The sequence below is a fragment of the Streptococcus sp. 45 genome (assembly GCF_900108865.1).
In the GTDB taxonomy this organism is placed as follows: domain Bacteria; phylum Bacillota; class Bacilli; order Lactobacillales; family Streptococcaceae; genus Streptococcus; species Streptococcus ruminicola.
The window spans coordinates 692,060-749,139 of sequence record NZ_FNXZ01000001.1 but is presented as its reverse complement, the minus strand read 5'-3'; the positions used below and the strand labels follow the sequence as shown (position 1 = coordinate 749,139).

Sequence of the window (57,080 nt, the reverse complement as noted above, 5' to 3'; positions counted from 1 at the left end):
CCATTTGTGACTAATTTGTTAACATCAAGTAGGAATTCTGAGGTAAGCCAAACTGATGTGCTAGCGTCAAAGCAGGACAGCTCGACTAATACTTACCCTGTTGGGCAATGCACTTGGGGTGTTAAGCAGGTAGCTACATGGGCAAGTAATTGGTGGGGAAATGCTGGCGACTGGGCAGCCAATGCCGCTTCACAAGGTTATGTGATTGGGACACAAGCTGAAGTAGGAGCTATTGTCTGCTGGACTGATCCTGATAGTTATGGGCATGTGGCTTACGTGACAGCTGTAAATGCCAGTGGGCAAATCCAAGTTTTAGAATCTAATTATGGCAATAAACAATGGATTGATAATTATCGTGGTTGGTTTGATCCAACAAAGAGTAACACTGCTGGAACAGTCAGCTATATCTATCCAGAAAGTTATTAACAAGATAGAATAAGTCTGGAAAAATTCCAGGCTTTTTTATTTCTGTGGATAAGTTGTTGATAAAAAGCTAGTTGATCACATCAACTAGCTTTTTGATTATTTATCATCTGGTGTGAGAATCATTGGAATAATGATTGGTTCACGTTCAGTTTTTTCGTATAGGAATGGACGAAGCGCGTTAACGATAGCACCGTTAACAGATTGGATACTTGCATCTTTGTTTTTCAAAGCAATGCGGATAGCGTTGAAGAGAACACGTTGACTTTCGCGAATAAGGTCCCCAGATTCACGCATGTAGATAAATCCACGACTAAGAATGTCTGGACCTGCCAAAATCATTTGGCTATCAAAGTCAACAGTAGCAACGGCAAGAACAACACCGTCTTCAGACAAATCACGACGATCGCGAAGTACGGCAGCACCGATATCCCCGATACCATTACCATCAACATAGATATCTTGGGCGTTAAAGTGTCCAGCACGACGAGCTGAGTTAGCTGTAAGAGCTAGCACATCACCGTTTTCCATGATGAAGATATTGTCTTTTGGCACACCTGTGTCCATCGCTAAGCCAGCATGGATTTTAAGCATACGGTATTCACCGTGAACAGGCATGAAGAATTTTGGTTTCATCAAGCGGAGCATAAGTTTTTGCTCTTGTTGTCCACCGTGACCAGATGTGTGGATATTGTTAACTTTTCCGTGGATAACTTCTACACCAGCTTCTTGGATAGTGTTGATAAGTTTGTTAACACTTGTTGTATTACCAGGAATTGGGCTAGAAGAGAAGATGACAGTATCGCCAGGTTGTAGTGTAACTTGACGGTGTGTACCATTAGCAATACGTGCTAGCGCAGCCATTGATTCACCTTGGCTACCTGTACACATAATCAAGATTTCACTAGCGTGGTAGTCTTTGATTTCGCTTGGTTCGATAAATGTTCCTTTTGGAACTTTGATGTAACCAAGTTCAATACCGTTTACAATGGCTTTTTCCATTGAACGTCCGAAGACTACGATTTTACGTCCAGTTTTAACAGCTGCTTCGGCAGCTTGTTGGAGACGGAAGATGTTTGAGGCAAATGACGCAAAGATAATACGTCCGTGGATACCTTCAATAATCTTCATAATAGATTGTCCAACAACTTTTTCTGAGTTTGTAAAGGTTGGAATTTCTGCGTTAGTAGAATCAGATAGCAAACATAGGACGCCATCCTCACCAAGTGCAGCCATGCGGTGAATATCTGCTGGTTCACCAACCGGTGTCCAGTCAAATTTGAAATCCCCTGTGCAGACAATTTTACCTTGTGGTGTGTGGATAACGATTCCTAGAGGTTCCGGAATTGAGTGGGTTGTACGGAAGAATGTAACGCTAAGGTTTTTAAAAGTCAACTCTGTATTGGCGTTGATTTCATAAAGTTTAGCGTCACGTAAAAGTCCGTGTTCTTCCAATTTTCCTTTGATAAGTGAAAGCGCAAGTGGTCCAGCATAAATTGGAATATTGGCTTGTTTCAAAAGAAATGGAATCCCACCAATGTGGTCTTCGTGCCCGTGAGTAATCACAAGGCCTTTAATGCGATCGATATTGTCAACGATATATGAATAGTCTGGAATAACGTAGTCAATACCGAGCAAATCGTCTTCTGGGAATTTGATACCAGCATCTACGATAATGATTTCATCTTGATATTCAATACCGTAAGTGTTTTTACCAATTTCTCCGAGACCACCAATCGCATAAACCCCAACTTCTTCGGGTTTTAAATTGATTTGTGACATGTTATAACTCCGTTAATTTAAAGGCACCTGTTTCTTTTTCGTAGGCTAGGTGTTTGTCTGAAAGAAGTTCAATGTATTCAACGTTGTAAGGTGTTTTTGCCTCTACAAGTTCACGAGTTTTGATACGTCCTTCAAGTTCGTTAGCTGCGTCAATTTCTAAATAAAGAGCTTTAGTTTGTTCGCGGCGTGGGTTACGTTCTTTTGTTTCTTGATAAAAAACTTTATAAATCATAGTTTTTTCCTTTCTTGATATACCTGTGGTTAATCAAACTACACAAAACACGTCAACTAGCTTGTACATACTTGCTACTTGACCAGTTCTTATTAAATTTTTTCTGAGTAATTGATTTAACCTTGATTCGTTGCAATTATTAAAATTATATCATAAAATAAGAAGTATAATCAAGTGAGGGAATTTAAATGATGAAAGTTTTAGCCTTTGATACTTCAAGTAAGGCTTTGTCTGTTGCCATCTTGGATGGTGAAAATTTACTAGCCGATGTAACGGTCAATATTAAGAAAAATCACAGCATTAATTTGATGCCTGCGATTGATTTTTTGATGAAAGCAGTTGATTTAAAACCAACTGATTTGGATAGAATTTCAGTAGCTCAAGGTCCTGGCTCATACACTGGGCTACGTGTGGCAGTTGCGACTGCAAAAACACTGGCATACACTTTAAATATTGAGTTGGTAGGTGTTTCTAGTCTTTACGCGCTTGCTGCTGCAGCTGATTTTGATGGCTTAGTTGTCCCAGTGATTGATGCTCGTCGTAATAATGTGTATGCTGGTTTTTACAAAGATGGTCAATCTCTTAAAGACGACCAACACATGAACTTTGCCGATGTTCTTGAAGCAGTTAAGGACGAAGAATCTGTTATGTTTGTTGGTGAAGTGGCTAATTTCAGCAATCAAATTGCTGAGAGTCTTCCGCAAGCTAAGGTTCTTTCTGTTTTGCCGTCAGCTTATGCTATTGGTAAACGTGGTCAAGAGTTACAACCAGTTGATGTGGATAGCTTTGTGCCAAGTTATCTAAAACGTGTCGAAGCAGAAGAAAATTGGCTTAAAACACACACAGAAAATCCAAGTGCAAATTATGTCAATCGCATCTAATATGAAAGATTTACAAGCAAGTGTTACTGCTGTTTATGAGATATTGTCAGATGTTTACCCAGTATCTCCGTGGTCTGAAAAGCAGATTTTATCAGACATGCAACAGGATAATGTTGATTACTTTTTTGTCAAAAAAGATGAAAAAGTTGTAGGATTTTTAGCCATTTCACAATTGGCTGGGGAACTAGAAATTACAAATATTGCCATAAAAAAAGCTTATCAAGGACATGGCTTAGGTAGTCAATTGTTGGCTAATCTGGACCATGTTGATTTTCCGATTTTCTTGGAAGTGAGAGCGTCAAATACTCCTGCACAAGCTTTGTATGAGAAATTTGGTTTTGACATTATTGGCAAACGTAAGCAATATTATCATGAACCAGTAGAAGATGCGATTATCATGAAGCGCGAAGGTAAATACGAGGTAATTAATCGATGAAAGATAGATATATTTTAGCCGTGGAGAGTTCTTGTGATGAAACAAGTATTGCGGTTTTGAAGAATGAAAGTGAGATTTTAAGTAACGTCATCGCAAGCCAAATCGAAAGTCATAAGCGTTTTGGTGGTGTTGTGCCTGAAGTTGCTAGTCGTCACCATGTTGAAGTAATTACAACTTGCTTTAAGGATGCTTTGGAAGCTGCAGGCATTGAAGTTAGCGACTTAGATGCGGTTGCGGTCACTTACGGACCTGGTTTGGTTGGTGCGATTCTGGTTGGAATGGCGGCTGCTAAAGCTTTTGCTTGGGCTAACAATTTGCCATTGATTCCAGTCAACCACATGGCAGGACACTTAATGGCGGCGCGTGAAGTAAAAGAACTTCAATACCCATTGATGGCTTTATTGGTTTCTGGTGGTCACACAGAACTTGTCTATGTGTCTGAACCAGGTAACTATAAGATTGTTGGTGAGACACGTGATGATGCTGTAGGTGAAGCTTATGACAAAGTTGGTCGTGTGATGGGCTTGACTTACCCAGCGGGACGTGAAATCGATCAATTGGCACATAAAGGAAAAGATATCTATGATTTCCCACGTGCGATGATTAAAGAAGACAATCTTGAGTTTTCATTCTCAGGGTTGAAATCAGCCTTTATTAATCTCCATCATAATGCGGCTCAAAAAGGTGAAACTCTTTCAAATGAAGATTTGTCAGCATCATTCCAAGCAGCTGTCTTAGATGTTTTAATGGCTAAAACCAAAAAAGCTTTGGAGAAATATCCAGTTAAAACCCTTGTAGTAGCAGGTGGTGTGGCGGCAAACCAAGGCCTTCGTGAACGTTTAGCAGATGAAATCACAGAAGCAGAAGTTGTCATTCCCCCACTACGTCTATGTGGTGATAATGCGGGAATGGTTTCACTAGCTGCAGCTATCGAATACGACAAAGGACATTTTGCAGGACTCGATTTAAATGCTAAACCAAGTCTTGCCTTTGATACATTGGATTAAATATAAATAAGCTCCTGAAAATTTCAGGGGCTTTTGACTTATTACCAGGTTTAGTAGTTTAATTTTGACATGAGTTTTTCGAGCTGAACAACTTCATCTGTGGATAAGTTTGATAATAGCAAATCAGATTGTTGCTGTTCATATTCATGAAGTTGTGGATAAATGTCCACGGCTTTTTCTGTTGGGTAAACACGCTTGATTTTTTGATTAACAGAATCTTTCTTTAATTCAAAATAGCCAAGCTTAACAAGTTTTTTGATGGTTCTAAAGGCTGTTGTGCGATCAATTTGGATATTATCAGCTAATTCCCCTAAAAACATACCAGGTTGTTCACAGATACGAATGATATAGATATAAAGGTTATTATTTAAGCCAAATTCTTTAAAGTGATTGTTAGAATCTATTTGAATAGTACGCGTAATGGCACCAATAGTACGAATGATTTTAAACATTTTATCTCCTCGAATAAATTTTATCAAAAAATTATTGCATTTACAATAAAATGTGCTATAATATGAGAAATATTATTGCAAATACAATTAAATAAAAGGGGAGAGTTTATGGAAATCAGAATTTTTGAGCCAAAATTTAATCAGTCAGTAAAAGAGATGATTTTAGATATTCAACAAAATGAATTTCTACTTCCAATCACGCTATCTGATCAACCTGATTTATTGGATATTGAACGTTCATACCAAAATAAAGGTGGACAGTTTTGGGTGGCTGTGGATAGCAGCAGTGGTCATGTAATTGGATGTCTTGGTTTAGTTGCACTTAGAGATGGGAATGTTGCTTTAAAGAAAATGTTTGTTGCAAAAACTTATCGAAAATTAGGTTTAGGGAAAAAGTTATTAGAAGAATTTATTACTTATTGTTATGAAAATAGTAAAAAGGCGATATTTCTTGGAACAACATCAGATTTTGAAGCTGCTCAATATTTTTATCAAAAATCTGGATTTAAAGAAATTACTTCGGCAGATTTACCTGAAGATTTTCCACGTTTAACTGTGGATAACCGTTATTACACTTATTACATTAACTAAAAAAGCAGACGTAGTCTGCTTTTTTGGTGATAAAAACTTTTTTCTTTCTAGATATATTACCAGCTGGCTTTTGTGACCCCAGGGATTTTTCCTTCGTGAGCAAGATTACGGAAGTTGATACGGCTCATGCCAAATTTTCGCATGTAAGCATGAGGACGACCGTCAATGCGGTCACGGTTTTTCAAGCGATTTGGATTTGAGTCGCGTGGTAATTTACGAAGGGCTTCGTAATCACCTTTAGCTTTTAGTTCGCGACGCAAGTCTGCGTATTGTTCAATGAGTTTTAATTGTTTATTGTATCTAGCGATTTTTGATTTTTTAGCCATAATATCTCCTTTTAGTTAACTGGTTAACAAAATTAATTATAACACTTTTAGGTCAAGAATCAAGCAAAAAACCTTAACTAGTTAAATATTTTTTTAAAAATATAAAAAAGAAATCCAAAATTGGATTTCTCAACAATTGTTAATAATGTAAACTTCCAGCAACCCAGCCTGTGCACAAGGCAACCGTGATATTAAAACCACCTGTGTGGGCATTGATATCAAGGACTTCGCCAGCAAAGTGCAAGCCTGGAACTTGCTTGCTTTCAAGAGTTTTAGGATTGATTTCTTTTAAGTCAACGCCGCCTTTGGTTACAAAGGATTTTGCGAGAGACATTTTTCCAGTGACCTTGATTGGTAAAGCTTTTATCTTATCCACAAGCTCTTTTTCTTGATTTGGGGTCAGTTGTTTGACTTTTTCAGGAAATGGCTGAGCAAAAAAGTTTGCTAAGCGCTCAGGGACAAGCATTTTAAGAGTATTCTTAAGTGATTTTTCACGATGTTCTTCTAAAAATGCAAGAAGGTCTTCTGTGGATATATTGGGGATAACATCGAGTGTGATAGTTTCTCCACCTTTAATAAAACTAGACATGCGAAGCGCAGCGGGTCCAGATAGTCCAAAGTGGGTAAAGAGTAAATCATGTGTAATGTGATGTTTCCCATAAGATAGGCTGATATCGCTCAGAGAAATTCCCTGAAGTTCCTTGTGTGGAAAATCTGTTAATAAAGGACTTTCTGCTGCTTCAAGTTCGGTTAAGTTTAACTTGAAGTGACGAGCGATTTCATAGCCAAATCCAGTCGAACCAGTTGATGGATAAGCTTTCCCACCAGTTGTGACAATGAGTTTTTTACAGACAAACTCATCTGAAGCTGATTTAATGTGGAAAAGCTCATCGATTTTCTTTACAGAAACAACTTCAGTATTTGTTAAGACTGTACCACCGAGTTCGCTAATTTTATGTGCTAGAGCATCGATGATTGTTTTGGATTTATCAGTTTTTGGGAAGACGCGCCCATGGTCTTCAACTTTTAAAGTAACGCCATTTTCTTCAAAGAAGCGCATAATATCATGGTTATCAAATTGAGAAAAGACACTGTAAAGAAAACGTCCATTGCCAGGGATGCCTTCCATCAGGTCATCGATAGTACCGTTATTTGTGACGTTACAACGACCGCCACCTGTACCAGCTAGTTTTTTGCCGAGGCGTTTATTTTTTTCAATCAGTAATGTTTTGTAGCCATAATAGCTGCTGGAAATAGCAGCCATCATTCCAGCAGGTCCCCCGCCGATGATAATTGTATCGTATTGTTTCATATAATCATTGTAGCATAAAATATTTCTATCCCGTAGTCAAATGCTAATAGATATTTTTGAAATAGAGTAGCGAGTTTACAGAAAATGACAGAAAGTTGACACGATTGCAAAAAAAGCCTATCAATTCAAGCTTTAAGCAGTCAAGTAACTGGCTAAAAATTGACAATCAAGTGTTCATGTGTTATCCTTTTCATAAGTATTTCAATGTAAAAGAGGATATTATGGCAATCGAGAAAACAGTTAGTGAAATTGCTGAGATTCTAGGAGTTAGCCGCCAAGCGGTTAATAATCGTGTTAAGAATCTCCCAGAAGAAGATGTAGATAAAAATGAAAAAGGTGTTACGGTGGTTAATCGTAGCGGCTTGATTAAACTAGAAGAAATCTATAAAAAAACCATTTTTGAAGATGATCCAATTGACGAAGAAACAAAACAACGTGAACTTTTGGAAATTTTAGTTGATGAAAAAAATACAGAGATTACACGTTTGTATGAGCAACTAAAAGCTAAAGACAAACAATTGGCTTCAAAAGATGAGCAACTTCGTGTTAAAGATGTTCAAATTGGTGAGAAAGACAAGCAACTAGATCAACAGCAACAGTTGACGCTAGCAGCTATGGAAGATAGCAAACGTCTTCAACTTGAACTTAATGAAGCTAAGGCTGAGTTTGAAGAAATTCAAACAAAAACTGAAGAAGCTATTCAAGAACAAGAAGAGCAAGCAGCTGCTCCGAAAGGATTCTTTGCGCGTCTCTTCGGTAAAAAATAAGCTTATTAGGCGGAGCTGGGACGAAAGTTCCAGCTTATTTTATAACGAAATGATTATATTTTTAGGGAGGAATTATGGAAAAGCTATCTGAGTACATTGCTTTTGACTTGGAATTTAATACTGTTGCTGAAATTAGTCACATCATTCAGGTTTCTGCTGTAAAATTTCGAGATGGTGTAGAAGTTGACAACTTTGACACTTACGTTTACACAGATGTTCCTTTACAATCTTTTATTAATGGCTTAACAGGTATTACATCTGAAAAAATTGCTAAGGCACCAAAATTGGATAAAGTTTTGGCTGATTTTAAAGATTTTGTTGGCAAAACAGCTCTCGTTGGCTACAATGCCTTGAAATCAGACCTTCCTTTGTTAGTTGAAAATAATTTAGACTTGACAGAGCTTTACAAGGTTGATTTGTATGATGAAGCTTATGAACGTCGTAGCTCAGATTTAAATGGTATTGCCAATCTTAAATTAACAAGTGTTGCTGACTTTTTAGGAATTTCTGGACATGGGCATAATTCTTTGGAAGATGCTCGTATGACAGCTCTAGTCTATGAAAAATTTATGGAATTTGATGAGAATAAATCTTATCTGAATCAGCAAGAAGAAGAGCATGGCGATAATCCATTTGCTGCTTTGGGTGGCTTTTTCGATTAAGAGCTTAGCTATTTTTCAAAGAAGGAAAAATCATCTAGGGTAACCTCTTGCTTGTGACCTTAGGTTATGTCCTATAATGAGGGCAGAAAGGAGGTGAAGGAAATGTCTCAGACTTACACAACTGGTGATTTGGCTAAATTGGCTGGTGTTTCGGTTCGCACAGTGCAGTACTACGATAAGCGTGGTATTTTGCTACCGTCACAATTGACAGAAGGTGGTCGTCGTATCTATACCGAGAGTGATTTGGAACGGCTACATTTGATATGTTTTTTACGAGAGTTGGATTTTTCGATTGAGCAGATTAAGCGTCTTTTTGCTGAAAAAAATGCCAAGCAGGTTTTAGAACTTCTTCTTGTGGAGCATATCAAAGACACCAAAGAGCAGCTTGCTGAAAAGAAAGCTAAACTTGACACTGCTGTAAACTTACTTGACAGAGTTAAGAGCCAGTCAGGACAATCACTAGACTTTTTATCAGACATTTCTCTTACCATGAAAAATCAATTATCTTTGAAAAAGGTCCATCGGAAGATGTTTTTCATCTTTTTGCCTTTAATTATCCTTCAAGTGGGAAGCATAGTATGGGCAATTGTGGCAAGGAATTTTTGGATTTATCTGCTTGCTGAAATCATCATACTACCTTTTGCAATCTGGTTTTCAAAGGTATATGCTCAAAATGTAGCTTATGTTTGCCCAAATTGTCATCATTGCTTTCAACCAAGTTTTAAGACATTTTTCTTTGCAGCGCACACACCTAAGACAAGAAAGCTCACTTGTCCACATTGCCATGAAAAATCATATTGTTTAGAAGTAGCTAATGACATTTAAAAAGCTCGAACCGATTGGTTCGAGCTTTTTTGTCTGGCATTATTAGAATGGTAATTTTCCTGCAAAAGCGCCAAGTGTTTTTTGAGTAGCAGCATCAACTTGAGAAAGAGCATCGTTGATAGCTTGTGTTGTCATATCTTGAAGAGTTTCGATATCATCTGGGTCAACGATAGCATCTTTGAATGAGATGTTAACCAATTTTTTGTCACCTGTGAATTCAGCAACAACTAATTCTTGAGCTGATTTTCCAGTGAAAGTTGTGCTAGCCAATTCAGCTTGTTTTTTCTCCATTTGTTTTTGGAGTTTTTGAGCTTGGCGCATCATGTTTTGCATGTTCATCATAATAATCTAGATTCCTTTCGTAGCGAGGGTTTGAGCCTTTATTAATTTGGAAATTTATCTTGAAAAAGATATTAATATTATAGCATCTTTCCTATAGAACTTAAAGTTTGGAGTTAGGGTTATGATTATTGTTTTTGGTCTGATAAGAGAGGATTTTACAAAAACTTTACAAAAAACAGGTAATGGATTTGATATTAACTGCTTATAATGACGACTATAAAGATGTTAAAGGAGAAAGCCATGAAAAAATGGAAAATGTTAGCCGGTTTAGCTCTACTTAGTTTGGGAGCAGGTTCAGTCTTATCTGCTTGTGGAAAATCATCTAAAACTGAGTCAGGAACGGGGCAGATTAATGTTGTCTCTCGTGAAGAAGGATCAGGGACACGCGGTGCTTTTGTTGAGCTTTTTGATTTAAAAGGAAAAAATAGTAAAGGCGATACAGTTGATATGACTACATCAAGTGCTATCGTAACGAACTCAACATCGGTCACATTAACGACTGTTGCTGGAGATAAGTCAGCAATTGGTTATGCATCATTAGGTGCTCTTAATGACAGTGTCAAAGTTTTGAATATCGATGGCCAAAAAGCTAGTGTTGAGACAATTAAGGATGGTTCTTATAAGATTTCTCGTCCATTTAATATTGTGACAAAATCAGAAATTAGTAAGTCAGCAAAGGATTTCATGGCTTATATCTTAAGTAGTGATGGTCAAAAGATTGTTAAGGATAATGGCTATATTCCTCTTGAGCAAAAAGAGCCTTATCAAACAAGTGTGACTACTGGAAAAGTAGTGGTTTCTGGATCTAGTTCGGTAACTCCAGTTATGGAAAAATTGAAAGAAGCTTATGGCAAAGTTAATCCAGGTGTTAAAGTCGATATTCAACAAAGTGACTCATCAACCGGTATCACTGACACTATTGATGGAACATCGGATATTGGTATGGCTTCTCGTGAATTAGAGGAAGCTGAAAAAGCAAAAGGTGTTTCATCAAGTGTTATTGCAATGGATGGCATTGCACTTGTTGTCAATAAGGCTAATGAGGTAGAAAATTTGACCAGCCAACAGGTAAAAGATATCTTTTCTGGCAAAATAACAGACTGGAAAGACTTGACTGATTAAGAGGATGTCATGAATCACAAAAAAGAAAAAATCATGCAGGGGCTATTCTTTTTAACAGCCTGTATTTCAATCGTTTCAGTTTTATTGATATGCATTTTCTTGTTGGCAAATGGACTGCCTGCTATTAAAGAAATTGGCATTAAAAATTTTCTTCTGGGAGAAATTTGGCGTCCATCAAGTAATGAATTTGGCATTTTACCAATGATTGTTGGGTCACTTTATGTGACGCTGGGAGCTTTAGTCATAGGGGTTCCGATTGGTATCTTTACGGCAGTTTTTATGGCAAAATTTTGTCCACCTGTTCTTTATAAGCTTTTGAAGTCAGCTATTAATTTAATGGCAGGAATTCCGTCGGTTGTTTATGGTTTCTTTGGTTTAGTTGTCCTTGTTCCCTTTGTGCGTAATTACATTGGTGGCTATGGTATGGGAGTACTAACGGCATCGATTCTTTTGGGGATAATGATTTTGCCAACTATAGTTAGTGTGTCGGAATCAGCGATTAGGGCTGTGCCTAATCATTATTACGAAGGAGGATTAGCTTTAGGAGCTTCTCATGAAAGAAGTATATTTTTTGTGGTACTTCCAGCTGCCAAACGTGGCATATTGGCGTCCGTTATTCTCGGACTTGGTCGCGCTGTTGGAGAGACTATGGCTGTTATTATGGTAGCAGGTAATCAGGCGATTTTACCAAGCTCATTAACCTCAGGGGTTCGAACACTAACAACAAATATTGTTATGGAAATGGGGTATTCATCAGGACTTCATAGGCAAGCTTTGATTGGAACGGCTGTTATTTTGTTTCTGTTTGTCTTGATTGTTAACATTGCTTTTTCATTATTACGGAAAGAGGATTAGTATGAAAAATATCAATCAGAGAAATATCAAACAAAAGATTGACTCTCGTAAAAAAGATCCTCTGTCGATGATTTTATTTTGCATGGTGTATTTGGCAGCCTTCTTAAGTTTTTTAGTTATCACTTTTATTGTCATTTATATTCTAGTTAAGGGTGTACCTCATCTTAGTAAGGGCTTATTTGCTTTAACTTATACGACAGAAAATGTTTCTTTATTACCAGCTTTGATTAACACCTTGTTGATAGCGGTATTGACTCTTTTGATTGCTGTTCCGATTGGAATTGGTGCTTCTATTTACCTAACGGAATACGCTAGAAGGGATAACACATTAGTTTCAATTATTAGGATTGCTACCGAAACACTTTCAGGAATTCCATCGATTATTTATGGTTTGTTTGGGGCACTTTTCTTTGTTAAGTATGCGCATTTTGGTCTTTCTTTGTTATCAGGTGGTATTACGTTAAGTATTATGATTCTTCCCCTAATCATGCGTACAACGGAAGAAGCTTTACTATCTGTTCCTGATGGGTACCGAGAAGGAGCCTTTGCTTTAGGTGCTGGAAAATTACGGACAATTTTTAGAATAGTTTTACCAAGTGCAATACCGGGTATTTTCTCAGGGGTTATTTTAGCAATTGGCCGTATTATCGGAGAATCTGCGGCTCTTATTTTTACAGCTGGAACTGTTGCGGAAGTAGCAAGAAGTGTCTTTAGTTCCTCTAGAACTTTAGCAGTTCATATGTATGCGATATCTGGTGAGGGCTTATATCTTAATCAGACTTATGCAACAGCAGTAGTTCTCTTGGTATTAGTCATTGGTATTAATGTTTTATCTGGTTTTGTGGCTAGACGTCTAGGAAGTGAGATGAGTGATGAGTAAGTTAATTGTTGATAATTTAGATTTATATTATGGTGATTTTCACGCGTTAAAATCGATTGATTTAGAAATTCCAGCAAATGGAATCACAGCTTTTATTGGGCCGTCAGGGTGTGGAAAATCCACCTTGTTAAAAAGTTTGAATCGCATGAATGATTTGGTTAAAGATTGTCGTATCACTGGGAAAGTGATTCTAGATGATGAAGACATTTATCAAGATATTGATATCAACAGATTACGTAAAAAAGTTGGTATGGTATTTCAAAAGCCAAATCCATTTCCAATGAGCATTTACGACAATATTGCCTTTGGACCGAGAACACATGGGATTCACGCGAAGACTCAACTAGATGAAATTGTTGAACGTTCTTTAAAACAAGCAGCAATTTGGGATGAGGTCAAAGATCGTTTGACGAAATCGGCTATGGGTTTATCGGGTGGTCAACAACAACGTCTCTGCATTGCGCGTGCTTTAGCTATTGAGCCAGAAGTTTTATTGATGGATGAACCAACTAGTGCATTGGATCCTATATCAACGTCAAAAATCGAAGATTTGGTGATTGCTTTAAAAGAAAAATATAGCATTGTCATGGTAACTCATAATATGCAACAAGCAGTGAGAATTTCAGATAAGACAGCTTTCTTTCTCATGGGGGAGTTGGTTGAGTGTAATCAAACAAGCCAGCTCTTTTCACTGCCGCAAGATGAAAGAACAGAAAATTATATTACAGGGAGATTTGGATGATTCGTTCAACATTTGAAAATCAACTGCAAGAGCTAACGAAAAATGTCATCCTGATGGGAGCCTTGTGTGAGGATGTCATTTCAAAATCAGTTCAATTTTTGAAGAAAGATGATTCGTATTTGGTTAACAATGTGGTTAAAACCTACCAGAAAATTGAACGGCTTGAGCGTGATATTGAGGAGCAGTGTTTGAAATTACTCTTACGTCAACAGCCTGTTGCTAAAGATTTAAGGCGAGTTTCAGCAGCATTGAAGATGGTTTATGACATGAAACGTATTGGAGCGCAAGCTGCAGAAATTGGTGAAATTGTGAATCAAGGTCACATTCAACCTGGACCAGAGTTAGAGTATTTGCAAAAAATGGTCGGCCATGTTGTAGGTATGGTAACAACCAGTATTGATGCCTTTGTATACGACAATGAAGAGATGGCAAATCAGGTTGTTTGTTACGACAATACAGTTGACCAAGATTTTGATACAATAAAGGTAAATTTGATGACATATTTTTCAGGCAAAGATGTTGATGGCGAGCATGCTATTGATGTCTTGATGGTAGCTAAATACATTGAACGTATCGGTGACCATACGGTTAATATTGCCAAATGGGTGATTTTTTCCATTACTGGGCAATTAGATGGAGATGACATATGATTTACTGTGTTGAAGACGATGATGATATCCGTGAATTGATGCTCTATACTTTAAAAACAGCTGGTTTTGAAGCACAAGGATTCTCAAATGCCGATGATTTTTGGCAAGCCATGTCTAGTCAAAAGCCAGATTTGGTTTTATTAGATATTATGTTGCCTGGAAGTGATGGTTTAACTATTTTAGAAAAATTAGAAGAACCCCCTGCGGCAGAAGATATCTCAGTCATTATGGCGACAGCTAAAGGAACAGAATACGATAAGGTAAAAGGGCTAGATATGGGAGCTGATGATTACCTTGTAAAGCCTTTTGGCATGATGGAGATGATTTCACGAATTAAGGCTGTTTTGCGTCGAAGTCAAAAAACTTCTGCTCCTAAGCAGCTACAGCTTGGAAATTTATCACTAGATGTACAAAATTATATTGTAAAAAAAGATAATCGAGTGATTCATTTAACCTTGAAAGAATTTGAACTTCTTGCTCTATTGATGAAAAATCCAAATCGTGTATTTACCAGACAAGATTTGCTTAGTCAAGTCTGGGGAGATGATTTCTTAGGTGAAACGAGAACTGTGGATGTTCATATTGGAACGCTTCGAACAAAGCTTGGTGATGCTAGCCATTATATTCAAACGATTCGTGGTGTCGGTTATCGCCTGGAGGATGACAATGGTTAAGAAGATTTTTCATTCGACACTTATGGTAACTTTGGGGATTCTCTTTTTGGCAATCATGTTGATTATGGGAGTACTTTACGGTTATTTTGCTCAGGTACAAAAAGAGCAACTTCAGACAGAGACGTCTTTGGTTGCTCAAGGGGTTAATCTTGAGGGAAAAAGCTATTTTAATCACCTTAAGGTATCAGGAGTTCGGATGACTTGGATTGACCATAAAGGAGATGTTCTTTATGATAGTCAGTCTAATGCAAAGAGGATGGATAATCATGCCAATCGGAAAGAATTCAAGGAAGCCTTGGCAGATGGTTATGGAGAAAGCACGCGCTATTCATCGACTTTAACAACTAAGTCCTTGTATTTAGCACAGCGTCTTGATGACGGAACGGTTATCCGATTATCAGTGACACAGCACAGCTTATTATTACTGTATATTCGCATGTTTCAACCATTTGCCTTGATTATCATATTAGCTATTGCTTTATCAATCTGGGTTGCGCGATATACTGCCAAACGTATTGTGGCTCCTCTAAATGATTTAGATCTAGATCAGCCACTGCAAAATGAAGCTTATGATGAAATTTCTCCTTTGTTAAGACGAATTGATCATCATCAAAAAGCGTTGAGTAAGCAAGAAGCCTTGTTAAACCAGAAAAAAGAAGAATTTGATACCATCATTTCAAAAATTAAAGAAGGTATTATTTTGTTGGATGCTAAGTGTCAGGTGATTAGTATTAATGACGCGGCGCAACAACTTTTTCAGACAGATCAAACTTGTCTTGGAAAAGACATCTTACAAATTACGAGAGACTTGTCGTTTCATAAATGGTTAAAATCAGGTCTAGCTGGTCATAAGCAAGAGGGAATTATTCATTTTGACAAAGAGAGTTATAAAGTTCTGATTCGCCCGATTTTATTTGATGGTCATGTGACAGGTTTGGTCATTCTTTTATTTGATGTGACGGAACAATTACAAATTGAGCAGCTGCGTCATGAATTTACGGCTAATGTCTCACATGAATTAAAGACACCTTTACATGTTATCTCGGGATACTCAGAGATGCTGGTTAATGGAATGGTTTCAAGTGAGGATACTCCTTATTTTGCAGGCAAAATTTACAAAGAATCTAAGCGCATGGTTCAACTAGTTGAAGATATTATCAATCTTTCACATTTGGATGAGACTGATCAGGTACCTATGGAAACATTGGACATCTATGCAATTGCTAAAAATGTTCTTGATAGTTTGTCTACCAAAGCTAGTCAGAGACAGATCCATTTACACTTAACAGGTCAGCCAACCATGATGCTAGGAAATCCTGCTTTGATTCACTCAGTTTTGTACAATCTCTGCGATAATGCTATTACTTATAACCGTGATAAAGGAAGCGTCGAAGTTACAATAACATCGGATAAAAAACACGTTTTCTTAGCTATTAAGGATACTGGTCTTGGAATTCCAAAAGAAGAACAAGAACGGATTTTTGAACGCTTCTATCGTGTTGATAAAAGTCGCTCAAGAAAAGTTGGTGGAACTGGTCTTGGTTTGTCTATTGTCAAACATGCTTTAAAACTTCATGAGGCTACTATCCAAGTCAGAAGTCAGGAAAATATTGGAACACAGATGTTACTAACATTTCATAAATAAAAAAGGTTGAACCTAGGGTTCAACCTTTTTATAATTATTTTTCTACCGGAAGACTAATGCTTGATTGGTCTAAATCAACGGTTAAAATATAATTGCTATTGTCGCGGATAGTGTGTTCAAAGTCTGTAGTGTAGAGAAGGACACGTAAATTATCACCTTTTTTAAGTTTATAGATGCTTGGTTGGAGAGTGAAATCAAGTGTCATCCATTCATTTGGTTTGATGTCTTCAACTGTTAGCAAATCATTTCGGTTTTGAAGATTGAGAACACCTTTTGTGATGACACGTTCTTGTGTTTTGACAAATGGTAATTCTTTAAGTGCTTCACGTGAGAAGTTGCGGCCGTTATCGATAGCATGTAGAGCTCGATTGGTTGGAACATCTTTGAAGCGTTTCTTCTGACCATAGTCTAAAACTTGTGCTGACAAGAGACCTTTATTTTCACTTGATTTAAGTGTCAAATGTAATGTTACCTGACCATTGATTTGATAATCTTGGTTAACTGGAATATCAAGGCAAATGTTATTTGCTTTTCCTGCAAATAAGTCACTCTTGAATGTGCGGAAGTTTTTACTATAACGTTCAAAGTCATCTTTACCATAATGGTTATCAATGATTTGAAGGTCTTTTCCAAGAGGCAATGTTTCTTGGTTAGCACTACCAAATTGTGTTAAGCTGCTTGTCCAAGTTTGTTCTTGACTATTATCTTGCCAAATCAAAGTTGGTAAATCAAAGTGATTATCTTGACCTAAGAGTTTTTGAGAGAGCAAAGCATTCATGCTTTCACGAAAATCAATAGATTGCCAGTTGTGCATGTAGACATGTTCTCCATTGTGAAGGAAGGCATGCTTTTCAACAGAGCTTGGCAATGCGTTAAAAATGTTAAAAATGTGACGTGGTTTAACGTTCCAGTCTTGAAGACCGTGTGTGTAAACACAAGTAGCTTTAACTTTATCAGCGTGTGGAAGATAGTTGCGGTCATGCCAGAATTGGTTGTAATCGCCAGAAGTACGATCAAGTTCTGAAGATTGTTCATCTAAAAGTTCTTGATAGTGTGCGTTGTTACGGAGATAATCACCAGAAAGCAAATTACGTGAGTAAGTCAATTCGGTAAGGACATCGAGGTCTTCACCAGGGTAACCACCAGGGCTGCAGACAAGACCATTTTCACGGTAGTAGTCATACCAAGATGAAATAGCTGATTCGGCAATGATGACTTTTAGTCCTTCAACGCCGGTTGTGGCAAGGGCAGTTGACATAGTTCCAAGATAAGATTTACCAGTGGTACAAACTAAACCATTCGACCAATCAGCTAGCACTTTTTGATCACGACGATGGCTAGAAAAGGCGATTGCTCTGCCATTTAACCAATCAATAACAGCTTTAAAACTTTCTACCTGAGCGTAGTCACCACTTGTCATAAAGCCATTTGAGCCAGCGGTTCCCACACCAGAAACGTAGATATTAGCAAATCCACGAGCTAAGAAATAGTCATTCAAGGTATAAGGATCGATAAAGCTAAAACTTTCTTCAGCATCACCGACTGGAAGGTCTAGCTCAGGAGTTTCAAGTGGCTCGAAGTCACGTGTCTCCACACTGATTTTACCAGCAGATTTGATGGCTAAGTCGCCTTCCATTTTGTAAAGTTTCTTGTCGTTAGCAACGCCATTTGTCCCTTCGTGGTAAGGACTCGCTGTCATCATGGTTGGCACGTGATGTTTGGTATTTGGTCGAATGATATTGACTTTAATCAAATCCAATTGTCCATCTTGATCGGTATCAAGAGGAGATTGAACGTAGACAACTTCACGAATCAAGTCATTCGTATCAAAGGTCGCTAAAGATTTGCCGTTGAAGAAATGATAATCATTATCAACTGGAATCAGACCTTTACTGATTAAATCATCAAGTAAAGTCATTCCGCCTTTTTGGCGGCTAACAAGGAGGTGGTAAAGGGCCTCAATAACGTGTCCTTTTTGATAATTGATTGGAAAATCGATTTTCTCTAAAAAGTCAGTTGTATCTGTAAAATCAACGTGTGGTGTGAATCCGAGTAATTGAAGGGCGATGGTATAAAAAATATCTGCCGTTAGAGGACGATCAGATTTGAAAAATGTCAGTAAATCTGTCTCAAAATCTGCAATAAGATTGTGAAGTGGGTAATCCGTGTCTTTATAATTAAAGAAAATCTTACGACAGAAGTGCTCCAGTGTCTCTTTATCAGATTGATGTTTGTTAAGCTCAAATCCAAGAGCTTGTAATTCTTGTTCACAAGCATCGGCAGGCCTTGGTATGTAAGAGAATTGGTTATATTTCATGAAAATTTCTCCTTCTAAAAGTAAACGTTTTAATTTTACAGATAACCTTTACATTATCTATTATACTTGATAAAATGTTAGTTGTCTAAACTATATTTTTTTTGGAGGAAACAAAAAGACATGGACTTTTCATGGACTGTGAAATACATCACAGAATTTATTGGAACAGCTCTTCTTATCATCCTTGGTAACGGTGCTGTTGCAAACGTTGATCTTAAAGGTACAAAAGGACACAACTCAGGTTGGGTTATCATCGCTCTTGGTTATGGTTTTGGTGTTATGATGCCAGCTCTTATGTTTGGTAACGTTTCAGGTAACCACATCAACCCTGCTTTCACAATTGCACTTGCAGTTTCAGGTATGTTTGAATGGTCACACGTTGCTCAATATATTATCGCTCAAGTACTTGGTGCAATGTTTGGTCAATTGCTTGTTGTTATGGTTCACAAACCATACTACCTTCAAACTGAAAACCCAAATGCTATCCTTGGTTCATTCTCAACTATCTCAGCTGTTGACGATGGTACAAAAGAAACTCACAAAGCTGCATGGGTTAATGGTTTCTTGAACGAGTTCCTTGGATCATTTGTACTTTTCTTTGGTGCAATGGCTCTTACTAAAAACTACTTTGGTGCACAATTGATTTCTCAATTGACTGCTGCAGGTTATGATGCTTCAACAGCTGCAACTCAAGTTGCTCCTTACACTACGGGTTCACTTGCTGTTGCTCACATGGGTATCGGATTCCTTGTTATGACACTTGTAACTTCACTTGGTGGTCCTACAGGTCCTGGTCTTAACCCTGCACGTGACCTTGGTCCACGTATCGTCCATGCTTTGCTTCCAAAATCAATTCTTGGTGAACACAAAGGCGATTCTAAATGGTGGTATTCATGGGTACCAGTTGTAGCTCCAATCCTTGCTGGTATTGCTGCAGTTGCCTTGTTCAAATTCTTATACCTATAAGATAACCAGATAATAAACCAGAAAAGAACCTTCGGGTTCTTTTTTATTAAGCTTGGAGAGCATAATTTCTTGTCAAACTGACTATTTTTTTCTAAAATAGAAAAGACCCGGTCCTTATTTTTGTAAGAACTTGTACAACATAATCTAACAAAAAACACTGTGAGGAGATAATTATGACTTTATTTAACGGAGTCACGTTTAGGCATCCCGTTTTACGTATCAACAATCGTGATCATAACATCGATTTTTATCAAAAATTAGGCTTTAAGTTAGTGAATGAAGAAAATGCTATTGCTGTATTTTCAACAAAACAACGAAATGCTCGTTTCGTTATTGAAGAATCACCAGCACCTGATACACGTGCAGTTCAAGGCGATAAGAAAATCAATAAAATCGTTGTTAAAATCCCTAAAGCAAATGAAATTGAAGCTATTTTAGGAAATGGTATCGATGTGGAACGACTTTTCAAAGGTAAACGTGGATATGCTTTTGAGACAGTATCTCCAGAAGGTGACCTTTTCCTCTTGCATTCAGAAGATAACATCCATGAATTAAGAGAAATTGAGAACAAAACATTTCCTGAAAATGATGATTTAAAAGAAGTTTCTGAGTTCCATTTTGAAAGTTTAACACTTAATGTTGCTGACAAAGCTGGCACACAAGCCTTCTATCAAACCGTATTCGGTGGTAAATTGCCGTTAGATCTTCAGTTTGAACAAGGAAATGGAGCAGATTTAACTGTTGACCCTCAAAAAACATGGGATTTGGAAATCCTAGAATTTAAGGTTCCTAAGAACTACGATCTTAAAGCTTTGGCTGATTATTTAGAGGCTAAAGGACAATCTATCTATTTAGATAAAAAAGAAAGTGTTTTGGTTCTTTCGGATCCTAGTCAAGTTGAAATTTGGTTTATCAAATGACAGATTTGCTAGACATTATCAATAATCAAATCGATCGCAATATTTATCATGGAGCTAGTTTAGCTCTTTTTAAAGACAATCAATGGAATGAGCATTATATTGGAACGATTGATGGTAAGACTCCTGTTGTTTCTGGTTTAGTTTATGATCTGGCCTCTGTATCTAAGGTGGTTGGTGTCGGAACGGTTGTTATTTCACTTGTCCGTGAAGGAAAGTTAGATATTGATGCACCGCTTAAGCAGTATTATCCTGATTTTCATGAGGAAAAACTGACGCTTCGCCAGCTCTTAACACATAGCAGTGGAATTAATCCTTTTATTCCGAATCGTGATGCACTTAATGCCAAGGAGTTAAAAGAGGCTATTAATCACATTACAGTAGAAGATAAAAAAGATTTCTTGTACACAGATATTAACTTTTTATTGCTTGGTTTCATGTTAGAAGGTATTTTTGGGAAATCTTTAGATGAGATTTTCAAAGAAACTGTCTTTGAACCTTTTGACATGACTAAGACAGGTTTTGGACCGTTTAAAGGTGCTGTGCCAACGGTAGCAGGGATTTCTGACGGAGTTGTCCATGACCCTAAAGCTAAGGTGCTTAAAAATCACGCTGGCTCAGCTGGGCTATTTTCTAATCTAGCTGACCTTGAAAAGCTGTGTCAGCATTATCTGACGGATGATTTTGCGCGTGATATTTGGCAAAACTTTAGTCATGCTAATAAGGAACGTTCACTTGCTTGGAATAAAGAAGGAGATTGGCTAGACCACACGGGTTATACGGGGACTTATGTGGCTATTAACCATAAAGAGCAAAAAGCGGCTATTTTTTTAACTAATAGGACCTATTCTTACGATGACCGTCCGCTTTGGATTAAAGAACGTCAGAAAATTTCTAACTGGATTCAGGAAAATTTTTAAAAAGATTGCTATTTTTGTGAAAACGTTTTACTTTTTCTCAGCTTTTTTAGTGTGAAAGTGCTATAATGAAGGTAACTAGAGAAAAGGAGGACAAGGTTATGGCAGATGTACTTACTGTTGTTTTCAATGTTGAAAGTGAAGCTTATCAAGCATTTTCAGAATTAAAAGCTTTCAAGCAAGACAGCCACACCCAAATCGCACAAATCGCCTTGGTCAAGAACGAAGATGGTAAAATTACAATCAAAGATTCTGTTGATTTTGATGATACCAGCCATGAATATGCAACGATTGGTGGCATTGTCGGTGGTTTGATTGGTATCTTGAGCGGACCGATTGGTGTTATTATCGGCTACGGTATCGGAAGTCTTGCTGGTGCTGCGAGTGGTAGTATGACAGATGCTACTGACAATAGCTTGATTGAAGAAGTGACAACTAAGCTACTTGATGGCGATGTTGCTGTTATTGCTTTGGTGCATGAAGAGGACGAAAGTATATTGAACCATGTCTTTGCTCCTTATAAGACTAATATTATGCGTTGGGATGCTGTTGCCCTTGCTCGCGAAGTTGAACTTGCAGGTCAAGTTCAAGATGAACTTTTTGATAAAGTTCAAGAAGACATGAATGAACGTCGTGTCAATCATTTAAAAGAACAGGGTAATGATATTGCAGAAGCCATTAAGGCTAAGTTCCGTCGCTTAAGAGGAAAAGAATAGTTCTAAGCAGTCAGATATACTATTCATCTCTAAACAGTGAAAAATAAACACTCTTGACTTTTGGTCAGGAGTGCTTTTTTATTTTATAAAGTTTTCATCATGCTGATATGTTGGATGCCTGCTTCTTCAAATTCTTCACCAAAAGGAGTAAAGCCAAGTTTATCGTAAAAGCCTTTTGCGGTTAATTGCGCATGGAGAATTATTTCTTTAAAGCCTTGCTGTTTACAAAAAGTGATGACCTCTTCTAGAAGGTGTTTTCCAAAATGCTTTCCTTGTTGGTCGGGAAGAACAGCCATACGCTGCAAGGTGGCTTTGCTGTGGTCTTGATTTGGCAAAATACGGCAAGTAGCGACAGCATTTCCTAAGTCATTATAAAGAACAAAATGCAGGCAATAAGCTTCGTTTTCATCAATTTCAAGAGATAAAGGAACACCTTGTCCTTTTACAAAAACGATTTGACGGATTTTCATGGCATCCAAGTAGGTATCTGAAAGTGTGTTTCTGGTTTGTTTGATTTTCATAGCTCTATTTTAAGGACAAAAAAAGACTCTGTCAACTGACAAAGTCTTTTTCGATATTTATTATTTAGCAGCAACAGTTTCAGCAACGTCATCCATTGAAAGAACTTCGTGGAAGACGCGTTGTGTCAATTCTGTCTTTTGTTCTTTTGTAAGGTATTTAGTGTTTACACAGTAACCTGAGATACGAACGATAACATCTTCACCATTCATAATCTTGTCATAAACATCTTTAAGGTCCATGACGTTCAAGTTAACGTGTTGTCCACCGTTTTCGAAGTAACCATCAAGGATAGTTACCAAGTTATCAACTTGTTCATCAAATGTCTTACCAAGAGCGCGTGGAGAAACTTGAGTTGTAAGTGAGATACCATCTGCAGCATATGAGAAGTCAAGGCTTGCAAGAGAGTTCAAGTTTTGTAACCAACCACCACGAGCTTTGTTAGATGGGTTAGCACCTGGTGAGAAGAATTCAAGTTTAGAAAGGTTTACGGTACCATCTTCGTTAAGGTAAACACCTTTGTGAACTGGAGAGTTACCAGTTTGTTTAGAGTAAGCAACGTTTGAAGTGATTGTAAGAAGTGATACAGTAGCTTCAGCATTTTTGTAAAGTTTGTGGCTACGAAGACGAGTAGTGTATGCTTCTACCAACCATTCAGCCAATTCGTTTGAACGAGGGTCATCTTCACCCCAACGAGGGAAATCACCAGTTGTTTCGTAATCGTAGATGTAGCCATCTTCATCACGGATTGGTTTAACAGTAGCGTACTTGATTGCTGACAATGTATCAACAGTATTAGCGAAACCACAGATACCGAATCCCATGTTGGCACGTTGTTTAGTTGGCAAGAATGCCATTTGAACAGCTTCGTAGTTGTATTTATCAGTCATGTAGTGAATGATATTAAGAGCATCTACGTAAGTTGAAGTCAACCAATCAAGAGATTTTTCAAAGTTAGCTTTAACAGTTTCGAAATCAAGGATTTCGTCACGAACTGGCTCGATGTCAAATACTTTGTAGTCTTTGTGAACATCATCGTAACCACCGTTCAAACCAGTAAGAAGGGCTTTAAGGACGTTTACACGAGCACCAAAGTATTGGATGTTGTGACGTTGTTCTTCGTTTTCTGGGTCAAGTGGTGATACACAACATGAGATACATGACATTTCACCATAACCGTCTTTAGCCATTGTTGTTACACCTTCGTATTGGATTGAAGAGTGTTTGTGTGACATTTTCATACAGTAGCGACGGAATGAATATGGCAATTTATCAGTCCAAAGAACTGTCAAGTTTGGTTCTGGAGCGTTACCGATGTTGTCAAGTGTGTGCAAGAAACGGTAGTCCATTTTAGTAACACGGTGACGACCGTCAGCACCCATACCAGCCATAGATGTAGTGATGAATGTTGGGTCACCAGAGTAAAGTTCGTCGTAAGCTTTAGTACGAGCAAATTTTACAGTACGAAGTTTCAAGACAAAGTCATCGACAAATTCTTGGATTTCTGATTCTGTGAAAGTACCACGAGCAAGGTCACGTTCAGCAAAGATATCAAGAACGATTGGCACACGTCCAAGAGAAGTAGCAGCACCGTTGATAACACGACATACGGCCATGAAGGCGATGTTTACCCATTGGATAGCTTCTTTAACGTTCATAGCTGGTTTACGGACATCAACACCGTAAAGGTCACCAAGTTTAACAACTTCACCAAGAGCTTGGTATTGCATGTTAACTTCTTCGCGCAGACGAATAGATTCTTCGTCGATTTCAGTGATAGCGTTCCAGTCGTTAACTTTTTCTTGCATCAAGTAGTCTGCACCATAAAGAGCAAGACGAGCATAAACACCGATGATACGTCCACGTGAGTAAGCATCTGGAAGACCAGTTACTGTGTGAGCGTGACGGGCACGGCGGATATTAGATGTATAAGCGCGGAAAATTCCGTCATTTACTGTAGTAGTGTATTTTGTGAAAATTTCATGAACAGCAGGATCTGGTTCATAACCATGTTCTTTAAGTGCTGTTTCTGCCATACGGATACCACCTTTTGGCATGAAATTCAATTTGAACAACTCATCATTTTGAATACCGTAGATTAATTCATCGTCTTTTGAAATATAGCCGGCAGGAATATCTGCGATTGATGTTGGACGAGTGTCCATTGGGAAACGAGTTGCTTCGTATTTAGCTTTAGTGTCTTCAATGATTTTCTTGATTTTAAGAGAGCGTTCAGTAGCTGGTGCTAAGAAGCTTTCATCACCATCATATGGTGTGTAGTTAGCTTGAACGAAGCGAGAAACGCTGGCTTTTTCTTTCCAGTCAGTACCTTTAAAGCCTTCCCAGGCTTTTTCAAAAACATCTGCATTTGTTTTAACAGTCGCCATAATGAGATTTCTCCTTAAATTCTAGTAACAAGTCATCTGTTACATTTACAAGTATAAGTTTAGCACAAAGGAAGCGTTTTCCCAAGCGAAAAAATTGGAAAAAACAAGAATCTTTTCTAGTACAGTTTCAGAAACTCGGGTAACTGTACTAGAAATTTGTAAGTTTTGCTTGAAAGCAATGAAAATTGTTATAATAGAGTCAGAAAGGACTGGATGATGCTTATTTTTCCATTAATTAATGACACTTCTCGAAAAATTATTCACATTGATATGGATGCCTTTTTTGCATCAGTGGAAGAAAGGGATAATCCAGACCTCAAAGGAAAGCCTGTGATTATCGGCTCTGATCCGCGTAAGACAGGTGGACGAGGCGTCGTATCGACATGTAACTATGAAGCCAGAAAATTTGGCGTTCATTCGGCCATGTCTTCAAAAGAAGCTTACGAACGTTGTCCACAGGCTATTTTTATTTCTGGAAATTATCAGAAATACCGAGAAATCGGAATGCAAATTCGTGAGATTTTCAGACGTTACACCGATCTTGTTGAGCCCATGTCGATTGATGAGGCTTACTTGGATGTGACTGAAAATAAACGCGGCATCAAGTCAGCGATTAAAATCGCTAAAATGATTCAATATGATATTTGGCAAGAAGTTCACCTGACTTGTTCAGCTGGTGTCTCTTATAACAAATTTCTAGCTAAACTAGCTTCGGATTATGATAAACCGAAAGGTTTAACCTTAGTATTGCCAGAAGATGCGCAGGATTTCTTGAAAAAATTACCAATTGAAAAATTTCATGGTGTTGGTAAAAAATCAGTTGAAAAACTGCATCAAATGGGTGTTTTTACGGGGGCGGATTTATTAGAAATACCAGAGATGACCTTGATTGATCATTTCGGGCGCTTTGGTTATGATTTGTACCGTAAAGCGCGAGGTATTTCAAATTCACCAGTCAGACCCAATCGTATTCGAAAATCTATTGGGAGTGAACGTACCTACAGTAAATTACTGTACGAGGATGCTGATATTAAGTCGGAGATTTCAAAAAATACACGTCGAGTTGTGGACAGCTTAATGCGAAATAATAAAGTTGGTCGCACTGTCGTTTTGAAGGTTCGATACGCGGATTTTTCGACTTTAACCAAGCGTAAAACACTAGATGATGTCACCAATGATTTTGAGGTGATTGACCAAGCTGCTCATGCGATATTTGACAGCTTAGAAGAATCAAAATCTGGTGTGCGTCTTCTTGGGGTTACTATCACGGGATTAGAAGATAATATTCGTCCATTAAATCTCTTTTAAAAATTAAAATACCGTCTTAGCTCAAGTTCTGAGACGGTATTTGATTTCTTAAAAGTTATTGATTAACACTTTCAGAATCAGTCTCATCGTCTTCTTTACCTAAAAGCTGTGCCGCTTTGTTGTACACATAAGCATAAAGCCCCAAAAAGACAAGTGGCAAAACGATATTGAATGGTGAAAGTGGAATATTAAGATATACACTCAAGGCAAAGCTTGCAAGATTGTAAACAACAGTATAAATCAAGGCAATGCGGTAAGGTGATAAACTTGGAGCATTGTCTTTGATTTTTGATAAGTTTTTGAATGCTAAAACAGCTACAATGATGTTAACAACAAGAGCAATAACTGCAATGATAACAATGCCAACATTGGTAGAAGCTTCAAGAATTCGGAATTTCTCAGCATCAAGTTGTCCTTTAAACTTATCAAGGTTATTAACGACGATATAATGGCTAATAACACTCCAAACTTTGCTTAGCGCAGCAAGAACATTTACCCAAGCGATAAAAAGCGTCCAAGAACGCAAAGATTGACGAATTTTTTCATAAGAAACCATTTCAAACCTCCTAAAAACAATGGTAATCCTATTATGATAGTACAGATATTATAACACAATTTCCTTATATGTAAACACTTTTCTGTCAAGAGATGTTATATCAAGAAACCCTTTAGTTTCAAGGATTAAATCGTTTTAAGCCTCTAAATGTTTTAAGTGTAAAGCTATTCTATCATCTGAAAATTTATATTTATACAAAATAAATGCATAAGAAAAACTAGGAATTTAGTACAAAATTAACCTAGTTTTTTCTTTTTATTTTTTGAAAAATTGTTCGATATCTTCTTGAGTGATACCAATCATTGGATCAATAAATGGAAGATTTTCTTCTGTTAGACGGTATTCTTTGACGTTATCTGGTTTGTCTTCGTCAAAATCAAGGCTAAGTTGAACAACTTTTTCGGAATTTTCTTCTTCAACGTGAGCAGAAGAAGTTGCTTTATCTGGCTCATTTTTGCTTTCTTCTGCCTCGGCTGGATTTTCTATCGTTTCTGAGTTGTCAAGTTCTTCTGGATTTGCTGTGAAGCGTTGGACGAGGTAAGTCTTGCGTTTTGAACCTTCGTTTTTTATGGCGTAGTCAAAGGCAGCAATTTCTCCCAACATGACCAATTTGCTTTTAGAGCGGGTAATAGCTGTGTAAATCAGATTGCGTTGTAGAAGACGACGACTTTGGCGCGTGATTGGCAGAATAACTACTTGGAATTCACTCCCTTGTGATTTGTGGATGGACATGGCGTAGGCAAGCGTGATTTTGTGCCATTCGTTACGAGGGTAAATCACTTCTGTCCCATCAAAAGACATGTAGAGTTCATCTTGTTTGGATTCTGTGTATTTGGCAGGAATCAAGTCTGTGATATAGCCGATATCACCGTTAAAGACATTGAGTTCGGCGTCATTAATCAAATGAAGAACTTTGTCCCCTTTACGGAAATTCATATCACCAAAGGCAAATGATAATTGGTCACCGAGTGGATTAAGCAAATCTTGAATGATTGTATTGAGGCGGTTAATGCCGGCAGCACCACGGTACATAGGCGCAAGAATTTGAATTTCTTGAGGGCTAATGCCGCTTTTAATAGCTGCGCTGACAATTTTCGGAATCATCTCAGGAATATACTGGGCACCAGCTTCAAAGTAAGAACGGTCCGCTTTTTTCTGGGTAAAATCAGCTGGCAAGACGCCTTGTCTCATCTGATTAGCCAGTGTGACAATGGTTGAGTCTTCAGATTGCCTAAAGATTTTTGTCAGTGCTATTTGCGGCAGTGTTTTGATTTTAAGTAAATCAGCTAGCACTTGCCCAGGGCCAACGGATGGAAGTTGGTCGCTATCACCAACGATAATGACTTGAGTATTTGATGAAATGGAGCTAAAGAGCTGATTGGCTAGCCAAGTATCTACCATTGAAAATTCATCGATGATAATCAAATCACAGTCTAAATAATCATCCATGGCTTGATAATCATTGTCGCCGTTTAAGCCAAGATGACGGTGGATGGTTGCACTTGGAAGCCCAGTTAATTCGTTCATGCGACGTGCCGCGCGACCTGTTGGTGCAGCAAGAACAATTGGGATATCCTTCTTCTCTAAATCAATGCCGTGTAAATCAGCATAAGCAGCAATCAAACAGTTAATAACAGTTGTTTTACCAGTCCCTGGTCCACCAGTTAGAATGAAAACTTTGCTTTGAAGAGCTTCTTTAATGGCATTTTTTTGGACAGCGTCATAAGAAATGCCAAAGGCGTCTTCGATGTCTTCAATTTCTTCTTGTAAGTCTTGGTCTGAAAATTGTTTAGTTAATGGAGTATCAAGGATGCGTGTTAGATTTTTCTTGATACCAGCTTCGGCATAAAACAGTGTGTTATCAAAGATTTTTGTGCCGATGTTTTGCACCTTGTCTTCAGCGATAAGCGTAGATAATTCCTTAGCAACAGCAGCAGGGTCTAGCTCAATTTGGCGGGCTTCTTCCAAAATGGTAATAGCATTTTCTAGTAAATCACGCGCCTCAACGTAAGTATCCCCATTTTCAACCGAGGTTTCAAATAAGCTATGAACGAGTGCGGCACGAAAACGCTGCGGTGCATCTGCCTCAATCCCCAATTGTTCGGCGAGCTGGTCCGCAATTTTAAAGCCGATACCTTGAATATCTTCGACCAGTTGATAAGGATTTTCTTGGATAATCTCTAAACTTTCTTCCTTATAATGATTGAAAATATCAATAGCCACACGATTGGTTAAGCCGTATTCGGCAAGTTTTGAGAGGATTTGCTCAGTTCCGTAGTTGAGCTTTAATTTGGCAACAAAATTGTCACGATTTTCTTTAGATAGTCCTGAAATACTCTCGAGCTTACTTGGGTCTTCTAGAATTTTATCAATCGTATCATCACCATAGAGTTGGACAATTTTCTCAGCTGTCTTTTTACCGATGCCTTTAAAGTGGTCGCTTGAAAAGTACTTGATGAGTCCAGAAGACGTTGGTTTTGTTCGCTCGTATCGGGTAACTTTTAGCTGTTCACCATATTTTGGATGCTGGGTTAATTCTCCCCAGAAGGTGTAATTTTCACCTTCGATGACATCAGCAATGGTTCCTGTGACAATAATTTCAAAATCATCAAAGTCAGAATCGGTATCTTCGATTTCGAGTAATATGATTTTAAAGAAGTTACTGGCATTTTCAAAAATAATACGGTCAATAGTGCCAGAAAAGAAGTATTCCATAAGTCATCCTTACTTGATTGTTATAGTGGCTTTATTATATCATTCGCCAATGTGATAGACAAACATCGCATTAAAAAGACCTAACTCGTGTGAGTTAAGTCTTCGTTGAATTTAGTTGACGCCTCCAATTTTTGAGAGTGGCCAGAAGCGGAATTTGACTTCGCCGACGATAGCTGATTTTTTGAAGGAACCAACTTCACGGCTGTCTTTTGAAACGATGCGGTCATCTCCAAGCAAGAAATACTGATTTTTTGGAACTTTGACGGTAAATTCAGTGCTGCCGTCTTTAGCAGTGGTGAAGGCATCAGAGTTTTCAGCTAGTTGTTGGAATAAGGTGTTGTAAGAGTAAATGTCTTGTAAATCATCATCTTCAAAAGCTTTTTGGTACTTGTCCAGGTAAGGTTCACTTGTCTTTTTACCGTTGACGTAAAGAACATCATCTTTATAGGTAATGGTGTCACCTGGGAGTCCGATAACACGTTTAACGATTTCTTTGGTTTTGTTGCCTTCTTTTTCCTTAGCTACAACAATATCAAAGCGATCAATTTTGGCAGTTCTTAGAACGATTAGGCGTTCTCCATCAGCCAGTGTAGGGTCCATAGAATGACCGTCAACACTCACAGGCTGGATAAGGAAAAGACGAACAAGACCAAGAGCGATGAAAAAGAGGATAAAGGGTCCCCATTCTTTGATGAATTGTTTCATAATTGGTTCCTCGATGTTATTTTTTTAATAAATTTTGTGCTTTTTGGGTGTTTGCAAAGTGGAGCTTTGCAGTGTGTTCTAAACCAGGCATGCCGTAAGCTGCTAAAATTTGACTAGCTACTTTATCAGATTTGCTACCAGCACCACTTGGGAGTTTGTACTGTACTTCTTGGCTTAGCTTATCTAAATTCTCTAAGAAAAGGTTACGGGCGATAATGGAACTAACTGCGACAGCTAGGTATTTTCCTTCAGCCTTTTCTTCTAGCGTTAGAGGATTATCAAAGTGATTTACCTCATTTTTGAGGTATTTTTCGTAATTTTGACGGCTTGTAAACGCATCAATCACGATTTTTTCAGGTTTTACACCATCTTGCAGCAGCAGATAAATGGCTTGGTTATGAAGTGCAACCTTGACAGAGACAGCGTTATGCATCTTGCCTTTTCCGACGACTTGGTTGTATTTTTGAGGGGACAATAGCAGAGCTTTATGCTTGATTTTCTCTTCTAAGATTGGGGTGATTTGGCGAATTTTGCTATCTGTTAAATTCTTAGAATCATCGACACCAAGTTTCTTTAAAAGCGCGTGGTCATCAGGAGTTACAAAACTAGCAACAACCGCTAAGCCACCAAAGTAAGAACCGTTGCCAACTTCATCTGAGCCGATTAAAGGCATGGCTTGACCAGCCTTAGTATCTTGTGTGTCTTCTGACGCTTGATAGCCAAATTGGCTTGCGATTTCTTGTGCAGCATTTCCCTGAAAAACGACTTTACCAGAGGTGTACACAAGCACTGTGACGCCATTTACTTTTGCGGCAAAAGTGACGTAGGGATTATTGTTTGCGACTTGTTTGCCAGCCAGTGTTTTAGTGAGGTTTTGCAAGTCAGTTTTCCCTAGTTTCATAACAATTGTATTCATAATTTTATTGTAACATAAAAAGATGACAAGGTGGCAAAATAGCCTGTTGAAACTGGGATTTTCACGCTTTCATTTTACGAAATGTTTATTTTAAGGTATAATGTCAAGGAGGTGACTATATGGAAAGCAAAAATCGTTATAAATTCGTCTTTGGAGAAAAGTCGCTCACATTGACAACAGATAAGGATAACCTCTTTATGGAGGAAGTTGAGCGTGTAGCCAAAGAAAAATATAATACAATCAAAGAAAAATTACCACAAGCTGATAATGAAACGATTGCTATTTTGATGGCTCTCAATTCGCTTTCAACTCAGCTTAGTCGTGAGATTGAAGTTGAAAAAATGGAAAAAGAATTGACGGCTCTCCGTTCTGAGGCGATTGACGATATTAAGGAGAAAGCCAGCAAATCTGATTCTGATGAGGAATAATATATGTTATCAGTTTTTATTTTGCTGATTTTAGCTTGGCATTTTTACATTGGCTATTCACGTGGCATTATCTTGCAAGCTTATTATTTTGTAGCAAGTATTGTGTCATTAGTCGTGGCTAGCCGCTTTTATCAAGCATTGTCTGAAGAGATTACTTTATGGATTCCTTACTCAAATGCAGGGCAAGGTGCCAGCATGAATTTCTTCACGGACGTTAATATTTTTGATTTAGATAGAGTTTATTATGCTGGGGTGGCTTTCACAGCTATTTACATGCTGGTTTATGCCATCTTTCGTTTTATAGGGATTTTGGTGCATTTGGCACCAGTTCACCATTTTGATAGTGTCAAGCTTAATTGTTTTAGCGGTGTTTTAGCCGTTTTGGTAGCGCTAGTCTTTTTCGGTTTAGTCTTGACATTACTTGCAACAGTCCCAATGTCAATGGTTCAAAATCTTCTCTCAAGCAGCTGGATTGCACGTTTGATTATTAATTATTTCCAACCATTGACAGGTGTTATTAAGGCACTTTGGGTAACAGCCATTTTAGGATAAGAAGAAGGGCGTTTAGCCCTTATTTTTGTATGAACATGAGCGTGCTAAAAGAGCACTAGAATAAGGTAAGTTTTGGTATAATAGTGATATGAATAACAGAATTTTAGAACAGTTAGAATTTGATAAGGTCAAGCAACTTTTTGCTGGCTATTTACAAACTGAACAAGGGCAAGATGAATTGCGTAAGCTTGCTCCAATGACAGATTCTGACCGTATCTCACGTTCTTTTGCTGAAATGTCAGATATGGAGCAGATTTTTGTTGAGCAACATGGCTTTGGTTTAGGCAGTTTACGTGATATTTCTGAAAGCATGCGCCGCTTGGAATTAGATGCGGATGTCAATGTTTCAGAGATTATTGATATTAAGAAAATCTTGCAAGTATCAGCAGAAGTTAAGCATTTCTATAATGATTTGGAAAATGTTAACTTGACGGCTTTAAATACTCTTTTTGAGAAAATTGAACTTTTGCCAAGTCTGCAAGGAAGTTTACAAGCCATTAACGATGGTGGATTTATTGAGAATTTTGCAAGTCATGAATTAGACCGAATTCGTCGTCAAATCAATCATGATGAAAGCAGAGTTCGTCAAGTCTTGCAGGACATTTTGAAAAAGCAAGCTGACCATTTGACAGAGACTTTGATTGCTAGCCGTAATGGACGTGCGGTTTTGCCGGTGAAAAATAGCTACCGCAATCGCATTTCAGGGGTTGTGCATGATATCTCAGCATCAGGAAGTACGGTTTATATTGAGCCGCGTGCTGTGGTGCAATTAAATGAAGAAATCACACAATTACGCGCAGATGAACGCCATGAAATGGCTCGTATTTTACGCGAATTGTCAAATATGCTTCGCCCTCATACTAATATTATTCGAAATAATGCTTGGGTTTTGGGGCATTTGGATTTTGTGCGTGCAAAATTCCTCTTCATGCAAGAAAATAAAGCAGTTGTCCCGCAGTTATCCACAGATAAAACTGTGCAACTCTTGCAAGCTCGTCACCCGCTGTTGACAAATCCAGTCGCAAATGACTTGCATTTCTTAGATGAATTGACAGTTATCGTCATCACTGGTCCAAATACTGGTGGTAAAACCGTCATGTTGAAAACTTTGGGATTAGCGCAGCTTATGGCGCAATCAGGTCTACCAATTCTTGCTGACAAAGGTAGTAAAGTGGCTGTTTTCAATGAGATTTTTGCTGATATCGGTGATGAACAATCTATCGAGCAAAGCTTGTCAACATTCTCAAGCCATATGACAAATATTGTGGATATCTTGGCGGCAGCTGATAAAGATAGCTTGGTTCTTGTGGATGAATTGGGGGCAGGGACTGACCCACAAGAAGGAGCAAGTCTTGCCATTTCTATCTTGGAACATTTGCGTTTGACGCAAGTCAAAACCATGGCGACAACCCACTATCCTGAGTTGAAAGCTTACGGTATCGAGACAGAGTTTGTTGAAAATGCCAGCATGGAATTTGACACAGAGACTTTGAGCCCGACTTATCATTTCATGCAAGGTGTGCCAGGACGCTCAAATGCATTTGAAATTGCCCGCCGACTTGGTCTTGCTGAAGTGATTGTCAATGAAGCAGAGCGTTTGACGGATTCTGATACGGATGTTAACCGCATCATCGAACGTTTGGAAGAACAAACGCATGAAAGTCGTAAACGTCTTGACCATATCAAAGAAGTTGAACAAGATAACCTTAAATTCAATCGTGCAGTCAAGAAACTTTACAACGAATTCTCACATGCCAAAGATAAAGAACTTGAAAAAGCTTCTGCTAAGGCACAAGAAATTGTGGATAAAGCCATGGCTGAAAGTGAAGAAATCCTTAAAAATCTTCACCACAAAGCAAGCCTTAAACCACATGAAGTTATTGAAGCTAAAAGTCAGTTGAAAAAATTGGCGCCTGAAGTTGATTTATCGAAAAATAAAGTTCTTAAGAAAGCTAAGAAATTGCGTGCACCGCGCGTGGGTGATGATATTATCGTCACAGCTTATGGTCAACGCGGAACCTTGATTAACCAAACGAAAAACGGTAAATGGGAAGCGCAAGTTGGTCTCATTAAGATGACGCTTAAAGAAGACGAATTTAGCCTTGTCAAAGTTCAAGAAGAAGCGCAAAAACCTAAGAAAAAACAAGTTCATGTGGTTAAGAAAAGCAAGAAATCTGCTGGACCACGTGCGCGACTTGATTTGCGTGGCAAACGCTACGAAGAAGCCATGCAAGAATTGGACGAATTTATCGACCAAGCCTTGCTTAACAACATGGCTCAAGTCGATATCATTCACGGTATCGGAACAGGTGTTATCCGTGAAGGTGTCACAAAATACCTTCGTCGCAACAAGCACGTCAAATCATTTGGCTATGCCCCACAAAACGCAGGTGGCAGCGGATGTACCATTGCAAATTTAGGTTAATGAAACTGAAAATAAAAAACTCTTCCCATATTGGGAAGAGTTTTTGTATGTAGAAAATGCAAATAATTTATTTTTGTCCAAGCAGGATCATTTGGTCAATCGCATGACGAGCACCTTTGATAGTGTCTTCGTCAAGCTCAATCTCTTCACCTGCTCGTCCAAGTAAACAGTTGTAAATATCAGCTAGAGTTGTCATTTTCATGTTGTGACAAACACATTCAGTTGATAGAAGGTAGAAGCGTTTATCAGGGCATTCAAATTGTAAATGCTCAACAATACTGCTTTCAGTACCAATGATAAATTCTTTGTCAGTGCTATTTTTAGCGTAAGCCATGATTTCTGTAGTACTTCCAGCAAAATCTGCCAACTCAGTAACCTCAGCTAGACATTCTGGGTGAACCAGTACTTTAGCATTTGGGTGAGCTTCACGTGCTCTGAGCACATCGCGTTTACGCATGCGCATGTGTGTCGGACAACCACCTTTGAAAAATTCAAATTGCTTATCAGGACATTGTTCAGCGACCCATTGCCCAAGATTGCGGTCAGGGACAAAAAGGATTTTATCGTTGTCAATGTTGTTGATAATTTTAACAGCTGAAGAAGATGTGACGCAGACATCGACCATTGTTTTCACTTCTGAAGTGGTGTTGATATAAGCAACGGTAGTGTAGTCTGGGTGAGCATCTTTTAGCCAAGTAACGATTTTTTTATCAATTTGAGCGGCCATTGGGCAACCAGCCATTGGGTTTGCTAGAAGAGCTGTTTTTTCCGGTGATAAAACTTTAACGGTTTCTGCCATAAAGCGCACCCCACACATCATGATGGTATCTTGTGGTGCTTTGGCAGCATATTTACTTAAAGCAAAAGAATCGCCTACAAAATCGGCAACTTCCCAAATGTCGTGACTTTGGTAGGCGTGTGCTAAAATACAAACCCCTTTTTCTTTTTTGAGACGTAAAATTTCGTCTTGCATCTCTCTTGTATTCATTATATGTTTATGGGATCCTCCTAGGATTGTCTTAGTTATATATTATAGTACCGAGTCAAGAAGGTGTCAAGACACCTGCAAATAAATTTTAGTTAGGTGTCTTGTCAGGTGTCTTGATTGGTGGTAAAATATGTTCTAAGTCGTATGATTTTAATTGATAAGAGTTGATTGAAAAAGTTCCTAAAGACTGATTTAAGTAAGCCTCGCATTGATATCATACAGAAAATGAGAAGTTTATGCTTAGGTCAGTTGATGATGGTATTCTAGGATTTCTTTTTTTATCTGACTCGCCAAATGGATTGTTTATTCAACAATCGTTAAAAAAGAAGGTTTGTATGAAAACAAATGTACTTATTGTCGGTAGTGGTTGTTCAGGACTTTATACGGCCCTTAATTTGCCACAAGAACTTCAAATTACTATTATCTCTAAAGATACATTAGAACACAGTGATTCATTTTTAGCTCAAGGTGGTATCTGTATGTTAAAAGATGATTCAGATTACGACTCATTCTTTGAAGATACTTTGCGTGCTGGTCACTACAAAAATGACAAGGTTTCTGTTGATTTGATGATTAAGTCATCACCTGATGTTATCAAAGATTTGATTGGTTACGGTGTTGATTTTCAACGTGATGAAAATGGTAACCTTGCTTTCACTCGTGAAGGTGCTCACTCTGATAAACGTATTCTTTTTTACCAAGATACTACAGGTAAAGAAATCACAAGTAGACTGTTAGCTGCGGTCAAAAAACGTCCAAATATTACCTTGATGGAACACACTTGTCTTCTTGATATCTTGGAAGAAGATAACCGTTGTTATGGTGGTGTGGTCCGTCTTGGAAATGGTGATTTGCAAAAAATCACAGCTGATGTGACTGTACTTGCCAGTGGTGGTGTAGGTGGTTTGTACAAAAACAGTACTAACTTCAAGCATTTGACTGGTGATGCGCTAGCTATTTCCCTAAAACATGATATTGAGCTTAAGGACATGTCTTATGTACAAATTCACCCAACAACCCTTTACCAAGAAAATCCAAAAGAACGTTCATTCTTGATTTCTGAGTCCGTTCGTGGTGAAGGAGCTCTTCTTTACGATAAAAATATGAATCGTTTTGTCGATGAATTGCAACCGCGTGATGTGGTAGCACAAGCCATTTTAAAACAAATGGAAAAAGACGGGACAGACCACGTCTGGGAAGATTTGCGTACCATTCCGAAAAAAGAATTGGAAGAACATTTCCCAAATATCTTGGCACACTGTCGTGAGGCTGGTTACGACCCATTCACAGAATGTATTCCAGTTGTGCCAGCACAGCATTATTTCATGGGTGGTATCAAGGTTAATCACCATAGTAAGACAAGTATGGACTTCCTTTATGCCGTTGGTGAAACAGCTTGTAATGGGGTTCACGGTCAAAACCGTTTAGCAAGTAATTCTCTTCTTGAAAGTCTTGTTTTTGCAAAACGTGCAGCTAAGGACTTGGTTGCTAAGTATGAGAGTGTATCAGTGCTTCCAAAAACTTTGGCTGAGCTTGATTTGCTAGATTATCAAGATGACGATATCTTGGCAGACGACTATAAAAAAATAGTTGTTGAAAAATTAACAGAAAATAATCAACTAGAAACTGTTATCGGTTAATGGTTGTGAGATATGAGAAAGGATAATGATGTTAGATCCAATTACCCTAAAATTAAATGTTGATCCGTTGATTTTGAGCGCTCTTTCAGAAGACATCAATAACGAAGACGTGTCAACTAACAGTGTCATGCCAGAAAATGTAGCTGGTCAAGTTGACTTGATTTGTAAAGAAGATGGGATTATCTGTGGACTTCCTGTTTTCGAGCGCGTTTTTTATTTGCTTGACCCACAAACAAAGTTTGACGTTTTGGTGAAAGATGGCGACGCTGTTAAGGCGGGACAAAAGCTTGGCACAGTCTACGGTGACATCCGTGTGCTCCTCTCAGGAGAACGCACAGCACTGAACTATCTGCAACGCATGAGTGGGATTGCCACTTACACCCATGAAATGGCTGAGCTTCTAAAAGATAGTCCAATCACGCTTCTTGATTCACGTAAGACCACACCTAATAACCGTATTTTTGAAAAATACGCTGTTAAAATCGGTGGCGGTAAAAACCATCGTTACAACTTGTCTGACGGTGTCCTTTTGAAAGATAATCACATCGGTGCTGCTGGTGGTGTTAAAGAAGCTGTTCTTGCTGCCAAAGCTTATGCACCATCTGTCCGCAAAATTGAAATTGAAGTGGAAACACTTGAGATGGTTAAAGAAGCAGTTGAAGCGGGTGCTGATATTATCATGCTTGATAACATGGACCATGACCAAATGCAAGAAGCTGTTGCTTTGATTGCAGGCAGAGCAGAAATTGAAATTTCTGGTAATGTGACTAAGGCTAATGTCGCTTCTTACTTGGACTTGGACGTTCAGTACGTCTCAAGTGGTGCCCTTACTCACTCCGCTAAAATCTTGGATTTATCTCTTAAAAATCTGCATCCTGTTGATAAATAAGTGGATAAGTTTTAAGGCAAAAAATTATTGTTCAAAAAAATCCCCAGCTCGATTGAGTTGGGGATTTTGTGTTGATAACTAAAAAAGAAATAGTAAGAATCCACAGATAAGGCCGATAAGATAACCAGCTGCAACATCATGCGGGTAGTGAACCCCACCTAGCACACGACAAAAAGCAATGACAAGCGATAAAATCAGTAAAATAACACCTAAAAAGCTTGATTGTGTCAGCACAGCCACGCTAATGATGCTAGCAGAAAAGACATGACGACTTGGAAAAGAGTGCCCCTTAGTATCTTTAGGAATGAGTGGTGTGATGTTCCAAGTCTCATAAGGACGTGGGGCATTAAGCAGGTGGCGACCAAGTGACACCAAGATAAATGATAGCCCTGGGATAAGAATGAAAATAGGAAGTTTGTCAGGAGTGTTGATAAAAAGGTGGATAAGAAGAAGTGGGTAAACCAGATACATAACTTTGGTTAATAAACTGTTGATAACTTGTAAGCTGCGAATAGCTGCTGGTTTATCTTGAAAAGTTTTTGTTAGCTTGTTATAAAATTCAGCGTAATTTTTCATAAGAATCCTCTATCTAATAATAGTTTTATTATAGCATACGAGCATGCCAGATAAGGAAAATGAGAAGACTTTCAAAAAAATCATTTTCCGTAGCAATTAGTTGTCAAAATGGTAAATTTCCCGTAAAATAGGCTCATAAACTAATAGAAAAGGAAAAAGAACTTTGGGATGCTAGGCTGATTCGTATCCGTTTTTTCATGAAAAACAAGTCAGTCCATCTGGGAGTTCAAGGTAATTACATTATGGCACACAATATTACTGATGCTACATTCGAAGCAGAAACAAATGAAGGTCTTGTCCTTGTTGACTTTTGGGCAACTTGGTGTGGTCCATGTTTGATGCAAGCTCCAATCTTGGAACAGTTGTCAGAAGAAATGGACGAAGACGAACTTAAAATCGTTAAAATCGATGTTGATGAAAACCCAGAAACAGCTCAAAAATTTGGTATCATGTCAATCCCAACATTGCTTTTCAAAAAAGATGGCGAAGTTGTGAAACAAGTCGCTGGTGTTCACACTAAAGACCAAATCAAAGCAATCGTTGCTGAATTGAGCTAATCAATTTTTATAGACGATGAACTCCCGATGTTTTCGGGAGTTTTTTGGTGTTAGAAATAGTATAATGGTAAAAAAGCTAAAGAAAAGGATTTTAGGAGGACGTGAGATGAATTTCTATAATTTAGATTACATTACGCAGCATCAGTCTTTTAATCTGGTTTTGAGGTCTGTGATTTTGATTGTCTTGCTTGCTATTGTGATGCTGACAAGTCTACACTACATGCGAAATAGGCTGAAGACGCGTCTTCGCGATATTAGTATTGGTATCGTGGTGTTGATGTTCATTCTTCTGGGGATTCAAGTTGAAGATTACATGCAAAATAACCATGATTTTTCGCAGTCACAAGTTCTTGTCAAATTCATCAAAAGTGTGGCTACGGATAATGATTTAAAACCTGAGGATGTCTTAGTCAATTCAACAACCTTAAAAGATGGTATCATCGTTCGTTATAATAAGGAAGACTACACTGTTCATCTGAATGATGATAATAATTCTTACACACTTGAGCGCACACACGTGATTGACCACCGTGTTTACGTTAATGGAGGAAAGTAGCCGATGAATATGTACGTGTTGATAAGTATCAAATTTTTCCTAGGAATTTTAGCGACGATTTTACAGATTAACGTTCTCGGAAAATATGAATTTTCAGCAAACACACCGTTAAATCAGATTCAAAACTTTGTCCTCGGTGGCATTATCGGTGGTGTGATTTACAATAGTTCGATTTCCATTTCAACCTTTTTGATTATTTTGCTGATCTGGTCTTTGGTAGTCATTGTCGTAAAACTCTTGATTAATAATAAATACATTAAATCTATCGTTGTTGGAAATCCAGTAATTTTGATAAAAGATGGCAAGGTGAATGTGGAAAATTGTGCAAAACTAGGCGTTACAGCAGATCAGCTGATGCTCCATTTGAGAATGGAAGGTTTGAATTCGACTCAAGATGTGAAGAGTGCCATTATGGAGCCAAATGGCAAGCTAACGATTCTAGATAAAAATTCGGAAAATCCGAAGTTTCCACTGATTAGCAATGGTCGCATTAATTATGATGTCTTAGAATTAATCAATCAGGATGAAGAGTGGCTGCTAGAAAAACTTAAGGAACAAAATATTGATAACCCTAGAGAAATCTTTTTAGCTGAATACTTAAATGGAAAATTGTACCTGGTTCCCTATTCAGAAAAATAAAATTGATAAAATCACCAAATTTTCTGGTGGTTTTTCTTTTCTTTTTCGAATAAATAAGTAGGAGGAAAAGAGATGCGACTTGTAACGATTTTTGGCTTGTTATTGCTAGCCTTTTTATTTCATTGTGGGGATGCTAAAGCTGAAACGGCAGATAATATTCAATTTGTAAGTCTTGATGAGGTCAAGGGGAAAATGGCAGCTAAAGAAGATTTTTATTTGCTGATTGGTCGACTTGATAATGTTGATACTCAAAATGCTTTAGACAGACTCAGTCAAATTGACCAAGTGATTTATTGCCTTGATACCAAAGATATTGATTATGTTGCTTACAAAAAATTTGCCAAGAAATACAATATCAGAACCATGACACACTTGGCACATTTTCGTGGAAAGTATCAGTTTGCAGTAGCTAATGTCCTAACAGCTGACCTAGCAGGATTTTTCGCGGTTTAAGCTAAAATCTGTTAACTTCTTTAAAATTTGTTATACTAAAGCTGACATAAAAACACATCGCAGTTGGTAGTCTGTGAGTACAACATGTATCAGTAACCTTCCCCTTCCGAGGTCGTCCATTGTCAATTTTTTTAAGGAGGGGCTGTTATGAAAATGACAGTATATTTTGATGGGGCATTTTGGTCGGCTTTGATTGAATTTACGGATTCGAAGAAACGTTACAAGGCTTTTCGTTATGTGTTTGGTAAAGAACCAAAGGATGATGATATTCTAAACTTTATTGATGTTTCTTTGGTAAAATGGCTGCGCAGGTATGATAAGGTCGAAGTAAGCTCTGAGTTTTCAGCGCCAGCTATTTCACAGAAAAAACGAAATCCAAAACGGGTGCAACGTGATATCAATAAGGCAAAGTGTAAGCCTGTGGTGTCAACGAAAGCTCAGCTTGCTATGCAGGAAATGCGTGAGGAAGTCAAGAAAGCTCAAAAGTCTAAGCAAAAGGTGAAACGTGAGCTAGAAAAGGAACGAAAATACTTGCTTAGGCAAGAAAAGCGTCATCAGAAAAAGCGGGGACATTGAAAAGAAAAAAGTTTAAGCTTTCTATAAGAAAAAATTCAGCTTTACTTAAGCTAGTCTGGCTATACTATAGTCAATCCTAAATAAACTTTCTTTTTCATAGTTGTAGCAGCTGTTGACATAAAGTAGCTGTTGCGAATCTCCTAGAAATTCCAGATTTTAAATCTGGAATTTTTTGTATGTAAAAGGATTTGGTGTTTTTTTCTAAGCTGTTAAAAGATTGTGAATAACGAAAAAAGCACCCTTTATCTTGGTGTATAGGGTGCTTTTCTTATGCCTAGAATATTAATTCTATTTTCCTTGGTGTTGACTATTTAATCAAGATATTCTTTGATTGCGGTATCAGTTGCGATACGTCCAAATGTGAAGATGTCTGTTAGTGAGTTACCACCGAGTCGGTTACCTGCGTGAAGACCACCTGCAACTTCACCAGCAGCAAAGAGACCTTTGATGATTTTGCCATCTTCGTTGATGACATGGGCGTGAGTATCGATTTTTAGACCACCCATCGTGTGGTGTGTGGCTGGTTTACGTGGTGTTGCGTAGAATGGTGCTTTTTCGACTTTAAGGTCGAAGGCACCTTTGTCAAATTCAGGGTCATGCCCAGCGTCAACGTATGAATTGTAATTGGTGATTGTTTCTACCAAAGTAGCGGGGTCAATGTTGATTTGTTCTGCCAATTCTTCCAAGGTATCAGCTTTAAAGAGGGTACCTGCTTCAACTTGGGCATCAATTTTTTCTTGACTAGTGTTGTAGGCTGTTTCTTTGATATTTTCATCGGCGATAAGATAGAAGAGACCTCCGTTGTCAATAGCTGCTTGTGATAATTGGTCACGGCTACCGTATTCATCGACGAAGCGTTTACCTTTGGTGTTGACCATGATAAAGTTTGCTGGAGGTACTTGAAGCCCTGTGAAAAGTGCACCAGTAACTGGGTCTGATACGGGCATCATTTGGCTGAATCCCATACCGACAAGGTCTGCACCAACAGATTGACCAAGTAGGATACCGTCACCAGTTGCAGCAGGGGTATTTGAAGTGGCAATATTATCATCAATTTCTGACCAGTAAGTGTTGTATTTTTGGAGCATTTTAGTATTGGCTGCAAATCCACCTGTTGTCAAAATCACAGCTTTACCATTGACGGTAATAGTTTGTCCATTGCGTCCGCTACCTTTGACACCTGTGACGACACCATCAGTTACAACGAGTTCTTTAACCTGGGTATCTGTTAGAATGATTCCTCCGTTTTTCAAAACGAAATCTTTCAAAACAGCGATGTAGGCAACGCCCATTGGAACTTTTGGTTTATGACCACGACGCCAAATAGCACCAACTGGCATAGTTACCTCGTCACGTAGAAATTCGACACCGATATTTTCCAACCAACGAACAGATTCAAGAGCATGTTCTGTTAGAACACGAATAAGTTCATAATTACCGTGGATTTCATGCCCTTTGAGGTCTTTACGTTTACCGCCAAGATAAGTTTGGATACGGTAGAGAAGTTTTGAGTCAAAAAGATAAGTTGGGTCTTTGAGGTATTCTTCAATTTCAGACTTAAGGGCACGGAAATCTGGTAAGAATTCTGGGTCGATAGTTGCCTCATCAATATCATGCAATTCTTGCAGATTGTGGGCTTCACCAGGATTAGCAGGAAATGTATTTTGCCAAGCAGGATCAGGGGCATTCATTGGACCACCAGCGCGGACAGTGTTTCCGCCGACAGCTGGGAATTTTTCAACGAGAATGACTTTTTTACCAGCTTGAAGGGCGCGAGCAGCTGCAGTAAGTCCAGCACCTCCACCGCCGACAATGACAAGTTCTGTTTCGTAAGTTTTGTCTTCTTTATCAAGAGCTGAAGGAGCTTTTGGACGTGAACGAAGGGCGTCAGGATTAGCACCAGCTTGGCGCACTGCACGCGCGACTCCATTTAGGACACCTTTTGAAGTGACTGAAGCTCCAGAAATAGCATCGACATTCAAGGTTTGTCCTTCGATGATTTCATCTGGAATACGGGTGAAGACCACGTCAGCAATACCGCCAGTTTCACCAGAAGAATCAATATCAATAGCTTCAATGCGGTCCTCTGACAAAGTCACAGACATTGGTAAATCACCGTTGTGACCGACAGTAGTGACGTGATAAGTACCAGGTTCAAATCGTACGTCTTCGGGTTGGTTGAGCTGATTAGCAATATTGGCAAAGCGAATAAAGCGGAAGAAGCAAGATTCTAAGAAATCAATGGTTCCTTGGTCTTTAAGGTCGCCATTTTCATCAAAGGCATGTTGGACACGCCCAAGTAAAAATTCACTACCAGGCATGACAACGGCGTTAACTCCTGGGGCGTCTAGAATTTGACGTAGATGAAGTTGAGCGCGTGAAGAGCCTTGAACATCATAAGAAGCTCCCACAATCATAATTGGCTTGCCTGTCAAAGGATGAATGTTAAATGACAACCATTCGATAAGACTATTTAGGCTTGATGGAATGGTGTGATTGTGTTCTGGTGTAGCGATGATAACCCCATCAGCTTCAGTGATTTTAGTGTTGAAAGTTTGGATAACAGCAGACTCTGTTTGGTCATTAGTTTCATTAAACATTGGAACATCAGTGATTTCCAGAATCTCAATGTCTGCTTCTTTGGCAAAATGTTTTGCCATGTATTTGAGTAGAAGTCGGTTGTATGAGTGTTTGGCATTTGTTCCGACGATGGCAACTAATTTCATAATAAACCTCCTAGTCTTTTTCCCAAGCAAAAGCTTTTTTACGGTTGGTATTAGCTTTGCTGACAACTTGATTGGTAATATTTACAAAAGCTAGAAATTCCTTGAAATTATCTTCAAGTTCAGCGACTTTTTCAGGATTATTGAGATTAAAATTGTCATCTAACACTTGTTCGGAATGACCAAGAAGAAATTCTGTGCCAGGCATGATGCGGGCTTTCAATTCAGGGGCATCCAAGATTTGACGAAGATGTGCTTGTGCGCGTGATGTTCCTAGTGCTCCAAGAGAAGCTCCCACGATCATGGTTGGTTTATTGATTAGCGCGCGACTTGTGTAGGCAATCCATTCAAGAGCAGAAGATAGCGGTGCTGGAATGGTATGGTCATACTCAGGTGTAGCGATGATAACCCCGTCTGCGCTAGCAATTTTTTCAGAAAATGCAGCAACAACAGCAGGAGCAATCTTATCCTCAGGTTCATTGAAGGCAGGCAAATCCTTGATTTCAAGCAGTTCAATGTCGGCCACATCAGCAAAATGCTTAGCCATAAATTTTAACAACTTACGGTTGGTAGAACGCTCAGAATTCGTTCCGACAATAGCAACTAATTTCATATAATCTACTCCTTTTTTACAAATTGTTACTTTCATCATACTCTTTTTTAAGAATAATTGAAAACGTTTTTGGTCAGGGAAGTGAAAAAATACCTAAAAATAGTAACATAGTATCGTTTTGAAGAAATTAAAGTTGTAGTTGAATTTTTCAAAGTCTCCAAGACATCAGCTTTTTGAGGGAGTTTTGCATTATTTTATTGACAATGATTCTAGAAAATGATATTTTCAAGGAGAATTTTAATGACAGAAGAAAAGTTTGGAATTGATACTCTTGAATATGAAATTAATCATCAAGAGTTAGATGGTGAATCCGCTGCAGGTGCTCGCACGGCAATTCGTATGACAGTTCAAGGACGTTGTGGCTATATTTTTACAACGTCTTATGAATGTACATCGCCTAATGTACGTTGTGGATAGAATGTATGTTTAAGGGGGGATAAAATGGAGGAAATTATTGGAACACTTGAGTTTTATGCTCCTGTTATTCTATTAGGAATTCTATTAATATCGATTGTTTATATTATGAAAACTTATAAGAATCGAAAATAATTTGCAATCACGTTGCTACAAGCAGCGTGATTTTTTAGTTTCTGTGATGACTTAAAATTTATATGCTGCTTAATTACTAATGGCAAATATGCGCGAAATACTCATGTGTTTCGGGAAAAGTCTTTTTATAATGTATTTGTATAAAGACTGGGAGGAATTTGTTATGTCACACTTGATAGTAAGTCATGTTAATAAACACTTTGGGAAAGGTGAGAGTTTCGTTCAAGCTTTGTCTGATATTAATTTTACAGTCGAACAGGGTGAGTTTGTAGCGATAATGGGTTCTAGTGGAAGTGGAAAAACCACTTTATTAAATTGTATTTCGACAATTGATAAACCAACTTCAGGAGATATCACTTTTGATGGCTTTGATATTGTTAACGCTAAAGATGATCAATTAGCTGACTATCGCTCTCACAATATTTCTTATATTTTCCAATCTTATAACTTAGTTGAAACTTTAACAGTTTATGAGAATATCATATTACCACTACAGATAAAAGGAGAAAGGGTAAATTCTCATAAAGAAGATATCGATACTATTTTAGAGAAATTATCTATTCAGACATTAAAAAATAAATTTCCTAATCAACTTTCTGGAGGACAAAGGCAGCGTGTAGCAACAGCAAGGGCGCTGGTTGATCAGTCAAGCTTATTGATTGCTGATGAACCTACTGGAGCTTTAGATTCAGCTAACTCAGAAAATTTGATGCTGCTTCTACAGGAAATTAATAAAAGTTTTAGAATAACCATTTTATTGGTTACACATGATCCAGCTGCGGCAAAATATTCATCGAGGATGCTATTGTTAAAAGATGGCCAAATTATGGAAGATGTAACTCGAAATGGAATGTCAAATGATGAGTATCTCGAAGTTATTTATAGTAAAACACGCTAGAAAGTGAGAGTTAATATGTATCCAAAATTGATTGTTCGTAATGTTATTAGAAATCTTCAGACTTACACGATCTATTTTCTTAGTTTAACACTTATTTATAGTTTGCTTTATGCCTTTAATGCCTTGCCACAGCACCCAGTTATGCAAAGTTTATCTGGTGCAAAGCAGATGTTGACAACTATTATGACGCAATATATGGGATTGTTATCATATGTTGTTTTAGTAGCCGTTGGATTTCTAGTTATTTATTCAACAAATTTTGTCTTAGGACGCCGAAAAAAAGAGTTGGGATTATATGCTACGCTTGGAATGAAAAAGCGTCAGATTGTCGTAACGCTTTTTTGTGAAACTTTAATTGTCAATTTTGTTGCTTTATTGGTTGGTTTGATTGTTGGGTTGGTCGTTCTTGTTGCATTAGCATATGTCGCATCGGATTTTTTTATGGGCAATTACTTCGGTAGTATGTTCTTTGTAGATGCACCGTCAATTATGCTATTGCTCATTTCCTATTTTGTGATTTGTGTTGTTATTTTTTTGATGGATATGATGACATTTAGGAAAAAGAGGATTATTAGTTTAATCCAAGAAACTAATGCTAAATCGCCATTTTTAGTTCATGGGAATCAAACTCTTCAAGTCGCGCTTTTCATTATTACAACGTTAATTATTGTAATAGGTTGTCTCTTTTTTGCAGACTATCATCACTTGAGTATTTTGAAGAAAAGTGGGATTTTGTTGATTACAATTTTTGTGATAACGGTTATTCTATTTTATAATTCACTGAGTCAGTTTGTTCTAAAGCTGGTTGCTTTATTGCCATCAATTTATTTTAAAAAGTATAACACATTTAAAATTCGTCAATTTTCTAAACAGGCTGATTACAATGCGGTTACTTTGGCAGTATTGTCAATGTGTCTGACACTAGCTTTGACGTTATTAGTCTTTAGTGGTAGTTCGTATTCTACTATGAACAAGTTGATTAAGGATTATTCTCCTTACGACCTTTCTATCAATTTGTACCGTGGAGAGTCGTATCATTATCCAAATGAAACAGTGAAAGATAGGTTGAAAGCAGATGGCTTTGATTTTTCAGTTGTAAAGGAAGAATTGGAGTACACTACATATAGAAGTAATCTGACTTATAAAGATATCATTGATACAAGCCAATTATGGGAACACGATAAAGATTTACCTAAAACTAAAGTTCCTATTTTAAGTTTGTCAGACTATAACCGGTTGTTAGCATTACAAGGTAAGAAAGCAATTAGTTTACCAGATGATGGTTATATTGTTAATGCTAATTATGATGGTACTATTAAGCAAATTAAGTCGTTTTTAGCATCAGGAAAGATTTTGATGATTAATCAAACACCCCTTAAATTAGCTTCACAAAAAGCATTTAAGACTGTTTATTTCTTATCTTCGGTTGGAACTAATGATTCAGGTACAATTATTGTTCCGGATAAGGTAACCAAAACTTTAACAGTAGATTCAACTACTTATGTTGCCAATTATAAGAAAAATACTGATAAGAGAAAGATTGAAATATTTTTAGAACAGTGGATTGAAGGGCATTATTTTACGCTTAATGGTGAAGAAATCAACGATTTTACCTATCAGACTAAAGTTCGATTAGCTGAACTTTATCTTGGATTTATGGGAGTCATTGTTTTTGTTTTAATTTTCGTCGGTGTTGTATTTATGATAATTTCGTTCAGTATTTTGTCATTGCAGACCTCAACAAGTACTTTAGAGAGTGTCAATGATTATAAAATACTGTATTTATTAGGAAATCGAGAAAAAGACAACAAAATGATTCTGTTACAACAAATATTATCTTATTTTGGAATACCATTTATTTTGGCAATTCCATTAAGTGTAGCATTGAGTCGTAGCTTACTTGGCTATTTTGAAAATTTTGCTAATACCGTTATTATTTTAGATATGAGGTATCTTTTGTTAACGGCGGCATTATTAGGGATTTATCTCATTTTTACCTATCAAATTTGTTGGAGATTAACCAAAATATCATCGTGATGCATTAGCTGAAACCGGAATGATTTTTTCATCATTCTGGTTTTATGCTATAATGAAAAAAATATTTAAAGGGTTACGATTTATGAAAAATATAGTCAAAAAGATTTCGGAAAATTCTTTGGTGATGTGGTGGTTTACATTGTTAAACCATTTAGCTTTATTGATTTATATCTATTATAAAATTCCAATAAATTATTCCATAGGTTTTATATCAAGAATTTCATTAGCCATTGTTATAGTGCTAGTTGCTTCTAGTTACATTTGCAATGCTGTCAAGTTTAAGAGTAGTGGGCTGAAATTGTGTTTAATACTTTTGATGTTTTTGATTAGTTGGGAATCAATCATTAATCAAACAGCATCAAGCACGCTGTTTCATTTTTTTAATATCTTACATCCGATAAATTTATTTTTGCTAGTATATAGTTCGATATCAATTATACTTCTTGGCGAAAAGATTGGTGAAGAATTGTTTTTTGCGGTGTCAATATTAATGGCTGTCACCACAGTATTTTTCTTTATTAAGCAATCAACATTTATTTTTTTATCGCTTTTTACATCATTTTTTATAACGTTAACACCATTGTTATTACTTATCATTTATGGTAAAGAGTTGAAAAGTCTTTTTAAATATCAACGTAGAAATTTAAAGATTTTAGCAATTGTTTTACCATTATCCTATGTGGTTATTTATTCTAATACCATAGGTACTGATTGGTTAAATTTATTTTGGTATATTGATATTGCATTAATACTTTTTTTCTTACATTTAAGTGCTATTTTTAAAACTTTTCAGCGAAAAATAGAAAAAATAAAGATGACCTATATAAAAGCATTCTTCAGTACATTTGTTTTAATTACAGTTTTCATGATGTTTATATTCGTTGTACTGCAACTGGATTTGAAAATTAGTTATTTATTCTTAAATCTACTCATGTTTACTTTTGGTCTGTTTATCAAAGAGGGAATTCGGTTATTTAAAGCATCAGATGTGTTATCGCTAAAAGAGTATTTTGAAATTTTATTTTTAAAGAAACACTTAATTGTAGAAAATTTATTGACTGAAGAGACAAAAGAACATCAATTTTCTGAGTTCTTGCATAATGAAATTTTACAAAGCGTTATGGCGATAAAAAATTTCAATAAATACAGCCAAAATAGTAAATTTGGAAATCAGATTAATATGATTACTGAGGATTTAATTGGTACACTTCGAGAACGCATGGATTATTATCAGCCGATGATTTCAGATAATTTTTCGCTATCTGATGACTATCGTTCCTTAGTAAATCGAATCTTGAAACGTTACAATAGCAGTAAAGAAGTTCACCTCAATTTTCCACCAACTTTTTCATTGCTTACACCATATGATAAAATTGTCTACCGTTTTGTTGAAGAGTTAGTTACTAATGCTGTGAAGTATTCTTCTACAGATGATATTAATTTATCATTGGATATTGTGAACGATAGGATTACACTTTGCACGAAAAATTTGTGCCAGGATAGCACAAAGTCTGATGGATATGGCTTGAAAAATTTAAATAAGCGTTTAATTATTTTAGGGGGAAATTTGGAGATTGAGAAGAAGGGGCAACTATTTTCTGTAAAAGTCTCTCTTCCAATTGACAAGGAGATTTGTTATGAAAATTTTATTAATTGATGATCATAAACTTTTTAGTCAGAGTATAAAGATGGTTTTAGAATTGTCAGATGAAGTTGAACGTGTTGACATTCTGGAAGGTTTCCAATCAGTAGATGAAATAGCGGTTGATTGCTATGATATTTTATTAGTCGATATTAATTTGACAAGTATTTATCAGGATGATGGACTTGCTTTGGCTAAGGAAATAATTGATAGTCATCCTAATGCTAAAGTTGTGATTTTAACTGGATATAGTAAAAAGATTTATGAGCACCGAGCTAAAGTTATGGGGACATCTGGTTTCTTAGATAAGAGTATTGACCCTGATGATCTCATTAAAAAATTGGTGAGGGTTAATCAAGGTGATAAGATTTTTTCTAATGAAGAAATTTTGGATATTTTAACTCCACGCGAAGTTGAAATATTAGACTTAGTGAGAAACGGACAGACAATTGATGAGATTTGTAGCAAAATCTATCTAAGCAAGCGAACAATATCTAACCACCTTGGAAGTATTTTTTCGAAATTAGCGGTTTCTAACCGACAAGAAGCTATTCATAAAGCTGAACAGTTAGGGTATTTTTCCCCAGATTAAGTAAACAAAAAGCAGGGATTCCATATCGTGGAATCCTTGCTTTTGTCTTATTTCCCCTCCAAATAAACCTTAAGCATCTTCTTCTGTGGTGTAGCCATGGGATAATCTTGAAGTTGGTCTAGTGAGACCCAGCGGAGTTCTTTGTCTTTGGAAACTTCATCTGAAGTTACCAAGCCTTCAATGAGTTCAATAGTCCATTTTTGGTGGCTAAAGGTGTGCTTGACAAGGCTAAATCCTCGATTAGTCCAGTCAGGAGTGACTTGGTAATCCTTTTCAAAAAGTGCTTTTTGTGAGACGGTTTTAAGAGAAGCAGTATCTTTTTCAAATAAATCTAGTTGCTGTCCGATAAAGTCTGTTTCCACGATTGGAAATGACCAGAAGCCGCCAAGCAAGCGCCCATCAAGATTTTTTTCTAATAAGAAATCACCTTTGCTATTTCGAATGACAAAAGCTTGAAGCTGTAGCGGCTTGGGCTTTTTCTTAGGAAGTTTAATCGGATATTTATCGTAAGTCCCGTGTAAATAAGCTGCACTGAAAAAGCGAATCGGAGATTCATCTGGACGAGGATTCTTGGCTGATTCGATATCAGTCCCCAGATCCATCAGTGCTTGGTTAAAATCCCCAGGACGTTCTGGATCAATTAAGATTTCCATAATTGCCTGGAAAATCTTGCGATTTTTGGGGTCGCCAATATCATAATTGACTTCAAAAAGGCGCGCCATCACGCGCATAACATTCCCATCAACAGCAGGTTCAGCAAGTCCAAAAGCAATACTAGAAATAGCACCAGCCGTATAAGGGCCGATACCTTTTAAAGAAAGAATATCCTTGTGATTGTTGGGAAAAATACCGTCAAATTTTTCCATGATTTCTTGCGCAGCCTTTTGCATATTGCGCACGCGAGAGTAGTAACCAAGCCCTTCCCAAGCTTTTAGCAATTTATCCTCAGGAGCATTGGCTAAATCTTCAATCGTCGGGAACCAATCCAAGAAGCGTTCATAATAGGGGATTACTGTAACCACTTGTGTCTGTTGCAGCATGATTTCAGAAATCCAGATAAAATAAGGATTCTTAGTTCTGCGCCAAGGTAGGTCGCGTTTTTCATTATCATACCAATTGAGCAGGGTACGGCGAAAAGAAGCGATTTTTTCATCGTCCCACATCTCAATCCCATAATCAGTTAAATTAATCATATTTCCATTTTAGCAAAGTTCATATCTTAAGGGTAATAAAAGTTCTTGGAAAAATTTTTTAATAAAAAGCACATATCTCTTGACAAAAGGTAAGCGGTTACATTATAATAAAAGTGTAAAGAAGGATGACAAAAGAAACGAAGTAAGGAGGTAACAGTTCTTATGATGAAACCACATGTCGCCCGGTATAAAAATGGTGATAAAGTCTCTAGTCGGAGTTAAGTAGGCACAGTTAACTTTACGTTATGGAGGTGGCGCTTATGTTGAAATTAAACTTAGGACGCTATAAAAATGGTGATTAGTCACTTTGATTAGCCATAAAGATTTATACCTCAAATCTCAAAAAATTTGTAACAAAAGAAACATCGGAGGAACGTCTTATGTTGATGATGAATGTAGGTCGTTACAAAAATGGAGACTAACAACTAGTTGAATTTAGGTCAATGAAGGAGTGATGTCACATTTTAGATGAAGATATTAATTGGAAGTGAACGATTAGAAATAGCTGGTGCAAGAAATAATACCGGTTGATCTTGTTGCTAGTAACAGTAGTAATCGAAAGGGCTTCTAATCATATTGCTTCCATGTTTGAAAAAAGCTTTTAATTTTTTAATGAAAGTTGTGATAGATGTGAAAGCAATCAATGTAGGCCGTTACAAAAATGGAGACTCAAAAAAGATATGGCGACGAGTCAATCGCCCTATCAAAGAAACAGAAAAAATTGATTATTATCGTTGTTATGTGAGTATTTTCAATTAATGGAGGTATCTTATGAACGTAGCAAGATATAAAAATGGTGATACTTTAGCTAGTTGCATAAAATAGCTAAAGGAGTGATACCAATGTAAAAAAGTAGTGACTAAAAAACTCATGGAGGTATATGTACAATGCTGAAAATGAATTTAAATCGCTATAAAAACGGAGATAATAATCTAACAGCCTAACTCCTTATGAGAATGGTATGTTAGATGACATACGAAAAAATTTTTTGGAAGCTGAGATAAAAATTCTCAGCTTCTTTTTTTTGCCTTTAAAAGATATTTTTTTCATAAAACCAAAATTGCCGAAATTTTTTAAGAAAATCTACAGAAAATAATTGAAAATCAAAGTCAAAAGTACTAAAATAAGATTAAAGGAAAACGCTTAATAATAAGAAGAATCGAGGCGATTTATGTGAGTAGAAGTAATTTTCGAAGATTAAAACGTATCGAATTATATGAAATCATGCTAGCGCAGAGTAAAGAAATCGACCGATTAAGAGATGAATTGGCAAAAGCCAATGAAAAATTAGAAAATCAAGAGATAAAACTAGCCAACGCTGGTTCTATCGCAGAAGCTTCCCTTAGTTTGACAAAGGTTTTTGAAGAAAGCCAAAAAGCAGCAGACTTGTACCTTAAGAATGTCAAACAAATGAATGGAGAAGCGGAGTATGAAAAAGGATAACGAAATTACTCTTCCCACAACCAGTGAGATTGAAGAGTTATATAAAAAAGCGAAATACCGTAAACTTTTCACCGAGAAGATAAGAAGCACGGTTTTTATGTTAATTGTCGTAGCTGCCTTTGCTATTTTGGTAGCTATGCTTTACCTTCCAACCCTTAGGATTTATGGGAAATCTATGAAGGGAACCCTAGATAGTGGAGATGTGGTCTTGACAGTTAAAAGTAATCACTTTAAGACAGGAGACATCGTCGCTTTTTATTACAACAACAATATTTTGGTAAAACGAGTTATTGCAGAATCGGGTGATTGGGTTAACATCACCAAGGATGGAACGGTTTATGTCAATAGCAAAAAAATAAAAGAACCTTATATCGAACACAAATCTTATGGTGAGACAAACATTAAGTTTCCTTACCAAGTTCCAGAAAACCGTATCTTCGTTTTGGGAGATAACCGTAGCGTTTCGATTGATTCACGAAATACTTCTGTTGGTACAGTTTCTGATGAACAATTAGTTGGTAAACTAATTTTTAGGATTTGGCCTTTATCAGATATTGGTACTCTAAATTAAAAGTAATTGTCGACATATTTTCACTAATGTTTTAGGAGGGAAGGAGAGTGAAAAATCGATGAGAAATTTTTTTAGACGAAAAGATTTAATCAAGAATCATAAAAAACTTGCCACTTTCCTTGCCGTTATAGTAGCTCTGGTGACAGCTTATCTTTTGATTTTACCAGCTATTACTCTTGATAATGAGACTGCTTCGCAAGATCCTGGTATAGAAGTTGAACAAAGTAGTCAGTCGCCGCCATCGCTACCGGCACCACAGGATAATCAGTTAGGATCTACAACAGAAAGTTCCTCAGTTGATACATCAAATAGCGGTGCTACACAAGCAGCAAGTGATGAGCCTGATTTGATCACACAAGCGACAACCTTGACAGCACAAAATCAAGATTACACGATTAAAGCTGATGTTGATGAAAAGGCACAGTTGCCTAAGGATACGACATTGACCGTCAAGGAAATCAAAAATGACGATGTTGCTTATCAAGCGAATTATGAAAAAGTACAAAATTCTCTAGTAGGAAAGAACATCGAAAGTGTTCTTCTCTACGATATTTCTTTTGAATCAAATGGTCAAAAGGTTGAACCAAAAGCTGACGTTAAGGTGACAATTACACCGAGCGAGGCTATGGCTGCTAAAGATAACTTTGATGTCATTCATTTCCCAGACGATGGTTCGCAAGAAAACATCACTCAAAAGGACGTCAAAGAAATTGACCATAAGATTACATCGGTTTCCTTTGAAAACAGTAAATTCTCAGCTTACGCTTTGGTCACTTCAAGCGACCCTAAAGATGACAAAGCAACTGACGATGCCAAACTTCAAGCTAAAAATACACCACGATCAGTAACTACTCACACTGTTACCTTCAAGTACACTGATAACAGCGGCATTGAACATGATATGACAACCGCTGAAGTTACCGATGGTGGAAAGATTGCAGTTTTCCCAACGCCAGTTTATCGTGAAGGTTATCGCTTCACAAGATGGAAAAATCAAGCTGATGATTCAACTGTTACAGAGGATACAACAATTACTAGTGATATGACAGTTGTTGCAGATTACTCTGAAATTAAGATTTACAATGCGACAATCCAATATTTCTATCACAATAATACGACTAACAGTGATACGGTCTTTGGTAATGATGTTCACCAAGTCGAAGCCAAAGATACACCATATCGTGTTACACCTCCGCCTTCTGTAAGACCAGGTGATGATCCTAGTGTATCTCAAGATGAAGTCTACTATCCAAGCCAATCAATCGTTGAATTTGCTAACGCAGCAGATTTAGCGGCTAAGGATGCGGCAGATGGTAACATTGACCAAAACATCACTATTAGAGTTGAATATGTAGCAGCAGATGCTACCTATAATGTTCACTACATGTTGAAAAACTTGAACAATGATAACTACAGTGAAATTGAAACTGTTCAAGCTCACGGTGTTATCGGTTCAACCATTAGACCGCAAGTTTTGACTTATGATTTTGCTGATTTTGAACGAACAAATTCAGTAACTCTTACCCAAGCTCAAGGTCAAGACCTATACGTTTACTACACACGTAAGACTTTTGAACTTAGCTACAATACCAACGGTGGTTATTATATCGAGCCAACAGAAGGTTTGTACGGTGAGTCTGTTGCGATTACTAGTAACGTGCCACAGAAAAAAGGTTACACCTTTGATGGCTGGTATGATAATCCAGAATTCAGTGGTAATAAGGTCACAGGAAATGTCACACTTAATAGTGACAAGACCTTATACGCTAAATGGAAAGCAGATAGCGTTCCTTACACAATAGCTTATTATAAAGAAGTTTATGATAACGCGACAAATACCACACACTATGTTTACGATAGTGCTATCGTACGTACTGGTACGGTTGATACAACCGTAAATGCTTCAAGTGCTCCAAATCTATCTGTTGTTCCAAAAGGTTATGAACGTGAAAATGCATCTGGTGGACCAAATAGCACGTCATCTGTTGTCATAGCAGCGGATGGTTCATCTGTTTTAAATGTTTATTATAGTTTGAAACGTTACACCTTTATTTTTGACCTGAACCTCACTAGTTGGGGATACTCATTAGGTCGTATCGATATAGGTGGACATACATATCAAGGCACTGAATATCGATTAACAAATATTGTTTTAGGTCAAGATGTGTCAAGTGTATGGCCAAGTTCAACATCAAATCCAAGAGAAGTATATTCGCTTAACTATCTTGGTCAGGTTTCAACAGAACGTTTCTTTGATTCTTGGGAAAATGAATATAAGACCAAACGTCAAGAAGTTACGCCTGAGCTTTTACCAAATTCAGGAACAACAAGAACGTTCAAAGCCACTTGGACCAACCGAGGTAATACTTATACGGCTGAGTACTGGTTGCAACAACCGGATGGTTCTTATGTGAAGTCTAATAAGTATAGTCAGTCATTCATTTTTAACTCTGGTACATTTACTGCCAAGGAAATCTATGGTTATACTTACCGTACGGACCAAAGCTTTACTCAAAATGGTGTTCATTATGAAGGAACATCAACATCGGATAGGACTTATCGTTTCTACTATGACCGTGATAGTTTCCAAATTGACTACTATTATGGTAACGATGAGGTAGGTCATAAGCTCAATATTCCATTTGAAGCTGATATTTCATCATCAGAGTATAATTACCAACCTAGCCGACCAGCTGGTGTTGATAGTGACTATACTTGGGGTGGTTGGTATGAGGATGCTGTGTTAACAACACCTTATACCTTCAACACAATGCCAAACCACAATTTGGTCTTGTACGCGAAATGGAATGCCCCACGTTACAACGTGTCATTTGACTTAAATGGTGGTGAAGGAACAGCTCCACCGACACAATCTGTTGAAAAATACGTTTGTGCACAAGCGCCAGCAGATCCAATCAGAAATCACTATACCTTTGATGGTTGGTTCGACCAAGAAGGTAAACGATTTGACTGGACTAAGCCAATCACTAAAGAT

At 37.5% G+C, this 57,080-nt stretch carries 56 protein-coding genes (2 of these 56 running past the window's edge); 38 read left to right on the top strand and 18 right to left on the bottom strand.

Annotated elements, in window-relative coordinates:
• Positions 1-426 carry the 3' portion of a CHAP domain-containing protein gene (locus BMX18_RS03665; RefSeq protein WP_093815121.1) on the top strand. The gene continues 237 nt to the left of window position 1, outside the view, so 426 of the gene's 663 nt are visible here — the last part of the coding sequence; the start codon falls outside the window, past its left edge; the stop codon is at positions 424-426.
• A 96-nt stretch (positions 427-522) separates the two neighbouring features.
• Here the strand turns inward: BMX18_RS03665 and rnjA are convergent, their stop codons facing one another.
• Positions 523-2,205 (bottom strand): ribonuclease J1, encoded by a 1,683-nt coding sequence (gene rnjA / locus BMX18_RS03660; RefSeq protein ID WP_039696257.1) that lies wholly within the window; start codon positions 2,203-2,205, stop codon positions 523-525.
• A 1-nt stretch (position 2,206) separates the two neighbouring features.
• Complete coding sequence (locus BMX18_RS03655) at positions 2,207-2,437, bottom strand: DNA-dependent RNA polymerase subunit epsilon (RefSeq protein WP_039696258.1); 231 nt, start codon at positions 2,435-2,437, stop codon at positions 2,207-2,209.
• Positions 2,438-2,625: 188 nt separating this feature from the next.
• Here BMX18_RS03655 and tsaB point away from each other — a divergent pair, with 188 nt between their 5' ends.
• From tsaB to tsaD, 3 genes are read left to right on the top strand one after another with little or no spacing between them, the layout of a single operon-like run.
• The gene (tsaB, locus tag BMX18_RS03650; protein WP_080728286.1) at positions 2,626-3,318 is read left to right on the top strand and encodes a tRNA (adenosine(37)-N6)-threonylcarbamoyltransferase complex dimerization subunit type 1 TsaB; all 693 of its coding nucleotides are present in this window, start codon (positions 2,626-2,628) and stop codon (positions 3,316-3,318) included.
• 1 nt (position 3,319) lies between these two features.
• Positions 3,320-3,754 (top strand): ribosomal protein S18-alanine N-acetyltransferase, encoded by a 435-nt coding sequence (gene rimI / locus BMX18_RS03645; protein WP_234787205.1) that lies wholly within the window; start codon positions 3,320-3,322, stop codon positions 3,752-3,754.
• Positions 3,751-4,761, top strand: a complete 1,011-nt coding sequence (gene tsaD / locus BMX18_RS03640; protein WP_039696260.1) for a tRNA (adenosine(37)-N6)-threonylcarbamoyltransferase complex transferase subunit TsaD — start codon at positions 3,751-3,753, stop codon at positions 4,759-4,761. The genes rimI and tsaD overlap by 4 nt, the downstream gene beginning before the upstream one ends.
• A 50-nt stretch (positions 4,762-4,811) precedes the next feature.
• Here tsaD and BMX18_RS03635 read toward each other — a convergent pair whose 3' ends face one another.
• Positions 4,812-5,213, bottom strand: a complete 402-nt coding sequence (locus BMX18_RS03635) for a MarR family winged helix-turn-helix transcriptional regulator (RefSeq protein ID WP_074868581.1) — start codon at positions 5,211-5,213, stop codon at positions 4,812-4,814.
• A 108-nt stretch (positions 5,214-5,321) separates the two neighbouring features.
• Here BMX18_RS03635 and BMX18_RS03630 point away from each other — a divergent pair, with 108 nt between their 5' ends.
• Positions 5,322-5,804, top strand: a complete 483-nt coding sequence (locus BMX18_RS03630; RefSeq protein WP_074868578.1) for a GNAT family N-acetyltransferase — start codon at positions 5,322-5,324, stop codon at positions 5,802-5,804.
• Positions 5,805-5,860: 56 nt separating this feature from the next.
• Here BMX18_RS03630 and rpsN read toward each other — a convergent pair whose 3' ends face one another.
• Together rpsN and BMX18_RS03620 are read right to left on the bottom strand one after the other, a co-directional pair.
• Positions 5,861-6,130 (bottom strand): 30S ribosomal protein S14, encoded by a 270-nt coding sequence (rpsN, locus tag BMX18_RS03625; RefSeq protein ID WP_024343539.1) that lies wholly within the window; start codon positions 6,128-6,130, stop codon positions 5,861-5,863.
• Positions 6,131-6,269: 139 nt separating this feature from the next.
• The gene (locus BMX18_RS03620; RefSeq protein WP_074868574.1) at positions 6,270-7,442 is read right to left on the bottom strand and encodes an aminoacetone oxidase; all 1,173 of its coding nucleotides are present in this window, start codon (positions 7,440-7,442) and stop codon (positions 6,270-6,272) included.
• Between the two features lie 221 nt (positions 7,443-7,663).
• On the opposite strand from BMX18_RS03620, the gene BMX18_RS03615 reads away from it, so the two are divergent.
• The 3 genes from BMX18_RS03615 to BMX18_RS03605 all read left to right on the top strand — a co-directional run bounded on the left by BMX18_RS03615 (position 7,664) and on the right by BMX18_RS03605 (position 9,696).
• A complete protein-coding gene (locus tag BMX18_RS03615) occupies positions 7,664-8,209 on the top strand; it encodes a DUF536 domain-containing protein (protein ID WP_074560905.1) in 546 nt (181 codons plus the stop codon).
• A gap of 74 nt (positions 8,210-8,283) precedes the next feature.
• A complete protein-coding gene (locus tag BMX18_RS03610; protein ID WP_093815119.1) occupies positions 8,284-8,871 on the top strand; it encodes a 3'-5' exonuclease in 588 nt (195 codons plus the stop codon).
• A gap of 102 nt (positions 8,872-8,973) precedes the next feature.
• Entirely contained in the window at positions 8,974-9,696 is a 723-nt protein-coding gene (locus tag BMX18_RS03605) for a MerR family transcriptional regulator (RefSeq protein ID WP_093815117.1), read from the top strand.
• A 42-nt stretch (positions 9,697-9,738) separates the two neighbouring features.
• Here the strand turns inward: BMX18_RS03605 and BMX18_RS03600 are convergent, their stop codons facing one another.
• On the bottom strand, positions 9,739-10,038 hold the full coding sequence (locus BMX18_RS03600) for a YbaB/EbfC family nucleoid-associated protein (RefSeq protein WP_039696271.1): 300 nt from the start codon (positions 10,036-10,038) through the stop codon (positions 9,739-9,741).
• 240 nt (positions 10,039-10,278) lie between these two features.
• On the opposite strand from BMX18_RS03600, the gene BMX18_RS03595 reads away from it, so the two are divergent.
• The 7 genes from BMX18_RS03595 to BMX18_RS03565 are packed head-to-tail and all read left to right on the top strand — an operon-like array spanning position 10,279 to position 16,606.
• Positions 10,279-11,160 (top strand): substrate-binding domain-containing protein, encoded by an 882-nt coding sequence (locus BMX18_RS03595; protein WP_093815115.1) that lies wholly within the window; start codon positions 10,279-10,281, stop codon positions 11,158-11,160.
• A 9-nt stretch (positions 11,161-11,169) separates the two neighbouring features.
• Positions 11,170-12,015 carry a phosphate ABC transporter permease subunit PstC gene (pstC, locus tag BMX18_RS03590; RefSeq protein ID WP_039696275.1) on the top strand — a complete coding sequence of 282 codons (846 nt, stop codon included), beginning with the start codon at positions 11,170-11,172 and terminating at the stop codon, positions 12,013-12,015.
• A 1-nt stretch (position 12,016) separates the two neighbouring features.
• Positions 12,017-12,895 (top strand): phosphate ABC transporter permease PstA, encoded by an 879-nt coding sequence (gene pstA / locus BMX18_RS03585; RefSeq protein ID WP_074868563.1) that lies wholly within the window; start codon positions 12,017-12,019, stop codon positions 12,893-12,895.
• Entirely contained in the window at positions 12,888-13,637 is a 750-nt protein-coding gene (gene pstB, locus BMX18_RS03580) for a phosphate ABC transporter ATP-binding protein PstB (protein WP_074868561.1), read from the top strand. Before pstA ends, pstB begins: the two co-directional genes overlap by 8 nt.
• A complete protein-coding gene (gene phoU, locus BMX18_RS03575) occupies positions 13,634-14,287 on the top strand; it encodes a phosphate signaling complex protein PhoU (protein WP_093815113.1) in 654 nt (217 codons plus the stop codon). The genes pstB and phoU overlap by 4 nt, the downstream gene beginning before the upstream one ends.
• Positions 14,284-14,961 (top strand): response regulator transcription factor, encoded by a 678-nt coding sequence (locus BMX18_RS03570; protein ID WP_093815111.1) that lies wholly within the window; start codon positions 14,284-14,286, stop codon positions 14,959-14,961. The genes phoU and BMX18_RS03570 overlap by 4 nt, the downstream gene beginning before the upstream one ends.
• Positions 14,954-16,606, top strand: a complete 1,653-nt coding sequence (locus BMX18_RS03565; protein WP_093815109.1) for an ATP-binding protein — start codon at positions 14,954-14,956, stop codon at positions 16,604-16,606. The genes BMX18_RS03570 and BMX18_RS03565 overlap by 8 nt, the downstream gene beginning before the upstream one ends.
• Before the next feature lie 34 nt (positions 16,607-16,640).
• Here the strand turns inward: BMX18_RS03565 and BMX18_RS03560 are convergent, their stop codons facing one another.
• The gene (locus BMX18_RS03560) at positions 16,641-18,923 is read right to left on the bottom strand and encodes a Xaa-Pro dipeptidyl-peptidase (RefSeq protein WP_074868554.1); all 2,283 of its coding nucleotides are present in this window, start codon (positions 18,921-18,923) and stop codon (positions 16,641-16,643) included.
• A 120-nt stretch (positions 18,924-19,043) separates the two neighbouring features.
• Between BMX18_RS03560 and gla the strand changes: the two genes are divergently transcribed.
• The 4 genes from gla (at position 19,044) to BMX18_RS03540 (ending at position 22,439) form a co-directional block, all read left to right on the top strand.
• Complete coding sequence (gla, locus tag BMX18_RS03555; RefSeq protein WP_074868551.1) at positions 19,044-19,889, top strand: aquaglyceroporin Gla; 846 nt, start codon at positions 19,044-19,046, stop codon at positions 19,887-19,889.
• 173 nt (positions 19,890-20,062) lie between these two features.
• Complete coding sequence (locus tag BMX18_RS03550) at positions 20,063-20,809, top strand: CppA family protein (RefSeq protein ID WP_093815107.1); 747 nt, start codon at positions 20,063-20,065, stop codon at positions 20,807-20,809.
• The gene (locus BMX18_RS03545; protein ID WP_093815164.1) at positions 20,806-21,726 is read left to right on the top strand and encodes a serine hydrolase domain-containing protein; all 921 of its coding nucleotides are present in this window, start codon (positions 20,806-20,808) and stop codon (positions 21,724-21,726) included. The genes BMX18_RS03550 and BMX18_RS03545 overlap by 4 nt, the downstream gene beginning before the upstream one ends.
• Positions 21,727-21,824: 98 nt before the next feature.
• A complete protein-coding gene (locus BMX18_RS03540; RefSeq protein ID WP_093815105.1) occupies positions 21,825-22,439 on the top strand; it encodes a DUF1269 domain-containing protein in 615 nt (204 codons plus the stop codon).
• An 83-nt stretch (positions 22,440-22,522) separates the two neighbouring features.
• On the opposite strand, the gene BMX18_RS03535 is transcribed toward BMX18_RS03540, so the two are convergent.
• Both BMX18_RS03535 and pflB read right to left on the bottom strand, forming a co-directional pair.
• A complete protein-coding gene (locus tag BMX18_RS03535) occupies positions 22,523-22,960 on the bottom strand; it encodes a GNAT family N-acetyltransferase (protein ID WP_074626823.1) in 438 nt (145 codons plus the stop codon).
• Positions 22,961-23,020: 60 nt separating this feature from the next.
• The gene (pflB, locus tag BMX18_RS03530; RefSeq protein WP_074560890.1) at positions 23,021-25,345 is read right to left on the bottom strand and encodes a formate C-acetyltransferase; all 2,325 of its coding nucleotides are present in this window, start codon (positions 25,343-25,345) and stop codon (positions 23,021-23,023) included.
• Between the two features lie 216 nt (positions 25,346-25,561).
• Here pflB and dinB point away from each other — a divergent pair, with 216 nt between their 5' ends.
• Positions 25,562-26,653, top strand: coding sequence for a DNA polymerase IV (gene dinB, locus BMX18_RS03525; RefSeq protein WP_074626849.1), 1,092 nt, complete (start codon positions 25,562-25,564; stop codon positions 26,651-26,653).
• 55 nt (positions 26,654-26,708) lie between these two features.
• Here dinB and BMX18_RS03520 read toward each other — a convergent pair whose 3' ends face one another.
• From BMX18_RS03520 to rnhC, 4 genes are all read right to left on the bottom strand, one after another.
• Entirely contained in the window at positions 26,709-27,209 is a 501-nt protein-coding gene (locus BMX18_RS03520; RefSeq protein WP_074602888.1) for a hypothetical protein, read from the bottom strand.
• A 255-nt stretch (positions 27,210-27,464) separates the two neighbouring features.
• Positions 27,465-29,924: an SF1B family DNA helicase RecD2 gene (locus BMX18_RS03515; RefSeq protein WP_093815103.1), complete on the bottom strand. Its 2,460-nt coding sequence runs from the start codon at positions 29,922-29,924 to the stop codon at positions 27,465-27,467.
• Positions 29,925-30,035: 111 nt separating this feature from the next.
• Entirely contained in the window at positions 30,036-30,629 is a 594-nt protein-coding gene (lepB, locus tag BMX18_RS03510; protein WP_093815101.1) for a signal peptidase I, read from the bottom strand.
• A 16-nt stretch (positions 30,630-30,645) separates the two neighbouring features.
• Positions 30,646-31,545 (bottom strand): ribonuclease HIII, encoded by a 900-nt coding sequence (gene rnhC, locus BMX18_RS03505; RefSeq protein ID WP_093815099.1) that lies wholly within the window; start codon positions 31,543-31,545, stop codon positions 30,646-30,648.
• Between the two features lie 119 nt (positions 31,546-31,664).
• On the opposite strand from rnhC, the gene zapA reads away from it, so the two are divergent.
• The 3 genes from zapA (at position 31,665) to BMX18_RS03490 (ending at position 34,950) form a co-directional block, all read left to right on the top strand.
• Positions 31,665-31,973: a cell division protein ZapA gene (zapA, locus tag BMX18_RS03500; RefSeq protein ID WP_006531956.1), complete on the top strand. Its 309-nt coding sequence runs from the start codon at positions 31,665-31,667 to the stop codon at positions 31,971-31,973.
• 3 nt (positions 31,974-31,976) lie between these two features.
• Positions 31,977-32,525 (top strand): CvpA family protein, encoded by a 549-nt coding sequence (locus BMX18_RS03495; RefSeq protein WP_093815097.1) that lies wholly within the window; start codon positions 31,977-31,979, stop codon positions 32,523-32,525.
• Between the two features lie 88 nt (positions 32,526-32,613).
• Entirely contained in the window at positions 32,614-34,950 is a 2,337-nt protein-coding gene (locus tag BMX18_RS03490; protein WP_093815095.1) for an endonuclease MutS2, read from the top strand.
• A 67-nt stretch (positions 34,951-35,017) separates the two neighbouring features.
• On the opposite strand, the gene nadA is transcribed toward BMX18_RS03490, so the two are convergent.
• Positions 35,018-35,938, bottom strand: coding sequence for a quinolinate synthase NadA (nadA, locus tag BMX18_RS03485; protein ID WP_074560883.1), 921 nt, complete (start codon positions 35,936-35,938; stop codon positions 35,018-35,020).
• Between the two features lie 335 nt (positions 35,939-36,273).
• Between nadA and BMX18_RS03480 the strand changes: the two genes are divergently transcribed.
• Both BMX18_RS03480 and nadC read left to right on the top strand, forming a co-directional pair.
• Complete coding sequence (locus tag BMX18_RS03480; protein WP_093815162.1) at positions 36,274-37,578, top strand: L-aspartate oxidase; 1,305 nt, start codon at positions 36,274-36,276, stop codon at positions 37,576-37,578.
• A gap of 28 nt (positions 37,579-37,606) precedes the next feature.
• On the top strand, positions 37,607-38,467 hold the full coding sequence (gene nadC / locus BMX18_RS03475; protein WP_093815160.1) for a carboxylating nicotinate-nucleotide diphosphorylase: 861 nt from the start codon (positions 37,607-37,609) through the stop codon (positions 38,465-38,467).
• A 78-nt stretch (positions 38,468-38,545) separates the two neighbouring features.
• Here the strand turns inward: nadC and BMX18_RS03470 are convergent, their stop codons facing one another.
• Positions 38,546-39,043, bottom strand: coding sequence for a phosphatase PAP2 family protein (locus tag BMX18_RS03470; protein ID WP_074482560.1), 498 nt, complete (start codon positions 39,041-39,043; stop codon positions 38,546-38,548).
• Between the two features lie 242 nt (positions 39,044-39,285).
• Here BMX18_RS03470 and trxA point away from each other — a divergent pair, with 242 nt between their 5' ends.
• The 5 genes from trxA to BMX18_RS03445 all read left to right on the top strand — a co-directional run bounded on the left by trxA (position 39,286) and on the right by BMX18_RS03445 (position 41,824).
• Positions 39,286-39,600, top strand: coding sequence for a thioredoxin (trxA, locus tag BMX18_RS03465; RefSeq protein WP_015695637.1), 315 nt, complete (start codon positions 39,286-39,288; stop codon positions 39,598-39,600).
• Between the two features lie 106 nt (positions 39,601-39,706).
• Positions 39,707-40,156, top strand: a complete 450-nt coding sequence (locus BMX18_RS03460) for a DUF3290 domain-containing protein (protein WP_074482559.1) — start codon at positions 39,707-39,709, stop codon at positions 40,154-40,156.
• A gap of 3 nt (positions 40,157-40,159) precedes the next feature.
• Complete coding sequence (locus BMX18_RS03455) at positions 40,160-40,795, top strand: DUF421 domain-containing protein (RefSeq protein WP_093815093.1); 636 nt, start codon at positions 40,160-40,162, stop codon at positions 40,793-40,795.
• A 72-nt stretch (positions 40,796-40,867) separates the two neighbouring features.
• Entirely contained in the window at positions 40,868-41,248 is a 381-nt protein-coding gene (locus BMX18_RS03450; RefSeq protein WP_074564402.1) for a hypothetical protein, read from the top strand.
• A gap of 147 nt (positions 41,249-41,395) precedes the next feature.
• Positions 41,396-41,824: a YjdF family protein gene (locus BMX18_RS03445; protein ID WP_074868508.1), complete on the top strand. Its 429-nt coding sequence runs from the start codon at positions 41,396-41,398 to the stop codon at positions 41,822-41,824.
• Between the two features lie 311 nt (positions 41,825-42,135).
• Here BMX18_RS03445 and BMX18_RS03440 read toward each other — a convergent pair whose 3' ends face one another.
• Together BMX18_RS03440 and BMX18_RS03435 are read right to left on the bottom strand one after the other, a co-directional pair.
• Complete coding sequence (locus BMX18_RS03440; RefSeq protein WP_093815091.1) at positions 42,136-44,550, bottom strand: flavocytochrome c; 2,415 nt, start codon at positions 44,548-44,550, stop codon at positions 42,136-42,138.
• A gap of 10 nt (positions 44,551-44,560) precedes the next feature.
• Entirely contained in the window at positions 44,561-45,160 is a 600-nt protein-coding gene (locus BMX18_RS03435; protein WP_093815089.1) for an NADPH-dependent FMN reductase, read from the bottom strand.
• Between the two features lie 240 nt (positions 45,161-45,400).
• On the opposite strand from BMX18_RS03435, the gene slmA reads away from it, so the two are divergent.
• From slmA to BMX18_RS03410, 5 genes are all read left to right on the top strand, one after another.
• A complete protein-coding gene (slmA, locus tag BMX18_RS03430) occupies positions 45,401-45,577 on the top strand; it encodes a salivaricin M family lantibiotic (RefSeq protein ID WP_093815087.1) in 177 nt (58 codons plus the stop codon).
• Between the two features lie 295 nt (positions 45,578-45,872).
• Positions 45,873-46,607, top strand: a complete 735-nt coding sequence (locus tag BMX18_RS03425; protein ID WP_093815085.1) for an ABC transporter ATP-binding protein — start codon at positions 45,873-45,875, stop codon at positions 46,605-46,607.
• A gap of 15 nt (positions 46,608-46,622) precedes the next feature.
• Entirely contained in the window at positions 46,623-48,644 is a 2,022-nt protein-coding gene (locus BMX18_RS03420; protein ID WP_074965013.1) for an FtsX-like permease family protein, read from the top strand.
• 52 nt (positions 48,645-48,696) lie between these two features.
• Positions 48,697-50,301, top strand: a complete 1,605-nt coding sequence (locus BMX18_RS03415) for a sensor histidine kinase (protein ID WP_257609178.1) — start codon at positions 48,697-48,699, stop codon at positions 50,299-50,301.
• Positions 50,282-50,878, top strand: coding sequence for a response regulator transcription factor (locus BMX18_RS03410; RefSeq protein ID WP_074868494.1), 597 nt, complete (start codon positions 50,282-50,284; stop codon positions 50,876-50,878). The genes BMX18_RS03415 and BMX18_RS03410 overlap by 20 nt, the downstream gene beginning before the upstream one ends.
• Before the next feature lie 47 nt (positions 50,879-50,925).
• Here BMX18_RS03410 and mutY read toward each other — a convergent pair whose 3' ends face one another.
• A complete protein-coding gene (gene mutY / locus BMX18_RS03405; RefSeq protein ID WP_093815083.1) occupies positions 50,926-52,071 on the bottom strand; it encodes an A/G-specific adenine glycosylase in 1,146 nt (381 codons plus the stop codon).
• A 1,173-nt stretch (positions 52,072-53,244) separates the two neighbouring features.
• Between mutY and BMX18_RS03395 the strand changes: the two genes are divergently transcribed.
• The 3 genes in view from BMX18_RS03395 to BMX18_RS03385 are tightly spaced (at most 58 nt apart) and all read left to right on the top strand, a layout consistent with a single transcriptional unit that may run on beyond the window.
• Entirely contained in the window at positions 53,245-53,514 is a 270-nt protein-coding gene (locus BMX18_RS03395) for a DNA repair protein (protein ID WP_093815079.1), read from the top strand.
• The gene (lepB, locus tag BMX18_RS03390; protein ID WP_074626839.1) at positions 53,501-54,085 is read left to right on the top strand and encodes a signal peptidase I; all 585 of its coding nucleotides are present in this window, start codon (positions 53,501-53,503) and stop codon (positions 54,083-54,085) included. The genes BMX18_RS03395 and lepB (BMX18_RS03390) overlap by 14 nt, the downstream gene beginning before the upstream one ends.
• A 58-nt stretch (positions 54,086-54,143) precedes the next feature.
• Positions 54,144-57,080: the 5' portion of an InlB B-repeat-containing protein gene (locus tag BMX18_RS03385; RefSeq protein ID WP_093815077.1), read on the top strand. The gene runs 2,007 nt beyond the window's last position; the window shows 2,937 of its 4,944 coding nt (coding positions 1-2,937); its start codon is at positions 54,144-54,146; its stop codon lies beyond the right edge, outside the window.

What these genes read in the sequence shown, in the direction of transcription:
- nadC (WP_093815160.1), top strand. Translation starts at nt 37,607, where the DNA reads ATGTTAGATCCAATTACCCTAAAATTAAATGTTGATCCGTTGATTTTG.
- BMX18_RS03540 (WP_093815105.1), top strand. Translation starts at nt 21,825, where the DNA reads ATGGCAGATGTACTTACTGTTGTTTTCAATGTTGAAAGTGAAGCTTAT.
- BMX18_RS03535 (WP_074626823.1), bottom strand. Translation starts at nt 22,960, where the DNA reads ATGAAAATCAAACAAACCAGAAACACACTTTCAGATACCTACTTGGAT.
- BMX18_RS03560 (WP_074868554.1), bottom strand. Translation starts at nt 18,923, where the DNA reads ATGAAATATAACCAATTCTCTTACATACCAAGGCCTGCCGATGCTTGT.
- BMX18_RS03615 (WP_074560905.1), top strand. Translation starts at nt 7,664, where the DNA reads ATGGCAATCGAGAAAACAGTTAGTGAAATTGCTGAGATTCTAGGAGTT.
- tsaB (WP_080728286.1), top strand. Translation starts at nt 2,626, where the DNA reads ATGATGAAAGTTTTAGCCTTTGATACTTCAAGTAAGGCTTTGTCTGTT.
- rimI (WP_234787205.1), top strand. Translation starts at nt 3,320, where the DNA reads ATGAAAGATTTACAAGCAAGTGTTACTGCTGTTTATGAGATATTGTCA.
- zapA (WP_006531956.1), top strand. Translation starts at nt 31,665, where the DNA reads ATGGAAAGCAAAAATCGTTATAAATTCGTCTTTGGAGAAAAGTCGCTC.
- pflB (WP_074560890.1), bottom strand. Translation starts at nt 25,345, where the DNA reads ATGGCGACTGTTAAAACAAATGCAGATGTTTTTGAAAAAGCCTGGGAA.
- mutY (WP_093815083.1), bottom strand. Translation starts at nt 52,071, where the DNA reads ATGATTAATTTAACTGATTATGGGATTGAGATGTGGGACGATGAAAAA.
- BMX18_RS03445 (WP_074868508.1), top strand. Translation starts at nt 41,396, where the DNA reads ATGAAAATGACAGTATATTTTGATGGGGCATTTTGGTCGGCTTTGATT.
- dinB (WP_074626849.1), top strand. Translation starts at nt 25,562, where the DNA reads ATGCTTATTTTTCCATTAATTAATGACACTTCTCGAAAAATTATTCAC.
- BMX18_RS03610 (WP_093815119.1), top strand. Translation starts at nt 8,284, where the DNA reads ATGGAAAAGCTATCTGAGTACATTGCTTTTGACTTGGAATTTAATACT.
- BMX18_RS03630 (WP_074868578.1), top strand. Translation starts at nt 5,322, where the DNA reads ATGGAAATCAGAATTTTTGAGCCAAAATTTAATCAGTCAGTAAAAGAG.
- BMX18_RS03570 (WP_093815111.1), top strand. Translation starts at nt 14,284, where the DNA reads ATGATTTACTGTGTTGAAGACGATGATGATATCCGTGAATTGATGCTC.
- BMX18_RS03425 (WP_093815085.1), top strand. Translation starts at nt 45,873, where the DNA reads ATGTCACACTTGATAGTAAGTCATGTTAATAAACACTTTGGGAAAGGT.
- BMX18_RS03460 (WP_074482559.1), top strand. Translation starts at nt 39,707, where the DNA reads ATGAATTTCTATAATTTAGATTACATTACGCAGCATCAGTCTTTTAAT.
- BMX18_RS03455 (WP_093815093.1), top strand. Translation starts at nt 40,160, where the DNA reads ATGAATATGTACGTGTTGATAAGTATCAAATTTTTCCTAGGAATTTTA.
- BMX18_RS03495 (WP_093815097.1), top strand. Translation starts at nt 31,977, where the DNA reads ATGTTATCAGTTTTTATTTTGCTGATTTTAGCTTGGCATTTTTACATT.
- trxA (WP_015695637.1), top strand. Translation starts at nt 39,286, where the DNA reads ATGGCACACAATATTACTGATGCTACATTCGAAGCAGAAACAAATGAA.
- pstC (WP_039696275.1), top strand. Translation starts at nt 11,170, where the DNA reads ATGAATCACAAAAAAGAAAAAATCATGCAGGGGCTATTCTTTTTAACA.
- pstA (WP_074868563.1), top strand. Translation starts at nt 12,017, where the DNA reads ATGAAAAATATCAATCAGAGAAATATCAAACAAAAGATTGACTCTCGT.
- BMX18_RS03490 (WP_093815095.1), top strand. Translation starts at nt 32,614, where the DNA reads ATGAATAACAGAATTTTAGAACAGTTAGAATTTGATAAGGTCAAGCAA.
- BMX18_RS03595 (WP_093815115.1), top strand. Translation starts at nt 10,279, where the DNA reads ATGAAAAAATGGAAAATGTTAGCCGGTTTAGCTCTACTTAGTTTGGGA.
- BMX18_RS03520 (WP_074602888.1), bottom strand. Translation starts at nt 27,209, where the DNA reads ATGGTTTCTTATGAAAAAATTCGTCAATCTTTGCGTTCTTGGACGCTT.
- BMX18_RS03545 (WP_093815164.1), top strand. Translation starts at nt 20,806, where the DNA reads ATGACAGATTTGCTAGACATTATCAATAATCAAATCGATCGCAATATT.
- BMX18_RS03565 (WP_093815109.1), top strand. Translation starts at nt 14,954, where the DNA reads ATGGTTAAGAAGATTTTTCATTCGACACTTATGGTAACTTTGGGGATT.
- BMX18_RS03435 (WP_093815089.1), bottom strand. Translation starts at nt 45,160, where the DNA reads ATGAAATTAGTTGCTATTGTCGGAACGAATTCTGAGCGTTCTACCAAC.
- nadA (WP_074560883.1), bottom strand. Translation starts at nt 35,938, where the DNA reads ATGAATACAAGAGAGATGCAAGACGAAATTTTACGTCTCAAAAAAGAA.
- BMX18_RS03440 (WP_093815091.1), bottom strand. Translation starts at nt 44,550, where the DNA reads ATGAAATTAGTTGCCATCGTCGGAACAAATGCCAAACACTCATACAAC.
- BMX18_RS03450 (WP_074564402.1), top strand. Translation starts at nt 40,868, where the DNA reads ATGCGACTTGTAACGATTTTTGGCTTGTTATTGCTAGCCTTTTTATTT.
- BMX18_RS03480 (WP_093815162.1), top strand. Translation starts at nt 36,274, where the DNA reads ATGAAAACAAATGTACTTATTGTCGGTAGTGGTTGTTCAGGACTTTAT.
- tsaD (WP_039696260.1), top strand. Translation starts at nt 3,751, where the DNA reads ATGAAAGATAGATATATTTTAGCCGTGGAGAGTTCTTGTGATGAAACA.
- BMX18_RS03550 (WP_093815107.1), top strand. Translation starts at nt 20,063, where the DNA reads ATGACTTTATTTAACGGAGTCACGTTTAGGCATCCCGTTTTACGTATC.
- BMX18_RS03420 (WP_074965013.1), top strand. Translation starts at nt 46,623, where the DNA reads ATGTATCCAAAATTGATTGTTCGTAATGTTATTAGAAATCTTCAGACT.
- BMX18_RS03635 (WP_074868581.1), bottom strand. Translation starts at nt 5,213, where the DNA reads ATGTTTAAAATCATTCGTACTATTGGTGCCATTACGCGTACTATTCAA.
- pstB (WP_074868561.1), top strand. Translation starts at nt 12,888, where the DNA reads ATGAGTAAGTTAATTGTTGATAATTTAGATTTATATTATGGTGATTTT.
- BMX18_RS03515 (WP_093815103.1), bottom strand. Translation starts at nt 29,924, where the DNA reads ATGGAATACTTCTTTTCTGGCACTATTGACCGTATTATTTTTGAAAAT.
- BMX18_RS03470 (WP_074482560.1), bottom strand. Translation starts at nt 39,043, where the DNA reads ATGAAAAATTACGCTGAATTTTATAACAAGCTAACAAAAACTTTTCAA.
- rpsN (WP_024343539.1), bottom strand. Translation starts at nt 6,130, where the DNA reads ATGGCTAAAAAATCAAAAATCGCTAGATACAATAAACAATTAAAACTC.
- BMX18_RS03620 (WP_074868574.1), bottom strand. Translation starts at nt 7,442, where the DNA reads ATGAAACAATACGATACAATTATCATCGGCGGGGGACCTGCTGGAATG.
- rnjA (WP_039696257.1), bottom strand. Translation starts at nt 2,205, where the DNA reads ATGTCACAAATCAATTTAAAACCCGAAGAAGTTGGGGTTTATGCGATT.
- lepB (WP_093815101.1), bottom strand. Translation starts at nt 30,629, where the DNA reads ATGAAACAATTCATCAAAGAATGGGGACCCTTTATCCTCTTTTTCATC.
- slmA (WP_093815087.1), top strand. Translation starts at nt 45,401, where the DNA reads ATGACAGAAGAAAAGTTTGGAATTGATACTCTTGAATATGAAATTAAT.
- lepB (WP_074626839.1), top strand. Translation starts at nt 53,501, where the DNA reads ATGAAAAAGGATAACGAAATTACTCTTCCCACAACCAGTGAGATTGAA.
- gla (WP_074868551.1), top strand. Translation starts at nt 19,044, where the DNA reads ATGGACTTTTCATGGACTGTGAAATACATCACAGAATTTATTGGAACA.
- phoU (WP_093815113.1), top strand. Translation starts at nt 13,634, where the DNA reads ATGATTCGTTCAACATTTGAAAATCAACTGCAAGAGCTAACGAAAAAT.
- BMX18_RS03605 (WP_093815117.1), top strand. Translation starts at nt 8,974, where the DNA reads ATGTCTCAGACTTACACAACTGGTGATTTGGCTAAATTGGCTGGTGTT.
- BMX18_RS03655 (WP_039696258.1), bottom strand. Translation starts at nt 2,437, where the DNA reads ATGATTTATAAAGTTTTTTATCAAGAAACAAAAGAACGTAACCCACGC.
- BMX18_RS03415 (WP_257609178.1), top strand. Translation starts at nt 48,697, where the DNA reads ATGAAAAAAATATTTAAAGGGTTACGATTTATGAAAAATATAGTCAAA.
- rnhC (WP_093815099.1), bottom strand. Translation starts at nt 31,545, where the DNA reads ATGAATACAATTGTTATGAAACTAGGGAAAACTGACTTGCAAAACCTC.
- BMX18_RS03600 (WP_039696271.1), bottom strand. Translation starts at nt 10,038, where the DNA reads ATGATGAACATGCAAAACATGATGCGCCAAGCTCAAAAACTCCAAAAA.
- BMX18_RS03410 (WP_074868494.1), top strand. Translation starts at nt 50,282, where the DNA reads ATGAAAATTTTATTAATTGATGATCATAAACTTTTTAGTCAGAGTATA.